Below are 57,300 nucleotides of genomic sequence, written 5' to 3' on the forward strand. Positions count from 1 at the left end.
CGAAGCACCCTCCAGCGTCGTCTCTCGGGCGTTGATCGCCGAGTCGGCGGAGGGGCTTGCCGGGTCGACCCGCAGGGCGATCGCCCCGAGAAGTTCCGTGGGCACACGGTAGGTCTCTCGGGCGGTCGCGGCCGCAATGGCCGACAGCACGAGGCACGCGGTGGTGAACACGGCCACCGGGACCCAGCCGTTGATGCCCTCACCGAGCAGCGCGAAGCCGATGCTCGGGGCGAATCCGGCGAGCAGGAATCCGAGCTGGGTGCCGATCGCGAAACCCGAGTAGCGCACCGGAGCCGCGAACATCTCCGAGAAGAACGCCGGCCACAGGCCGTTGAGCATGGAATAGAAGCAGGTCATGTTCAGGAAGGCGCCAAGGAAGATGAGCGGGACCGAACCGGTCGAGATCGCCCAGAAGTAGAGGAAGATCGTGGCGGCCGAGCCGAGGGTGCCGGTGATCCAGACCGGCTTGCGCCCGATGCGGTCTGACAGCGTCGACAGCAGCGGGATCGTGACCATCGAGCCGGCGATGGAGACCGTGGCCACCCACAGCATGGTGGTGCGGTCGATACCGACGGCTTCACTGGTGGCGTAGGCCAGGCCGAAGACGGTGAAAACGGTCTGGGTCACGGCGAAGAGGGCCATGAACACCACCCGAATCACGTCGCGCCACTGGTGACGAAAAACCTGGGCGGCCGGGAACTTTTCCACCGCGTCCGCGGACTTGGCATCCTCGAAGACGGGAGTCTCGTCGAGCCGGGAGCGCACAATGTAGGCGGCAACCAGTACGACGGCGCTGAACCAGAACGGTACCCGCCAGCCCCACGAGAGCAGGTCGGCTTCAGGCAGCGCCGCGATCGGAATGAAGACGATGGTTGCGAGCACCATGCCGGCGGCGTACCCGGTCATGGTGAAGCCGGAGAAGAATGCGCGCCGGTGGGCCGGTGCGTGTTCGATGGCCAGGGTACTGGCGCCGGCGGCCTCGCCGCCGGCCGAGAAACCCTGCGCGAGGCGGCACAGCACGAGGAGTGCGGGCGCCCAGAGACCGATCTGGTCGTAGGTCGGCAGAAAGCCGATCGCCAGGCTCGCCACCCCCATGATCACGAGGGTCAAAATCAGCACGCGTTTACGGCCGATGCGGTCGCCGAAATGGCCGAGGATCAGACCGCCGAACGGTCGTGCCACGTAGCCAACACCGAAGGTGGCGAGGGAGGCGATCGTCGCCACGGCTGGGTCGTCGGCCGAGAAGAACACGTGGCTGAACACGAGTGCTGCCGCCGCGCCGTAGATGAAGAAGTCGTAGTATTCGAGGGCGCTGCCGACGAACGCCGCGGCGGCCGCCTTGCGCGGCATCCGTTCCGACGTCGGGGTGTCCGACAGGTGCGTTTCGATGGTTCTGGACATGATGTCTCCTTTGACATGGTGCCTGAGGTGAAGAGTACTCAACGACGAGCGAGTGTCGCTCAGGTGGCGGTGTAGCCGCCGTCGATCACGAGTTCGGATCCGGTGCTGAAGCGGGACTCGTCGGAGGCGAGGTAGAGCACGCCGTAGGCGATTTCGTCGGGTTCGCCCTGACGACTGAGCGGGGAGCCGGCCACGAGCTGGCGGTAGTAGGCCTCGGGGCCGACCGCGCTCATCTCGGCGGCCGTGCGGCTCATGCGGGTGTTCATCGAGCCAGGGTGCACCGAGTTCACGCGGATTCCGTACTCGCCGTAGGTGGCGGCATCCGCTTTGGTCAGCAGCCGCACAGCGCCCTTGGTGGCGTGGTAGAGCGGCACGCTCTTGCCGCCGGTGATGCCGTGAATCGACGAGAAGTTGACCATGCTGCCGCGGCGAGCCGCGATCATGTGCGGCACAACGTACTTGGTCATGAGCCAGGTGCCCTTGACGTTCACGTTGAAGATGCGATCGAACTCCTCCATCGTCGACTCGTGTGACGGTGCGGCACGACCGATGATGCCGGCCGCGTTGATGAGGATGTCGGGAGCACCGATCTCGTCGACGACCCGGGCGACGGCACGTTCCACCTGCTCGGGGTCGGTGATATCGAGGTCGATAGAGGTGATGGCGGGATCGTTCCACGGTTCGGCGGGGCCGCCGAGGTCGAAGCTCGCGACCCGGGCGCCGTGCCGGGCGAGCAGGCGAACGCAGGCGCTGCCGAGGTCGCCGCTGCCGCCGGTCACGATGGCGATCTTGCCGGCTACGCGCTGGTTGTCGCGGTCTAATACGGGAGTGCTCATCGTTTCGTCTCCATTTCAGTGTGGTCGGGCCATTCGTAGTCGACCGACACGATGTCGTCGCAGTTAGGCCCCGAGAGGGCGATCAACGGAAGGTGCAGCGGATGCGTCGCGTAGCCGGCCACCTGGGCGAGCGTGTCGAATTCCGCCACCAGAGCCACGTTCCAGGACCTCTCGGAGCCGAGAACGTCACGCCCGACGCTGAGGGAGCGCAGGCCGGGAACCTGCCCCACGAGCGTGTCCAGTCCGGCCAGCCACTGCTGCTGCAGCGGGGCGGTGAAGGTGTCGGCGAATTTGAACATCACCACGTGGCGGATCATGAAGCGGCCGTGGTGGTCAGTTGTGGCGCATACCCGGCCTCGGCCCCGGCGAGGGTGCGGCCGGTCAGGTAGCCCATCGTCATGAGCGGGCCGAGGGTTGCGCCGGCACCGGGGTAGCCGGCTCCGTAGGCGCTTTCGGTGGTGTTGCCGGCCGCGAAGAGGCCGGGGATCGGCTCGTTGTCGAGGTCGAGAACCCGGCCCAGGCCATCCGTTGAGACCCCGCCGCTCGTGCCGAACGCCCCGTTCACGACGGCGAGCGCGTAGTACGGCCCGGTCGTGAGCGGGCCGAGGCTCGGATTGGGGTAGCTGTTCTTCGCGTCTCCCCAGTAGGTGTCGTACCGGCTTTCGCCGCGGCCGAAATCGGGGTCCTGGCCGAGCACGGCGAAGTGGTTGAAACGGTCGATGGTGGCCTGCAGCGCATCGGCGGGCACGCTGAGCTTGGCAGCGAGGTCGGCGAGCGTCGCGCCCTCGACGAGCCAGTCCGGGGTGCCCTGGCCGGACCGGTGACTGAGCACGCCGTAGCGCTCGAGAAAGGACTGGTCGAAGACCACGTGCACGGGGGTGTTCAGCGGGGTGCCGGCAGCCGAATCCCAGGAGTGCAGGGAACGCGCCAGGTCGTTGTAGTTCTGCGATTCGTTGGCGAAGCGCTGGCCGTGCTGATTGACCATGATCGAGCCGGGCCCCTGGCGCTCGAAGCGCAGCAGCGTGCCGACCTGCTCGCCGTCGCGCAGGTCGCCGGGAATGACCGACATCGGGGCCCACCAGGCCTCGCGGGTGCCGCCGACCTGGGCACCGATGCGCTGGGCCATCGTGAGGCCGTCGCCGGTGTTGGAGGGGGGAGAACACACCACGTGCAGGCGGCTCTGCAGCAGCCCGTCGGCGAGTGGGCGGTTCCATTCGAAGCCGCCGCAGGCAAGCACGACACCGGTCGTGGCGGTGAACGTGCGCCCGTCGATGACGACACCGCACACGGCGCCGGAGGTCTGCACGAGGCGTTCCGCGCGGGCGTCGACCGCGAGGGTCACGCCGTCGCGCAGGCAGCTGGCCAGCAGCATGCCCACGAGGGCCTGGCCCTTGGCGACCTCGCCCGCGGCGTCGCGGGCCGCGAGATCGTCCCAGGGAAAGTTCGTGAACGCGCCCCAGCCCTCGTACTCCTGCATCGTGAACGGCAGACGGCCGTCGGTGCGCACGTGCTGCCGCAGCGTGCCGAGGCCCGTTGCGGCATCGTAGAGGGCCGGTTCGACCGTTCGGCCGCCATCCTGGGCGCCCGGCAGGTCCATGCGGTAATCGGGAAAATTGTCGAGCAGCAGGTAGACGAGGCCGAGCTGTTCGCTCGTGTAGCGCAGCATGTCATCGCCGTGGGTGATGGCGGCATCGAAGAGTTCGTCTCGGCCGCGGCCCCGGGAGACGGCCCGCACGTAGCGAGCGGCGTCGGCCGGGGAGTCGTCGATTCCGGCCTCACGGGCCAGGTGGTTGGCGGCGATCCAGAGCATGCCGCCGGATACGGCCGAGGTACCGCCGAGCAGGGCGGATTTTTCGACCACGAGCACGCTCTTGCCCTCGTGCGCTGCGGTGGCGGCGGCGGTGAGCGCCCCGGCCCCGGAGCCGACCACGATGACCTCAAACTCGTCGTGCAGTTTGCCGTTGAGAACTCGCATAAACACTCACACTTTCGTCTTCATTGACGCCTGATTGCGTAGTTGAAGAGTGCCGAGTCTGCGGATCAAACGGGGGCGGCATTCCGTTGAACGGAAGGGATCGTTGTCGCGGGGCTCGCGCGAGGTGCTCACGCGAGAGGTCCTAACGCGAGAGCGGCAGACGCCTGACCGCTGCTCGTGGCCGGTCGGCGCCGAGGGCTCGGGAAATGCCGCGGGCGGCGGTCTTGAGGGCCGGTACGGTTGCGCGCAGATCCTCCTCGCCGCGAGGCACGATCACGTTGAGCGCCGCGATCACCCTGTTGCCGCTCTCGAAGACGGGAACGGCGATTCCGGTCGCTTCCGCCACGATGATGCCGGGGACCGAGGCGTAGCCGAGCTGACGGATCTCGGCGAGGAGTCGGCGCAGTTCGGTGGTCTCGGTGACCGTCTGTTCGGTAAAGCGCACGTGGGTGCGGGCCAGCATCTCCTCCTGCAGCTCGGCGGGGGAGTGGGCCAGCATCACCAGACCCGATGAGCACGCGTAGATCGGCAGGCGGCCTGCAATCCGGGTGATGTTTACCGCCGATCCGCGCGCGGTGAGTCGTTCGATGTACAGCACGTCTCCGCCGTCGAGCACGCCGAGCGTGGTGTGCTGCTGCACGACGGCCTGCAGGTCCTCCAGAAACGGCAGCGCGACCTCGCGCAGATCGGCGGTGTGGGAGCCGCGCGAGGCCAGCTCCCACAGCCGGCGTCCCAGCCGCACATCGCCGTTGTCCGCGCGCTCCAGCAGCCGTTCGGCCACCAGCTGACCCACCAGGCGGTGCGTGGTGGCGAGGGGAATTCCCACCCGCCGCGACAGGGCCGAGAGGGTCATGGCTGACCGATGGGTGTCGAACGCTCCGAGAATGCTCACCACCCGGGTCACGAGCGACTCACCGGACGACGAATTGGCCATGCGCCATGGTAGCGCCACGTCATGGCCTTCCACTGGTTGGAAGTTACCGCCCGGCCGGGGATGGAGAACCGCACACTGGCGATACAACCTGTCATCGTCGCTAGGAGAATCCTGTGTCCCCAGAAACCACACCCGTCGCCATCATCGGCGCCGGCCCAGCCGGCCTGCTCCTCAGCTGGGCACTGCGCGAGGCGGGGATCGACTCGATCGTCGTCGAGAATCGCTCGCAGGACTACGTTCTTGCTCGCATCCGGGCCGGCGTGCTCGAGCAGGGCTCGGTGGAATACCTGACCAGGCTTGGTCTCGGCGATCGCCTCAAGGCCGAGGGAATGGAGCACGACGGCATCTACCTGCAGTACGGCGGGCAGCGACACCGCATCAATTTCAACGAGCTCATCGGGCGTACGGTCACGGTCTACGGCCAGCAGCAGGTCGTGAAAGACCTGGTCGCCGCGCACGAGAACGCCGGTTCCACCATCTACTATGAGGCGGCGGATGTGGCGGTGCACGATCTCGAGTCGCCCACCCCGAGCGTGACCTTCGTGCATGCCGGTGAAAAGCACATGGTAGCGGCCGATTTCGTGGTTGGCGCCGACGGATTTCACGGCATCTGTCGTGCCTCCATCCCGGCCGACGAGATCACCCTGTTCGATCGCAGTTATCCCTATGCCTGGCTCGGCATTCTCGCCGACGTCGCCCCCTCGACGGACGAGCTCATCTATGCCCTGCACGACGATGGCTTCGCGATGCATTCGATGCGCTCACCCGAGGTGTCTCGTCTGTACCTGCAGGTCGACCCGAGCGACGATATCGCACGCTGGTCGGATGAGCGCATCTGGGAGGCCTTGCAGACCCGGCTCGGAGTGCCTGGGTGGACCCTGACCGAGGGAAAGATCACAGACAAGTCGATCACGCCCATGCGCAGCTTCGTCGCGTCCACGCTCGCTCACGGCAACCTGTTTCTGGTGGGCGATGCCGGCCACATCGTGCCGCCGACCGGTGCGAAAGGCCTCAATTCGGCCATCTCCGATGTGACCCAGCTCGCCGAGGCGCTCACCGCTCACTACCGACAGGACGACTCGCTGCTCGGCCGCTACAGCGAGACCGCGCTCGCCCGGCAGTGGCGCGTACAGCAGTTCTCCCGCTGGATGACCGACATGCTCCACCGCAGCCCCGGTGACCGGCAAGCGGACCTGTTCGACTACCGCAGCCAGGTGGGCCAGCTCGATTACGTCACGCACTCGCCCCTCGCGCAGCGGATGCTCGCGGAGCAGTACACGGGGTTGCAGCTCTGACACCGCGCCCGGGTCGGATACCATAGGCCCCAACGGAGAGTGGTGGTATGGCAGGGAGGCCCGCGCGACGATCGCAGGGTGCTGCCGCCGGGCCGCCCGCGGACACCCGCACGCTGCCGGCCCGGCTGTTCGCCATTCTCGATGCGTTCACCCGGCCGGCACCGGCGGTCTCCCTCACCCTGACCGCGATTTCGGAGCGCTCCGGTATTCCGCTGTCCACGACGCATCGCCTCGTCGCGGAATGGGTGATCTGGGGCGGCCTCACCCGCCAGCCCGACGGCCGCTACACCCTCGGGCTGCACCTCTGGGAACTGGGAATGCAGACCCCGACGGCCCGCACGCTGCGCACGATCGCGTTGCCCTACCTCGAAGACCTGTATGAGGCGACTCGGGAGCACGTGCACCTCGCGATCCTCGACGGCCACGACGCGCTCTACCTCGAGAAGCTCTCCGGACACCGTCCCGTGCACGTCATCTCCCGGGTCGGCGGGCGCCTGCCCCTGCACTCGACCGGGGTTGGTCTGGTTCTGCTCGCCTACGCTTCCCACGACGTCATCGATGAATACCTGTCCCAGGCACTGCAGCGCTTTCTGCCGGGCACGATTACCGCCCCCGAGGAACTTCGCCGGAGGCTCGCCACGATTCGAATGCTTGGCCTGGCCGTCATGACGGAGGAGATGACCGCCGGGTCGAGTTCGCTTGCCGCCCCCATTCGTGATCGCACCGGCCAGGTCGTGGCGGCCGTCTCGGTCGTGACGCGCACGACCGTTGGCACCGAACACGAGCAGCAGCACGCGGTGCAGGCCGCCGCTCAGGGCATCAGTCGTGCCCTCGGATACCGTCGCGCCGCCCCCCTGTCGGGCTCAGCGGTGGCTCTGTCCTAAGTCATCTGGCCGGGACGGCACGGAGGATGCTCTTGACAGGAACGATCTGAGGTTTCACAATGTACTAACTAGTACGTACTGAATCGCGCGAGCGACCAGGACCGAGACCAAGGACAAGAATCAATGATGATTTCGGATCGATCAGACCTGCCGCACTCCGCCGGCCTTCCCCTCGTTCTCGTCGTGAACGGGCCCAATCTCAACCTGCTCGGTACCCGCGAACCGGGCACCTACGGCACCGAGACGCTCGCCGATGTCGAACAGCGAATCACGGTCGCAGCCACCCGGCTCGCCGTGCGCACGGAGTTCGTGCAGAGTAACCACGAGGGCGTACTGATCGACGCGATCCACGCGGCCCGCGGACGGGCCTCCGGCATCATCATCAACGCGGGCGCATTCACCCACACCTCGGTCGCCCTGCGCGATGCGATTGCGGCCGTGGCCCTGCCGATGGTCGAGGTGCACCTCACCAATGTGCACGCCCGCGAAGCGTTCCGCCACCACTCCTACCTCTCCGACCTCGCCGAGGCCGTGATCGTCGGCGCCGGGCCGCTCGGCTATGTCTTCGCCCTCGAGTTGCTCGCGGGCCGCACCGCCGCGCACGAAGCGACCTCAGCATGACCGCGACCGGCTTTCTTGTCGGCCTCATCGGCGAGGGCATCACGGCCTCGCTGACCCCGCCGATGCACGAGCGTGAGGGGCGCCACCTGGGCTTCGACTACGACTACCGCACCCTCGACCTGCTTGAGCTCGACCGGTCGCCGCGCGACGTCGGTGCCCTGCTCGCCGAGTCCCGAGATGCAGGGTTCGCCGCACTCAACGTGACCCACCCCTGCAAGCAGCTCGTGATCCCGTTTCTCGATGAACTCGATCCCGCGGCCGAGCACATGGGTGCCGTCAATCTCGTGCTCATTCGGAACGGCCGCTTCATCGGGCACAACACCGACTGGACGGGATTCCGCTCCGCCCTGCTGGCCGGCCTTCCGGAGGCCGGCCGTGACCGCATCGTGCAGTTCGGGTCCGGCGGTGCCGGCTCCGCGACCGCCTACGCACTGCTCACCCTGGGCGTGCGTCGTCTCGCCATTGTCGACGTGCTCCCCGAGCGTGCCCAGGCCCTCGTCGACCGCTACGCGCCCCTTTTCCCAGGCCAGGACGTGCTCGCGAGCACCCCGCAGATGCTCAGCGATGACCTCGCCACCGCCGATGGTGTTGTGCACGCCACCCCGACCGGCATGAAGGAACACCCCGGCCTGCCCTTCGACGTGACAGCACTCGCCACAGCCGCCTGGGTCGCCGACATCGTGTACCGCCCGATCGACACCGAACTGCTCGCCACCGCTCGGAGGCTCGGCCATGAGGTGCTCGACGGAGGACGGATGGCGGTGGGCCAGGCCGCCGACAGCATCCGTTTGATCACGGGCACCGAACCCGATGCCGACCGCATGCGTGCCCACTTTCTGCAGCTGCTGGGTGACGATGCGGCTCTCGCAGCCGCCGCAGCGGGCGGGCGGGCCTGATGCGCTCCTCCATCGCAACCGTGTGCATCAGCGGGTCGCTCGGCGACAAGCTCACCGCGATCGCCGACGCCGGATTCGACGGCTACGAACTCTTCGAGCTTGACCTCGTGACGAGCCGGCTGTCGCCGGAAGATGTCGTCTCGCGCTCCACCGATCTCGGACTCTCGATCGACCTGTACCAGCCCTTTCGGGACTTCGAAGGCGTCACGCCCGACCAATTCGCGCGCAACCTGCGCCGAGCCGAACACAAGTTCAGGCTGATGAACCGGCTCGGCATCGACACCATGCTGCTCTGCTCGAACGTGGGCACGGCCAGCCTGCCGGGCGATGCCCTCGCCATCGACCAGCTCGGCGCCCTCGCCGCGCTGGCGGACGCGAACGGCGTGCGCGTCGCCTACGAGGCCCTGGCCTGGGGAAAATTCGTCTCCACCTATGACCACGCCTGGAACCTCGTGAAGCAGATCGACCACCCGGCCCTCGGGGTCTGCCTCGACAGCTTTCACATTCTGTCCCGCGGCAGCGACCTCGACGCCATCGCGACCATCCCCGGGGAGAAGATCTTCTTCTGCCAGCTCGCGGATGCTCCGCTCATGAACCTCGATGTACTCAGTTGGAGCCGGCACTACCGGCTGTTTCCGGGGGAGGGCAACTGGGACCTCGCCGATTTCGTGGCCCGTCTCGTGCACGCCGGCTATCAGGGACCGCTCTCGCTCGAGGTCTTCAACGACGTGTTTCGGCAGGGCGACCCCTGGGTCACCGCTCGCGACGCTCGCCGCTCGCTCGTCGTACTCGAGGATGCCGCCCGCGCGGCGCGGCTGCCAGCCCCGTCAGCGGGGAGACCCGACCTGCTGACGGGGCTGCCGACCGTCGATGCGAGCCGTGGCTTCAGCTTCATCGAGCTGCAGCCGGGCACCGGAACCGCGGTCGACGTGACCCTCAATCAGCTCGGCTTCACGCCGCGAGGCAAGCACCAGCGCAAGAACGCCGAACTCTGGTCGCAGAACGACGTGCACGTGGTCGTCAACCATGACCTCACGGGCCCGCAACCGCAGGTCGCGGCGCTCGGCTTCGAGGTCACCAACGTGCAGCGGGCATCCGCCCGCGCCGTGGCACTGCGCTCGCATCTGCTGCCCCGCGACCGCGCCTGCGACGAAGACGTGCTCGACGGAATCCTGACCCCCGACGGCACCGAGGTGTATTTCAGCGAACGCGACGGCGACACCCCGAGCTGGCTCAGCGAATTCGGCCCGGCCGACCCCGATCCAGCTTCGGGACCGTCGACCGGCATCACCCACGTCGACCACGTCGCCCTCGTGCAGCCCTGGCAACGTGCCGATGAGGCCGTCTTGTTCTACCAGAGCATCCTCGGCCTCGTTGTTTCCGACGGTCTCGACCTCGCTGGCGAAGCAGGACTCGTGCGAAGCCGCAGCCTCGTCACCGCCGACCGCGGCATCCGTCTGGCGCTCAATGTGACGCCGGTGCAGCCGGGCGTGATGGATGTCTACCCCAACCATGTCGCGCTGCACACCGATGATCTGATTGCCACGGTGACCGCACTGCGAGCCCGCGGTGCTCGCCTGCTGCCGATTCCGCAGAACTACTATGACGACCTCGACGCCCGCCTCGACCTCGGCAGCGAGGTCATCGAGACCTTGCGGGCCCACGAGATTCTCTTCGACCGTGACGAGCACGGCGACTTTCTGCACGTCTACACGATGCCCGTTGGCCAGGTCTTCTTCGAAATCGTGCAGCGCACCGGCGGCTATGACGGCTACGGAGCGGCCAATGCCCCCGTGCGGCTCGCCGCTCAGCGTGCCGAGGAACGTCAGCAGCACACAGATTAATCTCCCCCAATAGAAAAGGATCAATGATGACCCCTCGTTCAACCGCGCCCACTCCGGGCAGCGCTCCCGCCGTCACCACGGCCAACCCCCGCCGAGCGGCGGCGGCCGCCTGGATCGGCAGCGCCCTCGAGTACTACGACTTCTTCATTTACGGAACCGCCGCCGCTCTCGTCTTTGGCCGGGTCTTCTTTCCCGACACCAATCCGCTCGCCGGAACCCTGCTGGCCCTGGCCACCTTTGGCGTGGGCTACCTGGCCCGGCCGATCGGCGCCCTCGTGCTCGGTCACCTCGGCGATACCGTTGGTCGCAAGAAGGTGCTCGTCTTCACCGTGCTGCTCATGGGAATCTCGACCGTGCTGGTCGGATTCCTGCCAAGCTACGAGCAGATCGGCGTTGCGGCGCCGATCCTGCTCGTGCTGCTGCGCCTCGCCCAGGGCTTCTCGGCCGGCGGCGAACAGGCCGGCGCCAACTCCATGTCGATGGAACACGCCCCCGACCACCGCCGCGCGTTCTTCACGAGCTTCACGCTCAGCGGCACCCAGGCCGGCCAGATCTTCGCCACCGCTGTCTTCATTCCGGTAGCGCTGCTGCCCGAGGCCGACCTGCTGAGCTGGGGCTGGCGCATCCCATTCTGGATCAGCGCCATCGTGATCGTGGTTGCCTTTCTCATCCGCCGCACCCTCGACGAGACCCCGGTCTTTACCGCGGAGGTCGCCGGCGGCGACGTCGCCGAGGTGCCCGTTCGCGTGCTGTTCCGCGATCACTGGCGAGGAGTGCTGCGGGTCATCGCCGCGGCCCTGATCGCGTCGGTCAGCACCATCTTCACGGTCTACGCACTGAGCTTCGCCGTGAATACCGTGGGGCTCGACCGCACCACCATGCTGTGGGTGGGGGTGCTCGCCAACGTGGCCGCGCTCGGAACCATCCCGCTCTGGGCCATGCTCTCCGACCGGGTCGGCCGCAAACCCGTCTTCATCGCCGGGTCCCTGGGCTCGGCCGCGCTCATGTTTGTTTACCTGTATGCCATCTCGATCGCGAACTACCCACTGATCTTCATCGTGGGCATCGGAATGTTCGGCTTTATCTACACGGCCACCTCGGCCGTCTGGCCCGCCTTCTACGCCGAAATGTTCCCCGCCGCCGTGCGACTCTCCGGAATGGCCATCGGCACCCAGATCGGTTTCGCGGTGGCCGGTTTTGCACCGACGATCGCGATCGCCGCGGCTGGAGACGGCCCCAACGCCTGGCTGATCGTCGCCGTGATCACCGCGGTGATCTGCCTCATCAACGTGATTGCCGTAGCAACGGCCAAGGAAACATTTCGGGTGCCGATGAACGAGCTCGGGCAGAGAAGCGCGGCTCCGGCCCCGCAGCGCTCCCGGGTGACACACTAGGGGAATGATGTCCGCGATCGTCACGGCCGAGGGCGCACAGCGACGCGATCCCGAGCGCACCAAGCGTGAAATTCTCGAGGTCGCCACCGCGGAGTTCGCCGCGAGCGGCTTCGCGGGGGCCCGCGTCGATCGCATAGCGGAGCTGACCCGAACGACCAAGCGCATGATCTACTACTATTTCGAGTCGAAAGAGGGCCTGTACCTGCAGGTCCTCGAGAAGGCCTACGCGCTCATTCGCACGGTTGAGCGTGAGCTCGATGTTGCCGGCCTGTCTCCGGTCGACGGGTTACGGGCGCTCGCCGAGTTCACCTATGACCACCACACGAGCCATCCGGATTTCATTCGCCTCGTGAACATCGAAAACATTCACCGAGCGCAACACATTAGCCAGTCGACGATCATCCACGATCTCAACTCCACCGCGATCGACACCCTCGACGGTCTGCTGCGTCGTGGCATCGCCGCGGGTGAGTTTCGCACCGACATCGATGCCCTCGACCTGCACGCCATGATCAGCGCCTACTGCGTGTTCCACGTCGCCAACCGCTACACGTTTCGCACCCTCTTCGGCCGTGACCTGCTCGAACCCGAGCGGCACTCGTACTATCGGCGGCTCGTCGGAGACATGATCGTCGCGACCATGACCGACCTTCACCGCCCCGATCTGGTGCCGCCGCAATCGACCAGGGAACAACAAACTTCCACTGAGTAGAAGTTTCGGTCCGGCCCTGCGGATCGTCCGCCACACTCGAAACATCCACCTGTCACCGTTGCTAGGAGAATCCGTGCCCCACGACATCCGTTCGGCCCCCGCCAGGGGTTCGGGCCGCGAATCCCAGGATTCCATCACCGCCGAGATGATCGCGATCGAAACGGATGCCGCAGCCCGCGTCGCCCGGGGCGGCTCGCCCGAGCTGCACCCCCGCCGGGACTACGCGCCGTACCGCAGCTCGCTGCTGCGTCACCCCACCCACGAGCTCGTGCGCGTCGACCCGGAAGAGGTCGAACGCGTCTCGCCGGCTTTCGGTCACACCGACGTCAACTCCCTCGAGAGCGACCTCACCATTCAGCACTCCGGCGAACCGATCGGTGAACGGATGACCGTCGGAGGCCGGGTGCTCGACGGCGAGGGTCGCCCGGTGCGGCACCAACTCGTGGAGCTCTGGCAGGCCAACGCCGGCGGTCGCTACGTGCACAAACGCGACCAGCACCCGGCTCCGCTCGATCCGAACTTCACCGGCGTCGGCCGCGTCATCACGGGCGACAACGGCGAGTACTCCTTCACCACGATCAAGCCGGGCCCCTACCCGTGGAAGAACCATGTGAACGCCTGGCGGCCGGCGCACATCCACTTCTCACTGTTCGGAACCGCGTTCACGCAGCGACTGATCACTCAGATGTATTTTCCCGGCGACCCGCTCTTCGCCCTCGACCCGATCTATCAGTCGATTGCCGACCCGGCTGCCCGCGCACGGCTCGTCGGAGCGTATGACCACAGCCTGAGCGTGCCCGAATTCTCGCTCGGCTACCGCTGGGACATCGTGCTCACCGGCCCGAAATCGACCTGGATGGAAAGCGAAGAAGCCCATGACTGATTTAGGCACCGTGCAGGACACCGTTCGCAACAACGTGCAGGCACCGGCCCTGCAGACGCCCTCACAGACGGTCGGCCCCTTCTACGGGTATGCCCTGCCCTACGAGCGCGGTCCTCAGCTCGTTCCCGGCCACCACCCGCACGCCATCCGCTTTCACGGCACGGTGACGGATGGCGCCGGGCAACCCATTCTTGATGCCCTGCTCGAAGTCTGGCAGGCAGACGAGACCGGAACCCTCGTGCAGAAGCTCGGCAGCTGTGACCGCGATGGCTTTACCTTCACCGGCTTCGGCCGCGCCCCGACCAGCATCGCCGGCGAATACACGTTTACGACCGTCAAGCCGGGTTCGGTTGCCGGTCGCGCGCCGTACGTCCTGGTGACCGTTTTCGCCCGCGGCGTCACCCACCACCTCTTCACCCGGGCGTATTTTCCCGAGGATTCCGCGCTGCACGCGAGCGACCCCGTTCTCACCACGGTGCCGGCCGATCGCCGCGGCACCCTGATTAGCATCGCCGAACCCGCCATCGCCGGAACGCCGTCGTACCGTTTCGACATCCGTCTGCAGGGCGAAAACGAGACCGTCTTCCTGGACTTCGATGCCTGAGGCCCTGGGCACGGACTTCGGTCTGCTGAGTCCGCTCGACGCGGGCACCCGGGCCGCCGCGCTGACCGGGGATCGGGCCTGGCTGCAGGCCCTCGTCGACACCGAGCTCGCTCTGACCCGCTCGCTCGTGGCGGCTGGTCTCGCCCCCGACTGGATGTTCCCGGTCTGTGACGCGCTGACGGATGCAGCCACTCTCGATCTGGCGGCCATCGCCGCGGCCGGACGTGGCGGCGGCAACCCCGTCATTCCGCTCGTGAAGCACCTGGCGGCGGCCGCCGAACGGCAGTACCCGGGCGCATCCGACCACATTCACGTGGGCGCAACGAGCCAGGACATACTCGACACGGCGGCCATGCTCGTCGGCAGCCGGGTCGCCGCGGAGGTTCACGCCCAACTCGCCGGGTTCGCCGGCGCCCTCGCCGGGCTCGCCAGAGACCACCGCGACACGGTCATGGCCGGCCGTACACTTGGGCAGCAGGCGTCGCCGACAAGCTTTGGTTTCGTCGCGGCCGGCTGGCTTGACGCCGTACTGGCGGCCAGCGCGCGCCTTGAATCGGTCACCGTAGGCCTGCCCGTGCAGTTCGGCGGTGCGGTCGGCAACCTGTCGGTGCTCACCGAAATTGCCCGCACCCGCCGCGCATCCGATCGCGCCCACGCCGACCGCGCCCACACCGACAACATCGTGCACGACGTGCTGCGCGATTTCGCCGGTCGACTCGGCTTGGCCGTTCCAAGCCTGGCCTGGCACACCAACCGGCTGCCGGTCACCGACCTCGGCTCCGCGCTGGCCGCCGCGATCGGCGTTGTGGGCTCTTTCGCCCTCGACGTCTCGGTACTCTCCCGTACCGAGATCGCCGAACTTTCCGAACGGCTCGGGGCGGGCGAGGGGGGTTCCTCCGCCATGCCGCACAAGCGCAACCCGGTCACGGCGGTTCTTGTCGTCGCGGCCGCCCGACAGGCGCCGGGCCTGCTGGCGACGCTGTATGGCTCCCTGCTGACAGAGGACCAGCGCCCGAGCGGGGCCTGGCACGCCGAGTGGCCGCCCCTGCGCGAGTTGGAACGCCTCGCCGTGGCCGCGGCGACCGGCGCCGCCTCGTTGGCCGACCGCCTCGATGTCGATGCCGAGCGGATGCGTGGCAACCTCGACCTGACTGACGGCCTCATCTTCAGCGAACGGGTCACAACGGTGCTCGCCGAGGCGCTCGGCAAGACCACCGCCTTCGGGCTGGTTCAGCGGGCCTCCGAGGAAGCCTTTCTTACCCACCGGCCCCTGCAGATCGTGCTCTCGGGCATGCTCTCCGCCGAGGGTGCCGATGAGTCCCTGCGGGCCCGCGCCTGGGCGGCCTTCGACTACGCCGGTGATCTCGGTCAGTCCGGCGCGGGCATCGACCGCGTGCTGGCCCGGCACGGCGCCGGCACACTACTCACCACCGTCGATACAGCAAGGATATCCAGACCATGAGCCATCCCACCCTGCTTTGCACGCTCGACCCGGCACTCAGCGGCGCGGGCGACGCACCCCTGCTCGTGCTGGGCCCCTCGCTGGGCACCACGACGGCCCTGTGGGCCGGCCTCGTTGCCACGCTCAGCCAGACCCACCGGGTGCTGCGCTTCGACCTGCCCGGCCACGGCATGAGCCCCGCCGCGACAGACGCCTTCACCGTGGCCGACCTCGCGGCCGCGGTGATCGACCTCGTCGACGCGGTCGGCGGCGGCGATTTTCACTACGCGGGCATCTCGCTCGGTGGTGCCGTCGGGCTGCAGCTCGCCCTCGACTACCCGCAGCGCCTGACGAGTCTCGCCGTGATCTGCTCCGGATCCGTCGTCGGCACGCCGGAGGGCTGGCTCACCCGCGCCGCCCAGGTGCGCGCGAGCGGCACCCCGGCCCTCATCGTCGGCAGCGCCGAACGCTGGTTCGCTCCGGGCTTTCTCGAGCGCGACCCGGGAAGCGGATCGGCCGCCCTGCACACGCTCATGGACATCGACGACGAGTCCTATGCACGCTGCTGCGAAGCGCTCGCCGGTTTCGATGTGACGGATGCCGTGGGCGGCATCCGCACACCGACCCTGCTGGTCGCCGGCGCGCTTGACCAGGTCATCTCGACCGCATCGATGCGGCAGCTCGGCGAGCGGATGCCCACCGCGCAGGTCGCCGAAGTGGCCGAGGCCGCGCACCTTCCCTCCCTCGAGCGCCCCGAAGCCCTCGCCGCGCTGCTGCTGCCGCTCATCGCGCCGACGCCGCTCGCCGCAGTGCTGAATACACCAGTGCTGAATACACCAGCGCCGAATACTCCCGTGCAGCGTGACAGCGTTTATGACGCCGGCATGGTCGTGCGGCGCGAGGTGCTCGGCGATGCGCACGTGGACCGGGCGACCGCGGCGATCACCCCGGAAACCGCCGATTTTCAGGATTTCATCACCCGCTACGCCTGGGGCGAGATCTGGACCCGTCCGGGACTTGATCGCCGCACCCGCAGTTTTCTCACGATCGCGGCCCTCGTCACCGGCGGCCATGAGGGCGAACTGGCGATGCACGTGCGCGCCGCCCTGACCAACGGGCTCAGCCGCGCCGAGATCAGCGAAGCGATACTGCACACCGCAATCTACGCCGGAGTGCCGGCCGCGAACGCGGCCTTCGCGATCGCCCGCGAGACCTTCGCCGATCTCGACGCCGCTGGTGCCGCTCTTCCGGCCGACCTGCCCGCCACGAACTAAGGACATCGTTCCATGGATAAGACTTTTTCTTCTGCGGCCGCCGCGGTTGCCGATATTCCCGATGGGGCGTCCATTGCCGTCGGCGGGTTCGGGCTGGTGGGGGTGCCGATCGTGTTGATTCGGGCGTTGCTCGCGCAGGGCACCACGGGCCTGCATGTGGTGAGCAACAACTGTGGTGTTGATGGTTGGGGCCTCGGTGAGTTGCTGCGTGAGGGCCGTATCAGCCGGGTCATTGCGTCGTATATCGGTGAGAACAAGGACTTCGCCCGCCGCTACCTCGGCGGTGAGCTCGAGGTAGAGCTGACCCCGCAGGGCACCCTGGCCGAGCGTCTGCGTGCCGGTGGTACCGGAATTCCGGCGTTCTTCACCGCGAGTGGGGTGGGCACCATGGTCGCCGAGGGCGGACTGCCGTGGCGCTACGGCCCGGATGGTGAGGTGGTGGTGTCGTCGCCGCCGAAAGAGACCCGGCTGATCTCGTCGCTGGGCAGTGAGAAGGAGTACGTGCTCGAAGAGGCGATCGTCACCGACTATGCCTTCGTGCGTGCCGCGAAGGGTGACCGGCACGGCAATCTGGTGTTCGAGAAGTCGGCTCGCAACTTCAACCCGGTGGCCGGTATGGCCGGCCGCATCACGATCGCCGAGGTCGACGAACTCGTCGAACCCGGCGAGATCGACCCTGACCAGGTGCATCTGCCCGGCATCTATGTGAACCGCATCGTGCAGCTCGGCGCAGCGGATGCCGCCGACCTGCCGATCGAGAAGACCACGACCCGGCCGCGCCCGGCATCCGCTGCCGCGACCGTGAATGGAGCGAACTGATGGCCCTCACCCGTAACCAGATGGCCGCGCGCGCCGCCCAGGAGCTCGCCGCGGATTCGTATGTCAATTTGGGCATTGGATTGCCGACGCTCATCCCGAACTTTCTGCCGGATGGTGTGCACGTCGTGCTGCACTCCGAGAACGGGGTGCTGGGGGTGGGCCCGTATCCGTGGGAGGGCGAGGCCGATCCGAAACTGATCAATGCCGGCAAGGAGACCGTGACCGTGAATGCGGGGGCGGCGTACTTTGACTCGGCGCAGAGCTTCGGCATGATTCGCGGCGGCATGATCGACGTTGCCGTGCTCGGCGCGATGCAGGTGAGCGTGGCCGGGGACATCGCGAACTGGGCGGTGCCGGGCAAGATGATCAAGGGCATGGGCGGTGCGATGGATCTCGTGCACGGCGCCGACACCGTGATCGTGGTCATGGAACATGTCACCAAGACCGGCGAACACAAGATCAAGACCGTCTGCGACCTGCCCCTGACCGGGAAGGCCGTGGTGACGCGCATCATCACCGACCTCGCCGTGATCGACATCACCCCCGAGGGTCTCGTGCTGAGTGAACTCGCGCCCGGCGTCAGCGTTGATGAGGTGCAGGCCGCGACCGAGGCGCCCCTGTTGGTGCCGGCCACGCCGCTGACCATTCGCACCATGATCGATCCCACCAGCACCGATGACGGAGTTGCCGCATGACGAGTACCAGAACCCCCACAGCCCTGCGCGAGGTCGTCATCTGTGAGCCGGTGCGCACCCCGATCGGCCGGTTCGGCGGCGCGTTCAAGACCGTCGCGCCGGCCGATCTCGCCGCGGCGGTCATCGCCGCGCTCATCGAACGCACCGGACTCGACGGCGCCTTCGTCGATGACGTGATCTTCGGCCAGGCCTACCCCACGGCCGAAGCCGCCCCGGTCGCCCGCGTCGCCGCCCTCAACGCGGGGCTCCCGGTCACCGTCGGGGGCGTGCAGGTCGACCGCCGCTGCGGCAGCGGATTGCAGGCCGTGCTCGACGCCGCGATGCAGGTGCAGACCGGGGTCAGCGACCTAGCGATCGCCGGCGGCGTCGACGTGATGAGTCAGGCTCCCTTCTATACCGTGGATTCCCGCTGGGGTGTCGGCGGAACGGCCGGAATGCTGCTGCGTGATGCGCTCGGCCGTGGCCGCGAAACCGCCGGCGGTCGCCGTTTTCCGGTGCCGGGCGGCATGCTCGAGACTGCCGAGAACCTGCGCCGCGACTACGGGCTCGGCCGTGAGGAGCAGGACCGCCTGGCGGTCGAATCGCAGCGCCGGGCGTTGGCATCCGTCGCCGCTGGCCTCTTCACCGACGAGATCGTGCCCGTCACCGTGCCCGGCCGCAAGGGCCCCACGATCGTCTCGGTCGACGAGACTCCGCGCGCGACGACGCTCGAGGCCCTCGCCGGCCTGAAGCCCATCCTCGGCAAAGCGGATGCCGCCGCGACCGTCACCGCCGGCAACGCGAGCGGGCAGAACGATGCGGCCGCGGCGTGCATCGTGACGACCCCGGAACGCGCCGCCGAACTCGGCCTCACCCCGCTCGTGCGCCTCGCGTCCTGGGCGCGCGCCGGCGTCGAGCCCAGCCGGATGGGCCTCGGGCCGGTGCCGGCGACGAAGCTCGCGCTCGAACGCGCTGGCCTGAGCCTGGCGGACATCGACCTGATCGAGCTCAACGAGGCCTTCGCCGCGCAGGTGCTCGCCGTCAGCCGGGAATGGAACTTCACCGACGCGGATTGGGAACGCACCAACGTGAACGGTTCGGGCATCTCGCTCGGGCACCCGGTCGGAGCGACCGGCGCCCGTATTCTCGCGACCGCCGCGCGGCACCTGCAGCGCACAGACGGTCAGTTTTTGCTCGAGACCATGTGCATCGGCGGCGGCCAGGGCCTCGCCGCCATCTGGGAACGCGTCTAACCCGACCCCTGCGCGCCCGCCGACCCCGGCTGCCGCGCCGCGTGGGCCTCCGGGCGCACCGTCGTTACGCGGGCGCAGGGTAGAACCTGCGCCCGCGTCGTGAACCGGTAGTTGTCAACCTGACTGAGACACGAGGTGGGTGTTGATGTCGGCGGGTGGGGGCAGTGGCGGGGCTCTTCGCTGCGCGGGTGTCTCGACCGGCTCGACAACCGGCGCCGCTGCGCCGCTGCGCGGGTGCTACGCCACCCTGCCGGGAAGTCGGGGTGGAGCTGCGCGGGTGCTGCGCCGCTGCGCGGGAGTTGCGCCACCCTGCCGGGAGGCCGGGGTGGAGCTGCGCGGGTGCTGCGCCGCTGCGCGGGTGGCACGCCTCCCGCGCAGCGGCGCACTACCCGCGCAGCTCCCGGCAGGGGGTGTGGGGGCGTTCGCTGCGCGGGGGTTGCGCCGGCGCCACGATGTGTCTCACGACCCTCATGGCAACTAGCGAACCTGCGCCCGACGCCACCCCACCGACACGGCCACCTTCACCCGTCCCGCGCCACTGGCCGCCCGTGCCCGTACCATTCGACGGTGTCTGACGCTCCGGCAGCCGATTCCGGTCCGGACATGGGGGTGTCAGCGCTGATCTTCCGTCGAATGGTACACACACACGGGCAGAGTTGAGGGCGGGACGGCCTGGGGCCGTCCCGCCCACGCGCGGTGTGTTGTGTGCGGCAGCTGGCGCGGGTTAGGGCACCATGGACGGCAGGTCCGAACCCTTGCTGGCGTTCTTGCGTCGCTGCACGAGACCGCGAAGCGGCGGCAGAATCAGTGCGCTGAGGGCGATCAGCAGCAGGATCACCGCGATCGGGCTCGTGAAGATGGATGCCCAGCCGTCGATGATCAGGGCGCGGCGCAGGTTCGATTCGGCCAGGGGGCCGAGGATAAGCCCGAGTACCGCCGGGCCGGCCGGAAACCCAAAGCGCAGCATGAACAGCCCGACCAGGCTCGCGATCATCATGGTGAACACGTCGAAGACGCTGTTGCTGACCGAGTACGTCCCCACCATGCAGAAGATCAGAATGATGACCCACAAGTACCGGCTGGGCAGTTCAAGCAGCTTCACCATGCCGCGCATGCGCAGCAGGCTGAGCACCAGGGTGAGCACGGTAGCGATCAGCATGATGGTCACGAGTGATGAGATCAGGTCGGGGTTCGTGCTGAACAGGGCCGGTCCGGGTTGAATTCCCCAGATCATCATGGAGCCGATCATGACCGCCATGACGGAGTCCCCAGGCACGCCGAGGGCCATCGTGGTGGCCACGCTGCCGCCGAGTGTGGCGGTGCTGGAGGTGTCCCCGGCGGTGAGTCCCTCGAATGATCCCTTTCCGAACTCTTCCTTGTGCTTCGAGGTCTTCTTGGCGTTGTCCCACGCGATGATGCCGGCAATGTCGCCGCCGACGGCGGGTACGAGGCCAACGACTGAACCGGTCACGGCGCCGATACCCATCGGCTTGGCGAGGCGGCGCATGAGCTGGGCGTCGGGCATCCACTGGCCCATCTGGGTGACGGGCTTGGCGTGATGCTGTTTGTGCCGGGTGATGATCTGGTTGAGTACCTCGGCGACGCCGAAGAAGCCAATGATCACGGCGATGAAGGGGATGCCGCCGTTGAGCTCGAGGATACCGAAGGTGAACCGCGGGTCGCCCGTGATCGGATCGCGGCCCACGGTCGAGAGTACGAGACCGAAGGCTCCCGCAGCGAGACCCTTGATGATGCGGCCCGAGGAGACTCCGACCATCATGGTGAGTCCGAAGACGACCAGGGCGAACATTTCCGGCGGACCGAACTGCATGGCGAAAGCCGACAGCGGAACCGCGGCGATCGCGAGGATCGCGATGCCGAAGATCATGCCGACGGCCGAGCCGAAGGCCGAGGTCGTCAGCGCGAGCCCCGCCTTGCCCTGCAGGGCGAGCGGATATCCGTCAAAGGTCGTCGAGATCGAGGACGGCGTTCCCGGCGTGTTCAGCAGGATCGCCGGCACCCGGTCGCCGAACTGTGCGGCCACATAGATGGTCAGCAGCACGGCAAGGCCCTGTGTGGGCTCCAGCGTCAGCGTGAATCCGCTGGCCAGGGCGATGGCCATGGTGGCCGTGACGCCGGGGAAGGCGCCGACCAGCATGCCGATGCAGATACCGAGAACGATATAGATCAGGGTGTCGGGCTGCAGAACGGCCAAAATGCCGTCGGTGACCGGGGACGCAAGAATGTTGATCATAGGGGAACCCGCAATACCAGAACGAAGAGGATGTGGAGGATGACGGACACGAGGGCGGGGAAAGCGAGCACCGCTTTCCAGCCCCGGGCCCCGTAGAGCGCGGTCAGCGCCAGGGAGACGACGAAGGTGATCAGCCAGAACTGCAGAACGTTCCAGAGCAACACGTAGCCGACCAGCAGCATGGCCGTGGCGCAGAATCTGCTGACGCCCCAGCCGTTGAGCGGATCAGGGATGTCGGCGGGGCGTACGCCCCGCAGCACGTTGACGAAGACGAGCAACGCCCCGAATACGATCAGGCTGTAGCCGAGCATGGACGGCCAGAACGCCGGCCCCAGCTCGACTCCGACCTGGGAATTGATGTCCTGGGCAAAGACCAGAACACCGATTCCGAAACCGATGCAGGTCGCCACGGGAACGAGTTCCCGCAGGCGATACGACCGGCCCGTCACGAGAGCGTCCGACACGGTCGGCAGAGCTGTCGGCTGGCCGACTGACGACTGACTTTCGACTGACGACTGAGCCGTCACGATGATCTCTTTCACGAGTGGATGGCCCTAGTCGCCCTGCGCGAGTTCAATCCACGGGCCGTAGCGTACGGCTTCCTGCTCGATGAAGGTGGACATCTCGGCCGAGTCACGCTGGAACGGCAACTGGTTGGCCGCTTCCATGATCTTGATGTAGGCCGGGTCGTTCACGGCCGTGGCGAGTGCGCTCGAGAGAGCCTGCACGATGTCGTCGGGGGTTCCGGCGGGCGCCATGACGCCGATCCAGGACGCATTCTGCAGGTCGATGCCCTGCTCCTTTGCCGTCGGCACATCGGGGTTGTTCGGGTCGCGCTCGTCCGTCAGCATGGCCAGGTAGCGCAGCTTGCCGGCATCCACCTGAATCTTCTGGTTGCCGATTCCGTCCGTTGAGAAGTCCACGTCACCGGCGGCTGCTCCCGCAACCGCGGGGGCCGAGCCGTCGTAGGGAACGTTCTTCAGTTCGATCCCGGCCAGCTCCTGAAAGCCCTGAACGGTCGAGTCCCAGACGGACCCGACTCCCGGGCTCGAGAAGGTGACGTCGCCCGGGTTGGCTTTCGCGTCGGCGATCAGGTCCTGCAGGCTCTCGTAGGGGCTGTCGACGGGAACCGCGATGGCGCCGGGGCCCGATGACGCCTGGCCGATCGGAATGAAGTCACCCGGATCGACGTCATAGTTCTGGAACTGCAGGATGGCGACCTCGACGCCCATCACGGCCAGGCTGTAGCCGTCGGGATCCTGGTCCTTGAGCCAGTTGTACCCTACGGAGCCGTTGGCGCCGGGCCGGTTCTCGACGATGATGCTCGCGCCCAGGTCGGCCTCGAGCAGCGGAGCCAGGCTGCGTGCGGTCAGATCGCCCGAGCCGCCTGCTGACCAGGGCACGACGAGGCGGATGTCCTGGGATGGATATTCGCCGTCGGCGGCCTGTTGGCCCGAGGCACATCCGGTCAACGCCAATACGGTAACGGCCCCGAGGGCCAGTGAACGAAGCTTGTTTTTCACGCGCTATTCTCCTTCGAATATTGCAGTCATCGACCCTCGAGGGTCGGAAAGTGCGGTGTGTTCTGCTGTGAACCGTCAGCCCGGTGAGGCATTTTGTGCGCTAGACGCACATTTGTGCGTTACCGGGCTGATCACGTAATCTAGCCCACTACGCGGCCCCATCGCAAACGTCACAGGCCGCCAGTCGTGAGCAGTGACGCTCGCGCAGCGGTTCACGATCCGAGAGGCAGAACCATGAGCGCCATCCGAAAATCCTTTTTAGTGGGCCTGATCGGCGAGGGAATTACCCACTCGCTGTCGTCACCGCTGCATGAACGTGAAGCCGAGCACCACGGGTTGAGCTACGTGTATCGACCCGTCGATCTGACGGCCATCCGGCGACCCGCCGAGGATGTCGGCGACATTCTTCACGAAGGCCGTGACCTGGGATTCGATGCCTTCAACATCACCCACCCGTGCAAGCAGCTCGCCCTGCCCTACCTCGATGAGGTGTCAGCGGATGCCCGCCGCCTTGGTGCTGTGAATACAGTTTTGATCAGGGAAAACAAGTTCGTTGGACATAACACCGACCACTCCGGTTTCGGCTCAGCACTCGCCGCCGGTCTGCCCGGTGCCGACCTCGCATCCGTCGTGCAGATCGGGGCAGGGGGAGCAGGGGCGGCCGTCGCTTACGCCCTGCTGAAGGCTGGCGCGATGACACTCACGCTTGTTGACGTGGATGCCTCCCGCGCCGCCGATCTGGCCACCCGGCTGGGGCAACTCTTTGCCGATCGAACGGTTCTCGCCGTGCCTCCGACTGCGCTCGCGACGGTTGTGGCGGCGGCCGATGGTCTCGTCAACGCAACCCCGATCGGCATGCACTCTCACCCGGGATGTCCGATCGACGTGAATCTGCTGCGCGCCGATCTGTGGGTGGCGGACGTCATTTACCGACCGGTGCGCACCGAGCTGGTCGTGGCGGCCGAGGCCGCGGGCTGCCGGGTGCTCGACGGTGGCCACATGGCCGTCGGCCAGGCGGTCGATGCCTTCGAACTCATCACGGGCATCGTGCCGGATGCCGCACGCATGCGGCGCCACTTTCTGGAGCTCATCGCACGCGGGGAGTGACAAGCGTCTAACGTCAAGACGAGCACGTTTCCGGCACGACCTTCCAGCGCACGACTACCCGAGCAGAGGCCCACTATGGCGATGGTTACCACCGATGACCAGTCCGGCCCGGAACGGCCGGACTACTTCGTGCGATCGGCCGAAATGACGCTGGCCGTTTTGCTCGCGTTCACGGCGAACGAGCCACGCCAGACGGTCACGCAAATCGCGGATAAGACCGGCGTCAGCCGGGCGAGGGCGCGGCGCTTTCTGCTGACCCTCACCGATCTCGGGTATCTGCGCAGCGACGGCAAGAGCTTCGAGCTGACTCCGCGAACCATGGACATCGGGGCTTCGTATCTGGCCAACCTCAGCCTGCCGCAGGTTGCCGACGAGCACCTCAAGCGGCTGGCCGTCGAGCTGAACGAGACGACATCGCTGTGCATCCTCGACGGGCCCGACGTGGTGTACGTGGCCAGAATCGCGGCACCGCGGCTGCTCGGGGTCTCCGTGAACGTCGGCACCCGGTTTCCGGCGTGGGCGACGTCCATGGGTCGGGTGCTGCTCGCGAGCCTTCCGGAGGCCGTTCGGGAGAGCTACTTCGCGTCGCTGACGCTGCAGGCCTTCACCGAACACTCCGTGACGAGCATTGACCAGCTGCGAGTCGAGGTTGAGCACGCTGCGGTGCATGGCTGGTCGCTTGTCTCGCAGGAGCTGGACGACGGGTTGCGAGGAGTCGCCGTGCCGGTTCGGCGCGGAACCCAGGTCATCGCCGCCGTCAACGTCTCGCTGCAATCCCACCGGGTGTCGGCGGGCAGCATCGAGGCATCCGTCGTGCCCCTGCTGCAGAAGGCCGCTCTCGCGATCGGTGACGACTTCGGTGGCCGACGAGGTGGCGTGCGTTCATAGCGGGATGCGCTGAGCGACCCCGGTCACAGCCGCGGTCTGGGCCGCCTCGATGAGCGCGAGGGTGGCTGCGGCATCGGACACGGACACGAGTGGCACGGCCTCTCCGCGAACGACCGCGACGAAGTGCCGCAGCTGATTCGTGTAGGAATCACCCGTGCCTGTCGCGTCGAAGCTCAGGCTGAGCGGATGCGTCCAGTCCGCGGCGATGCCGTCTGCTCGTCCTGGGTGGGAAAAGTGAGCCATCTGCGGAAAGGCCAGGGAACCGCGGGTACCGGCGATTGAATAGCAGGACACCGACGGGTTGAAGGGGTAGGTCGGATCGTCCTCGGTGTTCTGGTCCCAGCCCCATGGGGACACGGCGGCGTCGGAGATGAGAAAAGACCCGAGGGCGCCGTTCTCGAACTCAAAGATGACGCTCGCGGTTTCCTCGACCTCGTGGCCGCGCAGGGCGTTGCTCGTCGAGGCCTGAATTGACACGATCTCGCCGCACAGGTGTCGCAGCAGATCGAGGTCGTGCACGAGATTGATCAGCATCACCCCGGCCCCCGCTGACCGGTGCCACCGCTGCTCGAAGTAGGAATCAGGCTTGCGCGTGAGCCAGAGGCCGTTCACGGCCACGATGCGGCCGAGCCCGCCCGAGGCGATCAAACTCCGTGCGGCACTGACCGCCGGGTGGTGACGGCGGTGGTGACCCACCAAAATCGGTGTCGCGCTCGCGGCGGCGGCCGCCGCGAGCAGCCGGGCCTCGGCAAAGTTGATCGCCACCGGCTTCTCGAGCAGCGCGGGGACCCCCGCCGCCAGGCAATCGAGTGCCGTTTCGACGTGGAAGGAGTTCGGGTTGGAGATGATGACCGCGTCGAGTCCGGTCATCGCCAGCAGGGCGTGGTGGTCACTGAAGTGGGGCACGCCGAATTCGTGGGCGGCCGCATCGCTCACCGGGTCCGCACACCCGACGAGCTCGGCCTGTTCCTCCCGCGCGATGATGCGGGCGTGGGTGCGGCCCATCGCCCCGCCGCCGATGATGCCCACCCGCACCGGTGCACGAGCGGATGCTGCGGGTGCCACTATCGGTTCGCTCTCGGTTCGAGCGTGGCTGCGGGGGCCAGCGAGCCGTCGTCCTCGTACCGGGTGACGCCCGCGAGATCACGGCCGGCGATGTAGCCGAAGGTCATCGCCGGGCCCAGGTTGATGCCTCCGGCAGGGTAGTGGCCGCCCATGACATTGGCCTGGTCGTTGCCGGCCACATAGAGCCCCGCGAGCGGAGCGCCGGCGGCATCGAGAACCCGGGAGCGGGCATCCGCTTCGAGGCCGGCAAAGGTGCCGAAGCTGCCGGGGAGAATTTTCACGGCGTAGAACGGACCCTTCGCGAGTGGGGCCAGGGAGGCGTTCGGACCCACGGTGGGGTCGCCGCCGTAGCGGTTGAAGCCGGTTTCGCCGCGTTCGAAGTCGGGATCGACCCCGCGACGAGCGTTGTCGTTGAACCGGGCCACGGTGCCGACCAATGTCGGGGCGTCGATGCCGCATTTTCTCGCGAGTTCCTCGATCGTGCGGCCGCGGATCAGGTATCCGCTGCGCAGATACGGGAACAGCGGCACGGGCAGCGGCTTGGCCATGCCGAGCGGGTAGCGGCGCACGAACGTCGCGTCGGCGATCAGCCAGGACTCGAGAGGCTTGTCGGCCGGCACCGTCTCGACCATCGCCTGCACGTAGTCGTAGTAGCCGTTCGCCTCGTTCACGAAGCGCTTGCCGCTCTGCAGAACGCCGATGCTGCCGGGCTTGGCGCGGTCGGCGATGTGCGGGAAGACGCCGACCCGGCCGCTGCGGTACGGCACGAGGGAGACCGGGCACCAGGCGGCGGGGGAGGCCAGATCGGTTTTGAGGTGCCCGCCGACCGACTCTCCGAGGCTGATGCCGGCACCGTCGGCGGTGGCCGGGGCGAGCGTCCAGTGCTCCCGGCCGGTGGGCGTGTGCGGAAAGTGCTCGGCGCGTCTGGCCACGTCGTTCGGAAATCCGCCGGTCGCGAGCACGACCCCACGGGCGGCCAGAATAGTGCGCTGGCCCGTCGGGGAGTCGACGACGGCCCCGGTGACGCGGCCGGTGTCATCCGTCAGCAGACGCACGGCCGGGGTCGACACGCGAATGTCGACGCCCAGATCATCGGCGGACTTCATGAGCCGCCCGGTGAGCGCGGTGCCGTTGACGAGCTGCATGCCGGTGCGGTGCAGCAGCAGGTCGATCAGGTGAAAGCCGACGCGCCAGCCGGAGTGCACGAGGGATTTCAGGTCGCCGCGAAAGGCGGTGAGGAAGGCGCGCAGGTCGGGACCGGCCATGATGCCCATGCCGAGAAACGAGGTCTCGTAGAGCTGGGGCCGCAGCTTGGCGCGCAGCTGCGGCGAGAAACGGCGGGCGTTGATGGGTTTGGGGGCGACCGAACGGTGGCCGGTGCCGGCGCCCGGGGTCTTGCCGTAGACGTCGTGCACGCTGCTGCCGGGTACGAATTGCAGGGAGGTCTGCGTGTGGAAGAAGCCGACCATGTGCGGGGCGGCCTCGAGGAAGGCGTCGACCTTGTGCTCCTGGTAGGTCGCCCCGAGGCGGTGCCGCAGGTAGGTGCGAAATTCATCCACGCTCTCGTTCACCCCGGCGGCCCGCGCGAGGGGGTTGCCCGGCGTCCACATCCAGCCGCCCGACCACGATGTCGCTCCGCCGCAGACCGCGGCGCGTTCGACGACGATCACGTTGAGGCCGTGGTGGGCACTCGTGACCGCCGCCGACAGCCCGCCGGCCCCTGAACCGATGACGAGCACATCGCACGTGTCGACCGGATGCTCGATGGTGGTCGGATGCTCGGTGCTGGTCGGCGGGGGAGTTCTGTTCTTGTCAGCGTTCGTCACGATGTCTGCCTTCACGTCATTGTTGAGGGGCGTCCCAGAGTATGTAATATCAGCACATAATCATTGATTTGCAAGTATGATTTCGACTATATGGCCCCGTCGGCCCGCGAGGGAAGCGCGCGGCGCAAAATCATCGACGGGAGACTCATGGAACTCAGATGGATCGAAGCCTTTATCGCCGTGGCGGAAGAGCTGCATTTCGGTAGGGCGGCAGAGCGGATGCGCATGGCCCAATCGCCCCTGAGCCAGACGATTCTCAAACTCGAGAAAGACCTCGGCACCTCGCTGTTTGACCGCAATACCCGGACCGTGGCCCTGACCGCTGCCGGCCACGCCTTTCTGCCGCACGCCCGCCGCGTGATCGATGATCTCGATCTCGCCCGCCGCGCCTCCCGTACCGCGACCGCCGGGGTCTACGGCCACGTCAACCTCGGCTTTTCCGGGGCGCTCAATCACCTCACCCTGCCGCCACTGACGCGGGCCGTGCGCGAGCGCTACCCCGATATCTCCCTGACCCTGGTCGATCGGATCGTGACGAGCGATGCCGTGCAACACCTCGGACACGGCACCCTCGACCTGTCGTTCGTCGGCCTGCCCATGAACGCCCCCGGAATCGCAAGTCGGGTCATCTCGAGAGAAGCCCTGGGCGTGACCCTCTACGCCGACCACCGGCTCGCCGGGGAGCGCGACATTCTGCTGTCCGACCTCGCCAACGACGACTTCGTGGCGATGCCGCTGAACCGGGGCTCGGCGAATCGGGAGTCGATGATTCACGCCTGCCTCGACGCCGGATTTCGCCCGAACATCGTGCAGGAGGTCATCGACCCCTTCATGGTGCTCTCCCTGGTCGCCGCCGGTGTCGGGGTGAGCCTGATGCCCGTCGGGGTCTCGTCGATCATTCCCTCGGGAGCGCTCTTCGTGCCGCTGCGAGGAACTCCGCCCATCTTCGAGGCCGGCCTGGCCTGGGCGCCGAGCAACGTGTCGGCCGCCCTGAACATCGTTCTCGCCGTTGCCGAGGAGGTGCTGCCGACCCCCGCGTGAGCTGATCCACGCCGTTTATGCTGCTTTCCGTCTTGGTCATGGTGCCATTTAGTGTTGGACGCCACTCAATCGAACTGGCAGTGTCAGGACCAACACACCAGCAGCGTGGCCGGTTGTCATCGGTCGACCTGTTCATTGACGCCACTTCATTGACGCCACTTCATTGACGCCACGCGGCACCAGGAAACGGACCCCTCACATGGCAACCTTCGCAGTCACCTATCGCTACGGCTCAGACACGGCCCCGGCCCGAGATCAGCACCGTCCCCGACACGTCGATTTTCTCCAGCGACACTTCGACGACAAGCGCCTGCTGCTGAGCGGTCCCTTCGGCGCCGACGAGCAGCCGGGTGCCGAACTGATCTGGACCGCCGCGACCAAGGCCGAACTTGAATCCCTCCTCGACCAGGATCCGTTCAGCGTGAACGGGCTGATCGCCGCACGTGAAATACGCCAGTGGAACATCTTCTTCGGCGCCGCGATGGTGGGCGCCTGATGCTCGCAGCGTGCACCGTCTCCCGCGAGACCATCGAGTACCAGCAGCTGGCCGAACCCGCAATCGCCGCCGCGCATGCCCTCGTTCGGGTGCATCACGTCACCCTGTGCGGCACCGACCTGCACATCTGGGAGGACGACTACGCGACGGAGCTGCCCATCGTGCAGGGGCACGAATTCGTCGGCATCATCGAGGGCCTTCCGGTCGGGGCGCCGGAAGGGTGGGCGATCGGTGATCGGGTAGCGGTATCGCCGGTGTTCTCCTGCGGCACCTGCTACGCCTGCAGCATCGGTCGCACCAACGCCTGTGCGGACATTTCCGTGTACGGCTGTTACGAAGACGGCGCCCTCGTCGAGCTGATCAACGTGCCCTTTGACAAGCTGCACCTGGTTCCTGCCGATCTGCCGCTGCATATCGCCTCACTGTGGGAACCGATGAGTATCGCGATGCAGGCCGTCAACCGGTCGCATCCGGTGCGGGGCGAAAAGGCCGTCGTGCTGGGCTGCGGCCCGATCGGACTGTTGGTCACGCTGTACCTGACCGATCTCGGCGTCGACGTGCTCGCCGCCGACACCCTGACGGGCCGCACCGACTTCGCCCGCCAGTTCGGCGCGCAACAGACGATGCTCGTCGACCCGGCCCGGGACTTTCCCACCGCAGAGCAGACCCCGACCCTTGACACCTTTACTCGCGGGCAGGGCCCGTCGCTTGTGTTTGAGGCCACCGGCATGCCCTCCTCACTCGGCAACGCCCTGCGCATGGTCGCGACGGCGGGCCGGGTCGTTGCCGTCGGCATCTCCGACCGGGAGGTCGCGCTGTCGATGCGCACCGTGCCGGTCAAGGAAATCGACCTGATCGGCAGCCGCAACAGCCTCAACCTCGTCGATGCGAGCCTCGAAATCCTCAGCCGCCACCCCGAGCAGGCCGCTGCCCTGGTGACGCACCGGTTTCCGTTCGAAGACCTCGGCACCGCCTTCGAAACCATGAGGTCCCGCACCGAGCTCGTGGGCAAGGTCGCCATCGACATGCCCGGAGCGCGAGCGTGATCACGACACCGCTGCCCCGGGTGCAGGCCAGCTACGACGTCGTTGTGATCGGCAGCGGGGCGGCCGGGCTGGTCGCCGCCCTGCGCACAGCGGATGCCGGACTGAGCGTGCTCGTGCTCGAGAAGGCCGAGCGTCTGGGCGGCACGAGCGCGATCTCGGGCGGCGTGATGTGGGCACCGGACAGCCACCTGATGCACGACGCCGGGTTCGCGGACTCGGCCGCCGCCGCAGCGGACTATCTGCGGGCGGCGACGAACGGCTCCATGCCGGAGTCGGAGATCGACTGGTACGTCACGCAGGCGCCGCGGGCCGTGCGCTATCTCGCCGACAACACCCGGGTTCGGCAGTTGCCGCTGGCCCGGCCCGATTACCACCTGGAGTGGCCGGGAGCCGCCGCAGCCGGGCGCGGCCTCGACAACGCCGTCTTCGACCCGGCCGAATTTTCCGGCCTCGCCGAGACGATTCGCGAGGCGTCGTACTTTCCCCCCATCAGCATGGGGGAGCGCGACGACCTGCGCGGCGCCCCCATCGATGCCGAGCTGCTGCACGAACGCACCCAGGCCGGAATCCGCACCATGGGCGGCGCGCTCGTCGGATCACTCGTCGCGTCGGCCCTCGACCGCGACATCGATCTCGTGCTGCAGGCTCGCGTGACGGGCCTGCAGCCTGAGGGGGACCGCTGGCGGCTGGTCATCGACGGTGGCGCGCACTCCGTGCACTCGGTGAGCGCCGACCAGTCTGTCAGCGCCGGGCAGGTCGTGATCGCCTCCGGTGGCTTTGAGTGGAACAGGCAGTTGCGTGAGGCGCTGCTGAGCGCGCAGATCACCCCGATCAGCGCCCCGAGCAATGAGGGTGACGGCCTCGTGCTCGGGCTGTCGGTCGGCGCCGGCCTGAGCGACGCCACCTCGATTTGGGGCGTTCCGGTCATCGCTGCCCCCACCCAGAACTACGACGGCCACCCCTCGGGGCGCATGGCGAACGTCGAGATGACGCTTCCGGGGTCGATCACCGTCAACGCACGCGGCCGGCGATTCGTCAACGAGGCCCTGAACTATCACGACCTCACGCGGGTGTTCTCGAACACGAACCCGGCGACCGGCCGCCCCGCGAATTCTCCGGCCTGGCTGATCTTCGACAGCGGGTATCTTGATCGCTACCCCGTCGCGGGGTCGACGCCGGGCCAACCCGAGCCGTGGATGCTCACGGCCGACACTCTCGCCGGGCTCGCCGAACTCTGCTCGATCTCCCCGGAGGGGCTCGTGCAGACCGTCGTTCGCTTCAACGCCGGCGCCGACCTCGGCCGGGACGACGACTTCGGCCGCGGTGCCACCGCGCAGGACCGCTATCTGGGCGACCCGAACAACCTGCCCAATCCCTGCCTCGCACCGCTCGTCTCGGCGCCCTATTATGCCGTTCCGATCCGGGCCGGAGTGCTCGGAACCGCGGGCGGGCTGCGCGCCAACGAGCACGGCCAGGTGCTGACCCACGCCGGAGACCCCATCAGCGGACTCTTTGCCGCGGGCAACTGCTCCGCAACGGTGTTCCACGACGCCTATCCCGGGGGTGGCGCCACCCTCGGGTCCGCCATCACGCGCGCCTTCGCCGTGGGCGAATTTCTCGCCGCTCACTCCACGCACTAATCCACCCTGCGCCATTTCATCCTGCGCCATCCACACCTGAAGGACTGCCATGTCAACGCCGACACAAGCACCACCCGTCACACCAACCTCACCCGTCCCGGCCAACACCAAGGCCCGGCGGGCGGCACTCGCCGCCTTTCTCGGGGGGACGCTCGAGTACTACGACTATTTCATCTACGCCGCCGCATCCGCTCTCATTTTCGGTGAGATCTTCTTCGCCGATTCCGGCACCACCGGCACGATGCTCTCCCTCGCCACCTTCGGTGTGGCCTACGTCGCACGGCCGTTCGGCGCCGTGATCCTCGGCCACTTCGGAGACAAGTACGGGCGCAAGAAGATCCTGATCGTCACGCTCTCGATGATGGGATTCTCGACCTTTCTCATCGGCTGTCTGCCCGACTACGACTCGATCGGGTATTTCGCGCCGATGCTGCTCGTGGTGCTGCGGCTCGCGCAGGGCATCTCCGCCGGCGGTGAAACGGCCGGCGCGAGCTCACTCACCGTGGAACACGCTCCCGCCAACAAGCGCGGCCTGTTTGCGAGCTGGATCATGAACGGCATCTCGGCCGGTCTGATTCTCGCGAGCCTCGTCTTCATTCCGATTGCCGCGATGCCCGACGACGTGCTCTACAGCTGGGGCTGGCGCATCCCGTTCTGGTCGAGCGCCATCGTGCTGCTCGTCGCCTACTTCGTGCGCCGCGCCGTGGAAGAACCGGAAATCTTCGCCGACGTGCAGGTGAACAACGACACCGCCAAGATCCCGATCGTGGCCCTGTTCCGCGATGACTGGCGTGGCGTGCTGCGCCTCGCGGCCTGCTCGCTGTTCACCATGGTCAACGCCATGGTCACCGTCTTCGCCCTCGCCTACGCCACCGGCACCGTCGGACTCGACCGCTCGATGATGCTCGGTGTGGCGGTGGCCTGCAACGTACTCGCCCTCTTCACGCAGCCGTTCTCCGGCTGGCTCTCCGACCGATTCGGGCGCCGCCCGGTGTTCATCGTTGGCTGCCTCGGCTGTGCGGTGTTCATCTTCGCCTACTTCTCGGCCATCGCCACCGGTAACTGGGTACTCATCTTCGGTGCCGGGCTCGTTCTGACCGGCATCTTCTACAGCATGCCCAACGGCATCTACCCGGCCTTCTTCACCGAGATGTTCCACGTGAAGGTGCGCTATACCGGCATGGCCGTCGGCCTGCAGATCGGCCTGGTCTGCGCCGGCTTCACCCCGCTGCTGGCCACGGCCATGGTCGGTGGCGTCGCCGAGAACTGGGCACCGGTCGCCTGGCTCACCGCCATCATCTGCGTGGTCTCGGCGATCGCCGCGTTCACGGCGCGGGAAACCTACCGCACCCCCCTCGCGGAGCTCGGGGTGCGCAAGTCGCACGCCCCGAGCACCGTCCGGGTGCGCTAGGCCACGACCCGTCTCACCCCTGCTTGTCAGCCCCGCCCGTTTCAGCCTGTAAGGAGTCTCACATGACCGCACGACCGATCGGAATTGCCCACCTGACCCTGCTCGACCTCACCCCGCCCGAGATGGTGACGACAGCTGCAGCCGCCGGTTACGATTTCGTGGGCATCCGGGTGAAGGCCGCGACCGCGGGTGAGACCCCGTTCCCGATGGAGCCAGGTTCGGTCATGTCGAAGGAGACCCAGCTGCGACTGGCCGACACGGGCCTCACCGTGCGGGACATCGAGTTTCTGACCCTGGACGCACACGTCACCGCCGACGATTGGCTGCCGGCGCTCGCCGCGGGAGCCGCCCTCGGAGCCAGCACGATCAGCGTCGTTGGCGCGGATCCCGACCGGGGCCGGCTGCTCGCGACGCTCGCGCTGCTCGTCGAGCACGGCAGGGAATTCGGTATTCGGCCCACGCTCGAGCCGATCAGTTACCAGCCGGTTTCGACGGTCGAGGAGGCAGCCGAGCTGGCCAGGGCGACCGGCGCTGCCGTGCTGCTCGACCCGCTGCACATTCAGCGCGGCGGCAACACGGTCGACCAGGTTCGTGCTCTCGAGGCGTCGCTCGTGCCGATCCTGCAGCTCTGCGATGCACCGTTCGACACCCCGGCGCACCTCGACGTGCCGACCTTTCTGCCCCGCGGCATGACGACCAACGGGTCTGTGCTGCAGCTCGAGGCGCGGGCGGTGCGGTTGCCGGCGGGCACCGGCGGCCTGCCGCTGGCCGAGCTGCTCGGCGCGGTCGCGCCAGAGACACCGCTCAGCGTCGAGGTGCCCAACGGTCACCTGCGAGCGACACTGGATGCCCTCAGTTTCGCCCGGCTGAACCGGGAGGCCGTTGACCGGCTTCTCGAATCCCTGACCGTGCCCGCGGTCTAGGGCGATCATGTCGATCACGACGGATGCCGCACCCACCACCACGCTCGTCACGATGCCGCTGCAGCTCGGCCAGGTGCGGCTGAAAAACCGGCTGGTCTCGGCCCCGATGGAACGCAACTACTGCGACACCGAGGGGCACCTCTCCCGGCAATATAAGGAGTACCTGCTGGAGCGCGCGCGGGCCGGTGTCGGGCTGGTTTTCACCGAGGCGACCTATGTGCGCGCCGACGGCAAGGGCCGCACCCATCAGCTCGGCGCCCATGATGACTCCTGCATCGCGCCACTCGCCGACCTGACCGCGGCGATGCACGCCGAGGGTGCCCTCGTGGGCTGTGAACTCAATCACGGCGGGCGCACCGCCCAGAGTCGCATCTCGGGCTCTCCCAATCTGGCTCCGTCGGCAATTCCGTGCGCGATCGCGGGCGGTGAGGTGCCCAAGGAAATGACCGAGGCCGAGGCGCTCGAACTGGTCGAGGCCTACGCCGCGGCGGCCCGGCGCTGTGTGCGCGCCGGAATCGACGTGCTCAGCATTCACGGCGGGCACGGCTACCTCGTTCACCAGTTCATGTCGCCGCTCTACAACCACCGCACGGATGCCTTCGCCGATCCGGTGCACTTTCTCAACCTGGTCATCGAGGCCGTGCGGGCGGCGGCGCCCGGGCTGGCCGTGGGCCTGCGATTCTCGGCGGTGGAAGGCACTCCCGGAGGTCTCGACGCCGACGCGACCTTCGCGATCATCTCTCGTGCCCGGCTGTCTCAGCTCGACTTTCTCGACGTCTCCGCCGGCAGCTATGAGGCCGGGGAGTGGATCGTGCAGTCGGGGGAGTGGCAGCCCGGGTTTCTGCGCGAAGCGGCCGAACGGTATCGCGTATTCGGACTGCCGATCGGCATGGCCGGGCGCATCAACTCACCCGAGGTCGTCGAAGACCTGCTGCAGGCCGGGGCCGTCGACTTCGTGAGTCTCGGGCGCGCCCTGCACGCCGACCCGGACTTTGCCCGCGCCGCCCTGGAGGGTGGCAGCTACCGCCCGTGCATCGCCTGCAACGTCTGCATCGACAATCTGGGCGACGGCCAGGTCGGCTGCACCGTCAACCCGGGCGTCGGCCGCGGCACGGTTCCCGTTCCCCTGCCGCGGGTGCGGCCTGGCGTGTCGGTGCTCGTAGCCGGTGCCGGGCCGGCCGGTCTCACCGCGGCACGCGATCTCGCGATCGCGGGCGCCGCCGTGACGCTCGTCGACCCGGCGAACGACATCGGTGGCCAGATGGCTCTCGCGGCGACGATGCAGTCCACCCCCGACTTTCATCGTTTTCTCGACTGGTCTCGCGCCGAGCTTCAGCGGCTTGGAGTGCGCGTGCAGCTCGGCAGCTCGGTCGACGAGGTGCTGGCCGCGCAGCGGGCGGGCGGGCACGAGCCACAGGGCATTATTCGGGCGACCGGCGGCGAACGACCGGCCGTGCCGCACTCGGGGGGCTCGGCTGCCGGTGCGCCGATGGTGGTCGAGGTTCGAGACTGGCTCCGACGCGGTGAACCCACGCCGCAGGCCTGCACGGTCTGGGGCGCAGACGCGGTGGGAATGTCGGTGGCCGACACGCTCGCGTCGCGTGGGGCATCCGTTTTGCTCGTGGGAAGTGAGACCGAGATCGCGCTCGAATCTGGGCGACGGGCCAAGATTCTCGCCGTTCCCCGGTTGCGTGCCAACCCGCAGGTGCGCATTGTGCTGGGGGCAACCGTCACCGCGATCGAAGCAGACCGGCTGCAGGTCTCGGTCGATGGTGGCGCCCCGCAGTGGCTCGACGCGCCAGGGCCGGTGCTGGTGTCGCACGGGGTGCTGCAGAACGGGGATCTGCACACCGAGGACGGGGTGACGCCCGTGGCCACCGAGGCGTTCGCCGCGAGCAAGCCCGCCGGGTCGCCGTCGACCATTCGCTTCGCCATTCAATCCGGAACGGATGCGGCCCGGCGCCTCGGAGCGCTGCTCGGCTAGCGCTGCTCGGCTCGGGGCAGTGGTTTCCTCCAAAGCCAGTGGTGACAATCCCTAAATGAGGGTAGACCTTTCGTTTCGGGGCCACTATCGGGGCATACCGTCGGCATCTGTGGGTCCGGCGGATGTTATCGATACTGGAGTAGAGCCAATGAAATCGAACAGTCTGAGGTGCGGCACTCTCGCGGCACTGATGTTGAGGGCCGTGTTGCTGGGGGCCCTGTTCACGGCGGGTGGGCTGCTGACCGCGGGCGGGGCATCCGCGGCGCAGCCAGCAGACGTCGACCGCTGGGTCGTGCCGCAGTCGGCCCAGGTCGGCGAATACTGGACGCCCGAGCGCATGCGGGCCGCGCTGCCGGGTGAGGTGCTGGCCGAAGACAGCGTCGCCGCCGAATCGCCGGCGCCGACCGCGCCGCACGCCGGGAAGGCCTCGGCGGTTGCCGCCCAGCCCGCCAGATCCGCATCATCCCGATCGGCATCATCCCGGTCGCACTCCAACCACGGACGCCGGTCCCACGGCGTGCACGCCGCCCGGCCGCCGGCCTCGCTCGATCACATCGGCAAGGTCTTCTTCACCCTGCAGGGCGCCGACTATGTCTGCTCCGGAAACGCCGTCGCCGCGGCCAACGAGAACACCATCGCCACCGCCGGCCACTGCATCAGCGCCGGACCGGGCGAGTACTCCACTCGCCTCATCTTCGTTCCGGCCTACAAGAACGGCGCGGCACCATTTGGCCAGTGGCTCGCGACCGAACTCTACGCGCCGACTCAGTGGACCTCGGGCGGCGACATCAGCTACGACACCGGCTTCGCGGTCGTCGCCCCGCCGGCCGGCTCGACCCTGAGCGACACCGTCGGCGCCTCCGGCGTGGCCTTCAACGACAGCCGCGGCTTGAGCTACACGGCCTACGGCTACCCCGCGATGTCGCCGTTCGACGGCGAAACGCTGCAGACCTGCGGTGGCGGCGCGGCGGCTGACCCTTACGGTCAGACGCAATCGCAGGGTATCCCGTGCAACCTGACCGGCGGCTCGTCTGGCGGCCCGTGGTTCGTGGGTGGCGCCGCGGGCGGGGTGCAGAACTCGGTCAGCAGCTTCGGCTACAGCACCATGACGGGCACCATGTTCGGCCCGTATTGGGGTTCCGTGATCGAGAGTGTGTATGCCGTCGCATCGGAGTGAACCTGACGCGGGCGCCGAGGGGCTTCCTCCAATATTGTTGGTGACTATCCCCAAATAAGGGTAGACAGCTTCATTTCACGTCATGATCAGGCATATACCACCGGCGTTTTTGGGCCCGATGGATGCTGTCGACACTGGAGTGAAACTAATGACAACGAAGCTCAGAACAACGAAGTTCAGGACATCGAATTTCGTTGCACGCAACAAATTGAGGTCCGGCGCCTGCGCTGCCGTGCTGGTGGGAGCCCTGTTCGCGACCGGCGGTCTGCTGGCGGCGGGCGGGGCATCCGCTGCCGATGGCGCGACCGGCTCGCCCGAGACGAGCGACGTTGAACGCTGGGTCGTTCCGCAGACCCTGCAGGGCGGCGAGTACTGGACGCCGGAGCGGATGCGGGCGGCGACGCCGGGCGATGTTCTCGTGCGCGACAACGTCGCTGCCGAATCCGGGGCCGCCGCTTCGAAGTCGCCGGCCGGCGGATCGCCGTCTGAGGTGCCGGCCCAGTCCGCCGACCGCCAGGTCGCGCCCGCTGCGGCGCAGGAGGCCCCGATCGACCACATCGGTAAGGTCTTCTTCACCCTGCAGGGCACCGACTACGTGTGCTCGGGCAACGCGATTGCCGCCGCGAACGAGAACACGATCGCGACCGCCGGTCACTGCCTCAATGCCGGACCAGGCGCCTTCGCCTCGCGCCTGACCTTTGTGCCCGCGTATGAGAACGGCGCCGCACCCTTCGGCCAGTGGGACGCGACCGAACTCTACGCCCCGACGCAGTGGAGCTCGGGCGGCGACATTACCTATGACACCGGCTTCGCCATTGTTGCTTCCCCAACCGGCTCGACGCTGAGCGACACGGTTGGCGCATCGGGGGCGTCGTTCAACAGCGGTCGAGGCCTGAACTACACCGCCTACGGCTACCCGGCCGGGGCGCCGTTCAACGGTGAAACCCTGCAGTCCTGCACGGGCAGCGCGACCGCCGATCCGTATGGCCAAAGCGAGTCGCAGGGCATTCCCTGCGACATGACCGGGGGATCCTCCGGCGGCCCGTGGTTTGTCGGCGGCGGTGCCGGCGGTCTGCAGAATTCCGTGAACAGCTTCGGCTACAACAACGTGCCCGACACCATGTTCGGCCCGTACTGGGGCTCCGTGATCGAGAACGTGTATGACGCCGCGTCCGCCTGAGAACGACCCTGAGTGTGGCCGCCGGGTCGAACCTGACCCGGCGGTTGCGCGGCATCGCATCGAAGCGGATGCCGACGACGCAGCCCCCTGGGACGTGTCGCGGATGCGCGCGGCCGTTCCCCGCGAGCTGCGCCGCGATCCACCCGTGGAATCTGGCTAGTTCGTGCGGCCGAGTTGCTCGACGATGGCGCCCCAGCAGCCCGCATCCTGCCAGCGGTAGTCGGCGCCGCCACCGGTCTCGCCATCCAGAGCGAAGGTCCAGGCAGCGGCATCAGTCGCCGAGAGGTTCAGCGGCATCGCGGCAGGCGAGTGGTCTTCGCGGTCATAGGCCGGGTTCCACCACTCGAAGTAGAGGTAATCGTGCCCCTCGGCGGCCATGCACTCGCGCACGAGCTGCTGTTGCATCAGCCAGCTTTGGCGCGGTGTGAGGGCGGCGCCGGACTCCGCTGCGTCGGCCTCGGTTTCGGTGGCCGGGGTTTCGGCCGGGGCCTGGTCGGTAGGCGCGGTCGTGGTCGGCGCGGTCTCGGTCGGCTCGGCGGCGGATGCCGCGGTGTTGGTGGGAGTGTCGACGCTCGGCGCGGTGGACTCCGGGGCCGGCGTCGTCGATGGGCCGGCCGAGCCCGCCTCGCCGGTCGTGGAGTTTTCGCTCGTGAGGGTGGTGTCGGGCGTCGCGGACTCGTCGGCGGGTGCGCCGAGCGGCAGCAGCGCGACGGCTGCGGCCAGAAGTCCGGCGGTCGTCAGACCGGCGGTCGTCAGGGCAATCGTCTTGAGGGTGCGGTTCTTTCCGAGGTTCAGGTGCAGCATCAGTGGCTCCTTCGATCAGTGCGTGGTGTCGCCGGTGACGTGCAGCGCGTAGCCGGAGCATCCGTTTGTCTGCCAGTCCGAACCGGGATTGAGCAGGTCGTCGCCGTAGAGGGCCTGCAGCCAGGCCTGCTTCTGCGCGAAGTCCTGACGCAGCGGCTGCGGACCCTCATCGAGCCGCCAGTCCCACTCGAGGTACTCGAAGCCCTGCTCGGTCATGCACTGCCGAATCACGCCCTGCAGGGCGTACCAGGTCGTCATCTCGGCGTCGGTGACGAAGGCGGGATCGCTCGGCTCGAGGTAGGGGTTGTAGTCGGCCGACAGCGGATCGAGGGCGACCGGGGTCGGTGCGGCGACCGGAGCCGGCTCGATCGGTGCATCCGGTGCCGGGGTCGGCGTGCTGGTCGGTGTGATGCCGGACGTGACGAAGGCCTGGGACGTGCCGGCCGGTTCGATCGCGTCGATCGTCTCCGACATGGACGCGCCCAGGTACAGGGTGAGCCCGCCAATCAGTAGTGATCCCGCGGTGATTCCGGCCATGAAGGCCGCTGTGCTCCTGCGCATTGTTCCTCCGAAGATGTTTTGTGTCGCTGTGCAAAATCTATAGGAAGATAGGTGCTTTTAGCAAGCGGATGGGCGAGCGTAAGATAGCGGGAGTGAATGAGACCCTGCCCCCGTGCCCGAAATGCTCCAGCGACCTGACCTACGAAATGGGCGCCCTGCTCGTGTGCCCCCTGTGCGCACACGAATGGAATGACGAGCCCGCCGAAGAGGTTCAGGAATCCGTCATCAAAGATGCTTTCGGCACCGTGCTGACCGACGGCGACACCGTCAGCGTGATCAAGGACCTGAAGTTCAAGGGCAGTTCGACCGCGATCAAGGTCGGCACCAAGGTGCGCAACATTCGCCTCGTCGAGGATGCCGTCGACGGCCACGACATCGACTGCAAGGTCGACGGATTCGGTGCGATGCAGCTCAAGTCCAGCGTCGTCAAAAAGGTCTAAGTACGAGTTCGATGGCTGACCCGACTGCATCGACCCCGATCGACCTGACGGTCTCGGGTTCCGTGCGGCGCCGCCCACGCCGTGAAAACGTGCGGGCGGCGCTGCTCGTCGCGGCCGTCGAGGTCTTTACCCAGACCGGTTACCTGGCGGCGCGGCTCGACGTGATCGCCGAGCGCGCCGGCTACACCAAGGGCGCCATCTACTCCAACTTCGGCTCCAAGCAGGAACTCTTCGCGAGCCTGCTCGCCGAACGGCTGGCCGGAATCACCGCCGATTTTCTCGCCGGCTCCGGCGATTTCTCCACCTTTCGCGAACTCGTGGACTATTCGGCCGCGCGGCTGACCGACGAGGTTATTCGCGAACAGGCCTGGCACGCGCTCGTCGTCGAGTTCACGATTCAGGCCGGCCGTGACCCCGAGGTGGGTTCGGCCTTTCGGGCGCAGCGTCGCAATCGCCGCGATGTTCTCGCCGCCGCGATCGCCGACCGGGCGGCGCCCTTCGGCGGCCCGGCGAACCCGGCCGACTACAGCGTCTTCGCGATGATGCTGCTCGCGACCGTGAACGGCCTCGCGATCGAGGTCGCGGCCGATCCGGAGGGCGTCACGCGGGAGCAGATCCAGGGCAGCCTCGCCGCCGTGCTGATGGCCGCGCTCGCCCTCAACTCGCGCGGGCCTGCTGCGCCCTAGTCGGCTGCGCCTCGACCGGCTGCGCGTCAACCCGCTGCGCCGTGCGGGGCCGCGAGGCGCGAGGCCGCGCCCACCCGAAGCCGGCGAGCGAGACCGCGAGCACCGCGGCCAGCACGAGCGCCCCGGCCGGAGCGAGCACGACCCACGGCGCCCGCTCGGCGTAGCCGATGCCCTCCGCAAGAACCAAACCCCACTCCGGTGTGGGCTGGTCGGTGCCGAGGCCGAGAAAACCGAGCGCCGCGAGCGTCAGCGCGACACCGGGCAACCGCAGCATCGCGTGTCGAAACACCGGCCCGATCACGGTCGGAACGATGTAGCGCAGCAGGATTCGGGCCCGCCCCACGCCCAGAACCGGCAGGATTCCGATGTGCGGCTGTGCGCGCGCCTCCAGCACGAGCGCCCCCGTGTGTGCGGCGAGCGGCGCCCAGCTGACCAGGGCCACCGCGATCGCCGCTCCGACGATGGAGGGTCCCCATAGCGCCGTGACCACGATCCCCGCGAGGATCGGCGGCGCCGCATTCGTGACCTCGAGCGGTCCGATCGACGCGTGCGGAAACAGCCCGACCACGACCCCCACGACCACGCAGACGAGCACCACCACGAGCGCGGTGCCGAGGGTGATGACCGCCCCATGGCCCAGGCGCCCGAGCAGGTCGCGACCGCTCGCATCCGCCCCGAAGGGCAGCAGCCACGACGGCGGCGCCAGGCGGGCATGCTCGCTCGTAAACGGATCGCGCAGCAGCCCGGTGCCGATGATGAGCAGCAGAAGCAGCGCCGACCCGGCCGGCACGATGGCATCGCGACGGCGCGACGGCACCCGGGTCTCGGGCACGGGCAGTGAACCGAGCCGCAGCGCCGGGCCGAGCAGCACGCGGCGCAGCAGTCCGACGGCCCCGCCCACGACGACGGCGACCCCGAGCAGGGCCAGGATTCCGGCCTGCAGGGCGGGAATGTCCTGCGAGCTGGCCGCCCCGAGGGTGGCCCGGCCGAGTCCGGGAATCGCGAAGATCTGCTCGACCGCGACGGCGCCGCCGGTGAGCCCGATGAGCACGAGCCCGATCTGACCGAGCACCGACGGCAGCGCCCGCCGCAGCACCGCCGCCACGGTACGCCAGGTCGGAAACCCCGCCATCGCCCAGGTCAGCACCCACCGCTCGGCGAAGGCCCCGGCGATCGCGTCCGACAGCAGTCGGCCGATCAGGCCGCCCGCGGGAACGCCGAGCGCGAGGGCGGGCAGCACAGCGTACTGGATGCCCGTCCACCCGTAGGGCGGAAACCAGCGCAGCCAGACGGCACAGATGATGAGCAGCGCCGCAGCGAGCAGAAACTCGGGCAGCGCCGTGAGCGTCGCTGCGATCGCCCCGGCACCGCGGGCGCGCCGGCCCCGCAGGCCGGCGCGCACGGTCGGCAGGCACAGCAGGGTCGCAACGACCGTGGCGACGAGAATCGCGAACCCCATCAGGGTCAACGAGACGCCGAGCGCGTCGAGTGTGCCCGGCAGCACCGGGCGGTTGCTGATCCAGGACGTTCCGAAATCGCCGCGCAGCACGCCACCGACCCAGTCCGCGAAGACCATGAACGGCCCGCGATTCAGGCCGAGTTCGGCGCGCACGGCCTCGAGGTTCGCCGGCGTGACCTCGAGATCGGCGTAGCGTGCCCGCAGAATCGTGTACTCGGGGCTGCGGCCGGAGAGCCACGGCAGCATGCCGACGAGCAGCACGACCGCCGAGATCGCGGTGACCCGCGACCCGGCGACGAGTGCGCCGGCGCGCAGCACCCCGGCCCGGCCTCGGGCCATTAGCGTGTCACGCGCGTCTCATTCGTGATCAGGGCACGCTCGCGCGGGTCACGCACGGCCCCGGTCACGCCGACACCCTCGCCCTGGATGACTCGTTCGTGCAGCAGGGGGATGGCCGCGTCCCGGGCGAGAATCATGGCCTCGGCCTGCATGATGGCGGCTCGGCGCTCGGCACCCGCCGGGATGGCCGCGGCCGCGTCGAGCGCGGCGTCGACCTCGGCAGCGCAGAGCTGCGAGATGGCGAACGAGCCCGCGCAGGCGAAGTCGCTGTACAGGTAGGCCACCGGATCGCCCGAATCGAGCACGGTGGCGCGGGACAGGATGAACGCGTCGAAGGCGCCGTCGAGGGCATCCGCTTCGATGTACTGGTACTCGCGCACGTCCTGTTCCACAATGAAGCCCACGGCCTCGAGCTGCTGTTCGAGCTGCACGGCGACTTCGGGCAGTTCGGCCCGGTCGGTAAAGGTGCCGAGCGAGATGCGCACGCCGTCGACGGCCGCGGCATCCGCTCGCCCGGCCAGGATGCGCGAATATGCGGCCGCGTCTCGTTCGGCGGCGGCCCAGTCGAGCGCCGGGCCGAGCAGGCCGTCGGCCTCGTCGGCCCGATTCTCGTAGACGAGCCGGGCGATCGCCGCGTTGTCGAGCGCGACCCGGGCCGCGGCGCGCACGGCGGGGTCGGCGAACGGGCCGGACTCGGTATTCAGGTAGAGCGTGTTGGTGCGCGGCATCGGCACCTCGTAAATAAGGTCGTTGTCGATCTGGGCGACCTGCCCGACCGGGATGGCCTCCACGATGTCGGCGGTTCGGGTGCGCAGCGCCGCGGCGCGCGCGGTACCGTCGGGCACGAACTGCACGTCGATGCCGCTCGAGACGGCGGGCGTGCCCCAATAATCGTCATAGCGGTTGAGGGTGGCGCCGCTCGTGCCGTCGACGGCGGCGAGCACAAACGGGCCGGTGCCCGCGTTGACCGGGTCGACCACTCCATCGTCGCCGTAGGCGGCGGCGGCAAGAATCGTCAGCTGCGGGCTCGACAGCCGCTGCGGAATCAGCGGGTCCTCCGTCACGGTCGTCACGGTGACGACGTCGCCGTCGGCCGTGACCGTCAGGTCGACGCCGTCGAGAATGCGCGGCTTCGGGCTCGCGGTCGCAGCGTAGGTCAAAGACGCGGCGACCTGCTCGCCGGTCAGCGCGGTGCCATCGTGAAAGGTCACATCCGAGCGGATGTCGAAGCGCCAGTTCTGCGCATCGACCCGCTGCCAGTCGGTGGCCAGCGCGGGCTGCGCGTCGCCGAGGTCGTCGAGCGTGACGAGGGTCTCGCCGGTGCTCCAGCGGGAGAGTTTGAAGGCGTCGTCGCTGAGCGGTGACAGCCCGCTGCGCGGCGGCTGCAGCATGGCGAGCCGGATGCGGTCGCCCGAGTCGCCGGCGCCGCCCGTCACTGAGGCGGCGCTGTCTGAAAAACAGCCCGAGAACAGGAGGGTGGTCGCGGTGGCCAGGCCGAGGCCAATGAGTATGCGCTGAAGTGTGCTGACAATTCTGCGGTGCATGAGGTCCTTAAGAGCGGGGCGATTTGAGCCGGGGGATGGCGTCAACGAGGGCGCGGGTGGCTTCGTGTTCGGGGGCGGCGAGCAGTCGGTCGGTCGGCCCCTGTTCCACGATGCGACCCTCACTCAGCACGAGACTGCGGGCGCAGAGCCGGCCGACGGCATCCAGGTCGTGGGAGACGAAGACCAGTCCGAGCGAGCGGTCTCGGGCCAGCGCCTCGAGCAGGGCGAGAATCTGGTTGCGCATCGGCAGGTCGAGACCGCTCACCGGCTCGTCGGCGAGCAGAAAATCGGGGCCGGCCACGATGCCGCGGGCGAGGGCCACGCGCTGGGCCTGGCCGCCACTGAGCTCACGCGGGCGTTTGGTGGCGAGCGACCCGCACAGGCCGACGCTGTCGAGAGCCTCCCGCACGAGCGCGCGGTGGTCGCCGGGGACGCCGAGGCGCGCGAGGGGTTCCCGCACGAGCTGCTCGACGGTCATGCGTGGTTCGAGGCTCGCGGCCGGGTCCTGCGGGATGTACTGAACGCGGCGCCGAAACCAGCGCAGCGACCGCGTGTTGCCTGCCTGCACCGGAGTGTCTCCGAGGTGCAGGCCGCCGCGAGTGGGGGTTTCCAAGGCCAGCAGCACGCGCAGCAGCGTGGACTTGCCCGATCCGGACTGGCCCACGAGACCCACGGTGTCTCCGCGCGCGAGCGTGCAGGAGACATCCGTCAGTGCCGCGACCCTGCCGCGACGGCCGAACGGCCCCGGTGCCGGGGTGGAATAGGCGTGGCTCAGGCCCGTCGCCCGCAGCTCATTGATCACGCGCAGGCCAGCGATCGGGGAGCGGCCGATGCCACGAGCGCCCGAGCATACTCGTGGCCGGGTCGTTCGATCAGATCGTGCATGGCGGCCTGTTCCACAACGCGCCCGTGCTGCAGCACGACGGCGCGGTCGCAGAGTGAGGCGGCCACGGCCAGATCATGCGTGATGAACAGGATGGCGGCCCGCTCGGCGTCGCCGTAGTCGCGCAGCACGTCGAGCACCCTGGCCTGGTTGACCACGTCGAGGGCCGTCGTGGGTTCGTCGGCGATGAGCAGTCGGGCGCGGCAGGCGAGCGCGAGCGCGATGCACACCCGCTGGAGTTGTCCGCCCGAGAGCTGGGCTGCATACCCCGCCATCGTGCGCGGTGGGTCGTCAATGCCGACGGATGCCAGCAGCTCGGCCACGCAGGCGCGGGCCGCTCTGGCGCCGAGTTCGTGGTGGCGCCGCACCGCAAGCGTGAGCTGTGCCGCGATTGTCACGAGCGGGTTCAGGGCGCTGCGTGAGTCCTGATACACCGCGGCAATGCCCATCGCGGTGCGACGTGCTGCCGTCGAACCCACGTCGACGGGCACTCCGAACAGCGTGAGGCTGCCGCTTGCCCGAAACTCCGGCCCGAGCGAACCGAGCACGGCCGCCGCGGTGAGCGATTTGCCGGAGCCGGAGGCGCCGAGCAGGGCGACCCGCTCGCCCGGGTCGACGGTGAGGTCGATGCCGTGCACGAGGAACTTGCCACGCACCGAGACGGTCAGGTTGCGCAGGGCCAGGGCGGGTGGCATCGAGTTCTCTCACACTGTTGGGAACGAGCAGGTCAGGGACGGGGCAGGTCCCTAACTGTATTGATTCTTATTATCAATAACAAGCTCACCCTGGAACTCAGGCGATCAGGGAGACGATCCACAGGGCCGGCCACGCCGCCGCGAGCACGATTGCGAGGTAGACGAGGTTGCGCCGAGACAGCACCAGACTGTCGATGCCGTATCGGGAGCTGAGAAACATGGTCGTGCCGGTCAGCGGCCCGACCGCGATCGATACTCCCCAGCCGACGGACGCCGCCAGCACGAACAGGGTCGGGTCGGGGCCGAGCGGATGCACGAGCGCGCCCACCACGGCGAGCGACACGACCGGGTGCATGCCCACGAGCGCAGCGAGCACCATGGCGAGCAGCATCAGCCACGCCACCCAGACGGTGAAACCGGGCACCGGCAGCACCACGTGCACGAGCGGAAAGAGCACGTGCAGGCCGACCGCGAGAACTCCGGCCGAGGCGAACAGGGTGACCTCGCCACGCAACCCTGGCAGGTCGCGACGGGCGTGCCGGGCGAGGGTACGGGGCATCCGTCGCCAGTCCCGCAGCAGCAGGCCGAGGGCGGTGACACCGATGCCGCCGAGCAGCACGAGGCGCGGAACCGCGAGCTCCGGGAACAGCTGATGGGCCAGCATCACCACCGCAACGAGGGCCAGCGGCACGCGAATCAGCGCCCAGCTGAGCGAATAGCCGGTGTACGTGCGCAGTTCACCGCCCCACAGGCGGCACAGGTCCCCGGTGCTGAGCACGATGCTGACGAGAGCGAGGGGTAGGCCGACCGCGAGCAGCACGAGCGTATTGGCACCCGGAACGAGGGTGGTGGCGGCCGCCGCGGCCGCCCAGAACGGTGACCAGAACGCCGCCGACGCGTACGCCCGTGACAGCAGGGCGGCATCGGGCAGGCGCAGCACGCCGCGCCCGCGCAGCTGGTCGCCAACGATGCCGACCGCGCCCATATTGATGACCGCGCCCAGCAGATGCGTAGCCAGCGCCGTGCGGATGACGGCCGGCGCGCCGTGCAGCCGCGGCCGGGTCGCCTGCGACAACGGAGTGATCAGGCGCAGAAACGACACCGCCGTGACCATGCCGATGAGGTCCTGGTTGACCGACAGCAGGTCTCGGGCGTCGACCGTGCCCCCGAGGGCGCCGCCGAGAATGAGCGACAGGCCGCCGATCGTCATGAGCACGATCGCGATCAGGCGCTGCGTGCGCCCGACCAGGGCGAGGCCGAGCACCGCGCAGGCGAGGGTCAGAGCGCCGGCGACGAGCGTCGCGCCCGGCACGACCGTTGACAGTCCGACCATGACGATGATGCCGCTGAGCAGCAGCGCGTAGAGCAGCAGTGCCGTGGGTCCCCGCAGAGCGTCCGATCGGGCGCCCGGCACGGTCACCGGCTACCCGAAGGCTTCGACGACGGGGCGAAACTTCATCTTGGTTTCGGCGAGTTCGTGCTCGGGGGTCGAGTCGAGCACGATGCCGCAGCCCGCGTACGCGGTGACGTCGCCGGTCGGGGTGACCTGCGCGCAACGCAGCGCGATCGCCCACTCGCCGTCACCGTCGGCGCCGACCCAGCCGACCGGTCCGGCGTAGCGGCCGCGGTCGAAGGGTTCGAGTTCGCGAATCAGGGCCAGCGCGGCCGGCGTCGGCGTGCCGGCGACGGCCGCCGTGGGGTGCATCGCCGAGATCAGGTCGAGCGAGGTCGACCCGTCGCTCAGGGTGCCCTCGAGGTCGGTCGCGAGGTGCCAGAGGTTGGGCAGCTTCACGGTGAAGGGAATCTCGCTCGTGGCGAGCACCGAGGTGTGCGGGCGCAGCGACTGCAGCACGCTCTGCACGGCGAACTCGTGTTCGTCGCCGTCTTTCGTGCTCGTGGCCAGGGCGAGGGCCGCTTCGAGGTCGGCGGCGGCATCCGTTCCCCGGCTGATCGTGCCGGCGAGCACGCGGGCGTTGACGTCGCCGTGGTCGACCCTAATCAGGGTCTCCGGGCTCGAGCCGACGAGGCCGTCGACCGCATAGGTCCAACAGTCCGGATAGCCCAGCGCGAGTTTGGTGATCGCTCGCCGCAGGTCACTCTCGGCGGGCAGGTGCCCGGTCAGGTCACGGGCCAGCACGACCTTGTTGAGATCCTGCTTGCCAATGCGACGGACGCCTTCGGCCACCGCATCGGTGAACCCGGCGGCCCCGAGGTTGCCCGGTCGCAGCGAGATGCGATACTCGTCGCCCGGTGCGCGCGCGGTGAGCGGGGTCGTGGGCGCCGTGGAGCCGGTCGCCCAGATACGGGTGACCCAGCACTGGCCGTCTTCACGGCCGACGATGACCTCCGGCACGATCAAGACGCTGGTCTGGGCCGAAAAATCGTCGAAGGCGAAGGTGCCGAAGGCCAGCAGTCCGGTGCCCGTGCGGGTCAGCGGGTCGGTGATCGTCGCGTTCGCGACGACCTCGCGCCAGGCGGCCGCGGCATCCCTCATGCGGGTGGGGCCGGAAAATTCGAGGCGCAGGGCCGTGCCGATGCCGGCGAGGCCCTGATTACGGCGCATCCAGAGCAGCGGCTGCCGCTGATCGAGAAGCGGAATGAGTTGTTGAATGTCGGCAATGGGGGAGGTTTCGACCGTTAGAGCCTGCGCATTCACGTGAGTAGCCTACGCCCGTGCGGGGCTCCCGCCTGTGGGAGTGCCGGGCGTGCCCCTCCGGGCGGGCCGCGCGGCCGCGGATCATCCTAGACTGGGCAGGTGAATAGAGCAGACCTCAATAAACGGCCCGCCCAGGTGGCGGCGATGTTCGACGAGGTCGCCGCGCACTACGACCTCACCAACGCCCTGTTGTCGGCCGGTAATGCCTCGCTGTGGCGCATCGCCACGACGCGTGCCGTGGCCCCGCAGGCCGGCGAACGCATCCTCGACATCGCCGCCGGCACCGGAACCTCGAGCGCCGCGATCGCCAAGAGCGGCGCCCATGTCGTGGCCGCCGATTTCAGCGAGGGCATGATCCAGGTGGGCCGCACCCGGCACGCCGGCAATGCCAACATCGAATTCGTGCAGGCGGATGCGACGAAGCTGCCGTTCGCCGACGGGGAATTCGACGCCGTGACCATCTCGTTCGGACTGCGCAACGTCGTCGAGCCCAAAAAGGCGCTCGCCGAGTTCTACCGGGTGACCAAGCCCGGCGGCCGCGTCGTGATCTGCGAATTCTCGACCCCGCCCCTGACACCGGTGCGGGTGGGCTACTTTGCCTACCTCAACCGGGTGATGCCCGCCGTGGTGCGCCTCGTGTCGTCAAACGCCGAGGCCTACGACTACCTGGGCGAGTCGATTGCCGCCTGGCCGGCGCAGACCGTGCTGAGCGGCTGGATGCGCGACGCCGGCTACGACGCCGTCGCCTACCGCAATCTGACGCTCGGCATCGTGGCCCTGCATCGCGGCATCAAGTCGGCTGGTTAAGCCATCCGCGTTGTTTCCGTGGCGCATATTCATGCCACGTTTATTCAGGTGCGACTCATCGGTAGGCTGACAGAGTGAAATCGAGACCACCCGTCGTGCGCCGCAGCCCGTCGATCACGTCGCAGGCCGGCCTGGGCGACCGCATTTTTTCCACGAAAGACGATCGAGGCCTCGCCGCGAACATCGATGCCGGCATCGTGGAGGTCGAAACCGCCCTCGTCGCCGAGCTGGTCTTCGCGAACGAAATCGCCAACGTCACGAGTCGCTACCTGCTGAACGCCGGCGGCAAGCGGGTGCGCCCGATGCTCGCCCTGCTCACCGCGCACCTCGGCCGTGGCGTTGTGCCGGAGGTCGTGACGGCCGCGACGGCGATCGAGCTCACCCACCTCGCTTCCCTCTACCACGACGACGTGATGGACGATGCCGACAAGCGCCGCGGCGTGCCGAGCGCCCAGATGGTGTGGGGCAACTCCGTCGCCATTCTCACCGGTGACCTGCTCTTCGCCCGGGCGAGCCAGCTGATGGCACGGCTCGGCGAACGGGCGATTCGCCTGCAGGCCGTCACCTTCGAACGCCTCGTGCTCGGCCAGTTTCGCGAGACCGTCGGCCCCGCCGCCGGTGAGGACCCGGTCGAGCATTACATCCAGGTGCTCGCCGGCAAGACCGGTTCGCTCATCGCCGCCGCCGCCCAGGCCGGCGTCGTGTTCGGCGAGGCCCCGCCGCAGTACGAACAGCCCGTCGTCGACTTCGGAGAGAAGATCGGCGTGGCGTTCCAGCTCATCGACGACGTGCTCGACCTGTCGCCGCAGCCGCAGCAGACCGGCAAGGTGCCTGGCACCGACCTGCGCGCCGGAGTCGTGACCCTGCCGCTGCTGCGCCTGCGCGAACGCGCAGAGACGGATGCCGCCGCCCGCGACCTGCTCGCCCGTCTCGACCGCGACGTGATGAACACCGCAGGCACCGAGCTGACCGGTGAGGCGTCGCAGGCCGCGGACTCCGCGATCACGGCGCTGCGCGAGCACGCCGTCACGGCGGAGACCCTCGCCGAAGCGCACACCTGGGCCAGGGATGCCGTGGCCGCCCTCGATCCGCTGCCGCAGGCATCCGTCAAAAAGGCACTGACCCGCTTCGCCGAGACCATCGTCGAACGCTCCAGCTAGACCCACGCTCCGGGTAGAACAGAGGCTTCCTTGACTAAGTTGCGATTGGCCATTGTCGGCGCCGGGCCGGCCGGCATCTACGCCGCCGACATTCTGCTCAAGGCGGAGCGCAAATTCGAGGTCTCGATCGACCTCTTCGACCACCTGCCGGCGCCCTACGGGCTCGTGCGCTATGGCGTCGCCCCCGACCACCCCCGCATTAAGGGCATCATCACCGCGCTGCGCGACGTGCTCGACCGAGGCGATATTCGGGTCTTCGGAAACGTCCGGTTCGGCATCGACCTCACCATCGACGACCTCAAGAAGCACTACAACGCGGTCATCTTCGCGACCGGCGCCGTGCGCGACGCCGACCTGCTCATTCCCGGCGCCGACCTCGACGGCTCCTACGGCGCCGCCGAGTTCGTCAGCTGGTTCGACGGCCACCCCGACTTTGCGCGTACCTGGCCGCTCGAAGCCCGGCAGATCGCCGTCATCGGCAACGGCAACGTGGCCCTCGACGTGTCGCGCATGCTCATCAAACACGCAGCCGACCTGCTGCCGACCGAGATTCCCGGCAACGTCTACGACGGACTCGCCGCGTCACCGGTGACCGACGTGCACGTCTTCGGGCGGCGCGGACCGACATCCGTCAAATTCACGCCGCTCGAACTGCGTGAGATCGGCGAATTGAACGACGTCGATATCGTCGTGCACGAGGAGGACTTCGACTACGACGAGGCCGCGCAGGCCGCCGTCGCGGGCAACAAGCAGGTCTTCGTGATCGACAAGATCATGACCAAGTGGCGTCAGCGCGAGGCTGGCACCGCGTCACGTCGCCTGCACCTGCACTTCTTCGCCAAGCCACTCGAGATTCTCGACGACGGAACCGGCCGGGTCGGCGGCATCCGCTGGGAACGCACCGCACCCGACGGCGAGGGCGGCGTCGTGGGCACCGGCGAGATTCGCGAACTCCCGATCCAGGCGCTGTACCGCGCGGTCGGCTACTTCGGCTCGCCGTTGCCCGGCGTGCCCTTTGACAAGAAGCGCGGCATCATTCCCAACCGCGAGGGCCAGGTCTTGCGGCGCGACCCGTCGGCCGGCAGCGGCGGCCTCTTCAACCAGCAGATGTACGGCGTCTACGCGACCGGCTGGATCAAGCGCGGCCCGGTCGGCCTGATCGGCCACACCAAGAGCGACGCGATGGAAACGATCAAGCACCTGATCAACGACGCCGGCAACTGGTGGCGCCCCGAATCGCCCGCCGAAGACAGCATCGTGGCGCTGCTCGACGAGCGCGGCATCCGCTACACCGGCCTCGACGGCTGGCACAACCTCGACCAGCACGAACTCGCCCTCGGCGAAGCGGCCGGTCGGGTGCGCATCAAGGTCGTGCCCCGCGACGAGATGGTCGACATCTCACTCGGGCAGTAGCGCCAACGCGGCGGATGCGGCCCTGCGCGCCATCCGCCCTGCGCGCCATCCGCTCTGTGCGACATCTGTTCTGTGCGACATCTGTTCTGGGCGACATCGGTTCGGGGCGCCCCGCGTGGCGAATTCAGGAGATCTGCGGCCACCATAGCCCCGCGCCCACGGAACGGTGCGGGCGGGGCGAGGGCTGCGGGCGGATTTCCTGAATTCGCCACCGTCGCGGCATCCGTGGCACGCGGCCACCGGATGCCGGACGCGGCCCCCGCGGGCTGACTAGCGGAAGTTGACGAACTGCAGGGCGACGTCGAGGTCCTTGCCCTTGAGCAGCGCCATGACGGCCTGCAGGTCGTCGCGGCTTTTGGAGCTCACGCGCAGCTCGTCGCCCTGAATCTGGCTCTTGACGCCCTTGGGGCCCTCGTCGCGAATGATCTTGCCGATCTTCTTCGCGTTCTCCTGGTCGATCCCGGCCTTCATCGTGGTTTCGATGCGGTATTCCTTGCCGGAGGCGAACGGGTCGCCGACCTCGAGGCTGCGCAGTGAGATGCCACGCTTGATGAGCTTCGCCTCGAAGACCTCGAGAATCGCCTTGACGCGCTCCTCGGTGTTGGCCTTCATGAGTACCTTCTCGCCGCTCATCGCGATCGATGCACCCACGTTCTTGAAGTCGTAGCGCTGCGCGACCTCCTTGTGCGCCTGGTTGAGGGCGTTGTCGACCTCCATCGGGTCGACCTTGCTAACGATGTCGAATGTTGAATCTGCCATAGGAGTCATGGTACCGGGGCGGGCTGGGGAGACATTTCTCCGGCCGCAGTTCGCTGCGCTGATTTCTCTTCGCTGCGCTGATTTCTCACTGAGGGCTTTGCCGGGTAATGTTAACCCGCGTCTCCGGTTAGGTGAATACACTTGGACGGGAACGCCTGGCGAGTTACCCAAGCGGCCAAAGGGATCTGACTGTAAATCAGACGGCGTAGCCTTCGTGAGTTCGAACCTCGCACTCGCCACCAGCACAACACGTACGGCAGGCGGACCTCATCGGGTTCGCCTGCTGTCGTTAAGCCGCATCCCGTACGCTTCGAGCATGACCGATGTGGCACGCACCGACCGAGAACTCACCGACCTGCTCAGCCTCGCCCGTGAAACGGCGCTCACTGCCGGAGCACTCGCGAAACGACGCCGGGCCGAGGGGGTCGAGATAGCCGCCAGCAAGTCCTCGCCGGAGGACGTCGTGACGCAGGCCGACCGCGAAACCGAGCGGCTCATCCGTCGCCTGCTCGCCGAAGCCAGGCCCGACGACGGATTCTACGGCGAGGAGTCGGAGGGCAGCACTGGTACGAGCGGGCTGACCTGGGTCGTCGACCCGATCGACGGCACCGTCAATTACCTCTACGGCATTCCCCTCTATGCGGTGAGCATCGCCGTCGTCGAGGGTGACGCCGATCCGGCCAGCTGGCGCGCCCTCGCCGGCGCCGTCTACAACCCTGCCCTCGATGAGCTCTACACGGCCGCAGCAGGGCGGGGCGCGTTTCTCGGCTCCCGGCGTCTGCGAGCCAATACGGATGTCCCGCTCGGCCTGGCACTGGCCGGCACCGGATTCGGGTACTTGGCCGACCGGCGCCAGTGGCAGGCCGACGTCGTGCGCGGCCTCATCGGCGAGGTGCGGGACATCCGCCGCCTCGGGTCGGCCGCCCTCGATCTGTGCGGCGTCGCGGCCGGTCGACTCGACGTCTACTACGAGCGCGGGCTGCACCCCTGGGACCACGCCGCCGGCGCGCTGATCGCCCGTGAGGCCGGCGCGCGCGTCGGAGGTTTCGGCGGCGACCGCGAGGGCGAAGAACTGCTGATCGCGGCCGATCCCGGACTGTATTCCCGGTTCGAGCCGGTGCTGGCGAAAATCTTTGACCGTTATGCCTCGTCCGCCGCCTGAGCGCTCAGGTGCTGGTCGGCTCGGGTTTCCTGGGTCTCGACGGATACCCCTTTTCGGGGGTCATTCGGTGCACACGTCTGGCCTTTTCGGCCTCGCGCGTTAGTGTTGAGTGAATCGTTCTTCTGGCATCGCCCACGAGGAGCTCCATTCTCCTTGTCCGCCGCGCCGAAAGATTCCCTTTGACACATCACGCCCCAGCACTGGATACCTGTGTGTCCGCTGAGCGTGACGCAACCCCCACGGCCCCACTCGTACCGCTGACGCGTCGTGAATTGCGTGAACAGGAACGCCTTGCGACCGTGGCTCAGGCCGAGAAATCGTCGTCGACGGATGCCGCCACTGACTGCTCCGCAACTCTGACCGCGGATGCCGCGCGCGTCGTGGCCGCCGAGCTGAACGTTCCTGACCTCGAGACGCCGGTGCTCGACGAGAACGACCGCGTCATCGCCGCGCAGGGCTCCGCTGGAGTCAACGCCGTGCGCGACGACATCCTGCTGGACCCGGAGTCGACCGCAACGAGCTCCACCGAGATTCCCCTGACGAGCCGCGCTGATCTGCGCGCCGATCGAGCCGACGCCCGCGCCGGCCGCCCGCGTCGCCAGCCCGTCGCGACCGCCCGCCTCGCCGAAGCGGAAGCGCCGTTCGCGCCCACCCGCCGGTTCGTGCCGAACGCAACGCCGCCCGCGGCATCCGCTCGCCCGGTGCGAGCGCCCGTTGCCCGCGTGCGTCGCCTCGCGACGAAGGCCGTCACCGTTGCCGCCATGTCGTTCGTGGCTCTCATGGCCGTGGCGACCTCACTGCCGGCCGAGGCGCTGCTGAGTTCCTCCGACGTGCAGACCGCGGTGCTGGCCTCGCAGCAGAAGGCAGAGACCGAACCGCTGCAGACCCTCGATCTCGCCGGCGGCGACACCATCATGGTCGAGCGCGACGGCTACGAATCCAGCACGATCGCCGACTCGGCCGCGGCCAGCGGAATTCGTATGGAAGACACCTTCACCAACAACCCCAACGGCGCCATTCAGTGGCCCTTCGCCGTGGGAGTGCACATCGGTGACCAGTTCGGCTACCGTAACTGCGCCGGCTGCTCGGTCAACCACGGCGGCCAGGACTTCAACCCCGGCCTCGGCGCCCCGATTCAGGCGATCAGCGACGGTGTCGTGAGCTTCGCCGAAGACGGCGAAGGCAGCCTTGGCGTGCACATGATCATCGACCACATGATCGACGGCGAACTGGTCTCGAGCGTCTACGCGCACATGATCCACGGATCGATGCTCTTCAAGGCCGGCGACGTGATCAAGGTCGGCCAGGTCATCGGCAAGACCGGCAGCACCGGAATGTCGACTGGCCCACACCTGCACTTCGAGATCCGCCTCGGCGGCATCAGCGGCGTCAAGGTCGACTCGCTGCAGTGGCTCTACACCCACACCGACTAGCCAGCGCTCATTCTTGGGCCGCGCTGCGGCATCCGCTGCCCGAACGGCCGTCTGACAGGCGGCGTGGGCAACAGGCAGCGAGGGCGGGCGGCTAGTCGGCAGCGGATGCCGGGCCGCGGCCGCGCACGAAGGCCTCGAGCAGGTTGCGCGGCAGCGGGAACGGCGGCAGACCGGCGAAGTTCAGCATGTCGGCGTCGGCCGTGTCACGGGATCCGGTGTCGAGGGCCACTACCTGGTCGTGCAGAAATTCCATTTTCTCGTCGAGGCGATTGGCGACATCCGCTGCCTGTTTCAGATCGTCGACAAGCGCGTCGGGCACCGCGCCGTCGTACTTGTAGAAGATCTTGTGCTCGAGGCTCGCCCAGAAATCCATCGCGACCGTGCGAATTTGCACCTCCACGGTGACCGGCTGCACCCGGTCGCTCATGAACACCGGAATCGCGACGATCAGGTGCAGGCTCTTGTACCCGTTCGCCTTCGGCGTCGCAATGTAGTCCTTCTCGAGCAGCACCGTGACGTCACGCTGGTTGATCAGCATGTCGCGCACCCGGTAGGTGTCCGAGATGAAGCTGCAGGTGATGCGGATGCCCGCAATGTCCTGGATGTTGTCCCGAATGCTTTCCAGGGCAAGCGGGTACCCCTTGCGCAGTGCCTTCTTCAGAATGCCCTCCGGCGACTTCAGCCGTGAGCTTACGTGCTCGATGGGGCTGTAGTCGTGGATCGACCCGAACTCTTCCTTGAGAATGTTGATCTTCGTCATCATCTCGTCGGTCGCGAACTTGTACGACATCATGAACCGCGTCAGCTCATTCTTCAGCGCTCGCAGCTCGGCGATATCGACCGTCGACGTCGCCTCCGCGGCCTCGGAGATCGCTGCGACCGCATCGGTCGCGGCGGTCACCGACATCGGCCCCGCGGGCGCCTCCACCCCGGTACCCGCTTCCCCGATCGTCCCCCCGGTCTCGGTCACTCGGTGCGCAACCAGACGGTCGTATCGCTCGGCAGGCTGCGCACGCCGGTTGCGCCCGTGAGGATCGGTCCGCTGGCCAGCAGCAGTTCCCCGGCGGGCAGCTCGACGGATGCCGCCCCCGCGTTTCCGATCACGGTCACGTCGCCGTTCACGAGCGCCACGATCTCGGGGCCGAAGCCGGCCAGCCAGGCGACGGTGCCGGCGCCCAGCCCGTGCTCGCGGCGCAGG

At 67.9% G+C, this 57,300-nt stretch carries 54 protein-coding genes and 1 tRNA gene (2 of these 55 running past the window's edge); 34 read left to right on the forward strand and 21 right to left on the reverse strand.

The features are described from left to right. From E3T55_RS03155 to E3T55_RS03175, 5 genes are all read right to left on the reverse strand, one after another. Positions 1-1,401 carry the 5' portion of an MFS transporter gene (locus tag E3T55_RS03155; RefSeq protein ID WP_134518124.1) on the reverse strand. It extends 9 nt beyond the left edge of the window, so the window shows 1,401 of its 1,410 coding nt (coding positions 1-1,401); the start codon lies at positions 1,399-1,401; its stop codon lies off the left edge, out of view. A 59-nt stretch (positions 1,402-1,460) separates the two neighbouring features. Continuing rightward, entirely contained in the window at positions 1,461-2,237 is a 777-nt protein-coding gene (locus E3T55_RS03160) for an SDR family NAD(P)-dependent oxidoreductase (RefSeq protein WP_134518125.1), read from the reverse strand. Further along, a complete protein-coding gene (locus tag E3T55_RS03165; RefSeq protein ID WP_134518126.1) occupies positions 2,234-2,554 on the reverse strand; it encodes a Dabb family protein in 321 nt (106 codons plus the stop codon). Before E3T55_RS03165 ends, E3T55_RS03160 begins: the two co-directional genes overlap by 4 nt. Then, entirely contained in the window at positions 2,551-4,212 is a 1,662-nt protein-coding gene (locus E3T55_RS03170; protein ID WP_134518127.1) for an FAD-dependent oxidoreductase, read from the reverse strand. The genes E3T55_RS03165 and E3T55_RS03170 overlap by 4 nt, the downstream gene beginning before the upstream one ends. A 142-nt stretch (positions 4,213-4,354) precedes the next feature. Next, positions 4,355-5,146 carry an IclR family transcriptional regulator gene (locus tag E3T55_RS03175; protein ID WP_134518128.1) on the reverse strand — a complete coding sequence of 264 codons (792 nt, stop codon included), beginning with the start codon at positions 5,144-5,146 and terminating at the stop codon, positions 4,355-4,357. Between the two features lie 113 nt (positions 5,147-5,259). Between E3T55_RS03175 and E3T55_RS03180 the strand changes: the two genes are divergently transcribed. From E3T55_RS03180 to E3T55_RS03245, 14 genes are all read left to right on the forward strand, one after another. After that, positions 5,260-6,441 carry a 4-hydroxybenzoate 3-monooxygenase gene (locus E3T55_RS03180; RefSeq protein WP_134518129.1) on the forward strand — a complete coding sequence of 394 codons (1,182 nt, stop codon included), beginning with the start codon at positions 5,260-5,262 and terminating at the stop codon, positions 6,439-6,441. Between the two features lie 47 nt (positions 6,442-6,488). Beyond that, positions 6,489-7,325: an IclR family transcriptional regulator gene (locus tag E3T55_RS03185; RefSeq protein ID WP_134518130.1), complete on the forward strand. Its 837-nt coding sequence runs from the start codon at positions 6,489-6,491 to the stop codon at positions 7,323-7,325. A gap of 123 nt (positions 7,326-7,448) precedes the next feature. Beyond that, positions 7,449-7,946: a type II 3-dehydroquinate dehydratase gene (aroQ, locus tag E3T55_RS03190; protein ID WP_241992824.1), complete on the forward strand. Its 498-nt coding sequence runs from the start codon at positions 7,449-7,451 to the stop codon at positions 7,944-7,946. Beyond that, positions 7,943-8,842 (forward strand): shikimate dehydrogenase, encoded by a 900-nt coding sequence (locus E3T55_RS03195; protein ID WP_134518131.1) that lies wholly within the window; start codon positions 7,943-7,945, stop codon positions 8,840-8,842. The genes aroQ and E3T55_RS03195 overlap by 4 nt, the downstream gene beginning before the upstream one ends. Then, entirely contained in the window at positions 8,842-10,686 is a 1,845-nt protein-coding gene (locus E3T55_RS03200) for a bifunctional sugar phosphate isomerase/epimerase/4-hydroxyphenylpyruvate dioxygenase family protein (protein ID WP_134518132.1), read from the forward strand. The genes E3T55_RS03195 and E3T55_RS03200 overlap by 1 nt, the downstream gene beginning before the upstream one ends. A 26-nt stretch (positions 10,687-10,712) precedes the next feature. Then, complete coding sequence (locus E3T55_RS03205; protein WP_134518133.1) at positions 10,713-12,080, forward strand: MFS transporter; 1,368 nt, start codon at positions 10,713-10,715, stop codon at positions 12,078-12,080. Positions 12,081-12,084: 4 nt separating this feature from the next. Then, positions 12,085-12,792, forward strand: a complete 708-nt coding sequence (locus E3T55_RS03210) for a TetR/AcrR family transcriptional regulator (protein ID WP_241992825.1) — start codon at positions 12,085-12,087, stop codon at positions 12,790-12,792. Positions 12,793-12,865: 73 nt separating this feature from the next. Then, complete coding sequence (gene pcaH / locus E3T55_RS03215) at positions 12,866-13,675, forward strand: protocatechuate 3,4-dioxygenase subunit beta (protein ID WP_241992826.1); 810 nt, start codon at positions 12,866-12,868, stop codon at positions 13,673-13,675. Beyond that, entirely contained in the window at positions 13,668-14,279 is a 612-nt protein-coding gene (gene pcaG, locus E3T55_RS03220) for a protocatechuate 3,4-dioxygenase subunit alpha (protein WP_134518134.1), read from the forward strand. Before pcaH ends, pcaG begins: the two co-directional genes overlap by 8 nt. Next, positions 14,272-15,741 (forward strand): lyase family protein, encoded by a 1,470-nt coding sequence (locus E3T55_RS03225; protein ID WP_134518135.1) that lies wholly within the window; start codon positions 14,272-14,274, stop codon positions 15,739-15,741. Before pcaG ends, E3T55_RS03225 begins: the two co-directional genes overlap by 8 nt. Continuing rightward, positions 15,738-16,994, forward strand: coding sequence for a bifunctional 3-oxoadipate enol-lactonase/4-carboxymuconolactone decarboxylase PcaDC (gene pcaDC, locus E3T55_RS21065; protein ID WP_134518136.1), 1,257 nt, complete (start codon positions 15,738-15,740; stop codon positions 16,992-16,994). Before E3T55_RS03225 ends, pcaDC begins: the two co-directional genes overlap by 4 nt. 12 nt (positions 16,995-17,006) lie before the next feature. Next, positions 17,007-17,813, forward strand: coding sequence for a CoA transferase subunit A (locus tag E3T55_RS03235; RefSeq protein ID WP_134518137.1), 807 nt, complete (start codon positions 17,007-17,009; stop codon positions 17,811-17,813). Then, entirely contained in the window at positions 17,813-18,508 is a 696-nt protein-coding gene (locus E3T55_RS03240; RefSeq protein WP_134518138.1) for a 3-oxoacid CoA-transferase subunit B, read from the forward strand. Before E3T55_RS03235 ends, E3T55_RS03240 begins: the two co-directional genes overlap by 1 nt. After that, complete coding sequence (locus E3T55_RS03245) at positions 18,505-19,740, forward strand: acetyl-CoA C-acetyltransferase (protein WP_166791658.1); 1,236 nt, start codon at positions 18,505-18,507, stop codon at positions 19,738-19,740. The genes E3T55_RS03240 and E3T55_RS03245 overlap by 4 nt, the downstream gene beginning before the upstream one ends. Before the next feature lie 724 nt (positions 19,741-20,464). Here E3T55_RS03245 and E3T55_RS03250 read toward each other — a convergent pair. From E3T55_RS03250 to E3T55_RS03260, 3 genes are all read right to left on the reverse strand, one after another. After that, the gene (locus E3T55_RS03250; RefSeq protein ID WP_134518139.1) at positions 20,465-21,994 is read right to left on the reverse strand and encodes a tripartite tricarboxylate transporter permease; all 1,530 of its coding nucleotides are present in this window, start codon (positions 21,992-21,994) and stop codon (positions 20,465-20,467) included. Beyond that, positions 21,991-22,458 (reverse strand): tripartite tricarboxylate transporter TctB family protein, encoded by a 468-nt coding sequence (locus E3T55_RS03255; protein WP_166791659.1) that lies wholly within the window; start codon positions 22,456-22,458, stop codon positions 21,991-21,993. The genes E3T55_RS03250 and E3T55_RS03255 overlap by 4 nt, the downstream gene beginning before the upstream one ends. A gap of 90 nt (positions 22,459-22,548) precedes the next feature. Then, a complete protein-coding gene (locus E3T55_RS03260) occupies positions 22,549-23,517 on the reverse strand; it encodes a Bug family tripartite tricarboxylate transporter substrate binding protein (protein WP_134518141.1) in 969 nt (322 codons plus the stop codon). A 234-nt stretch (positions 23,518-23,751) separates the two neighbouring features. Here E3T55_RS03260 and E3T55_RS03265 point away from each other — a divergent pair, with 234 nt between their 5' ends. Continuing rightward, positions 23,752-24,624 carry a shikimate dehydrogenase gene (locus E3T55_RS03265; RefSeq protein ID WP_134518142.1) on the forward strand — a complete coding sequence of 291 codons (873 nt, stop codon included), beginning with the start codon at positions 23,752-23,754 and terminating at the stop codon, positions 24,622-24,624. Between the two features lie 81 nt (positions 24,625-24,705). Next, positions 24,706-25,512: an IclR family transcriptional regulator domain-containing protein gene (locus E3T55_RS03270; protein WP_134518143.1), complete on the forward strand. Its 807-nt coding sequence runs from the start codon at positions 24,706-24,708 to the stop codon at positions 25,510-25,512. Here E3T55_RS03270 and E3T55_RS03275 read toward each other — a convergent pair. Continuing rightward, positions 25,507-26,577, reverse strand: a complete 1,071-nt coding sequence (locus E3T55_RS03275; RefSeq protein ID WP_198418504.1) for a Gfo/Idh/MocA family protein — start codon at positions 26,575-26,577, stop codon at positions 25,507-25,509. The genes E3T55_RS03270 and E3T55_RS03275 overlap by 6 nt on opposite strands. Then, complete coding sequence (locus E3T55_RS03280; protein ID WP_241992827.1) at positions 26,577-28,403, reverse strand: FAD-dependent oxidoreductase; 1,827 nt, start codon at positions 28,401-28,403, stop codon at positions 26,577-26,579. The genes E3T55_RS03275 and E3T55_RS03280 overlap by 1 nt, the downstream gene beginning before the upstream one ends. Before the next feature lie 147 nt (positions 28,404-28,550). On the opposite strand from E3T55_RS03280, the gene E3T55_RS03285 reads away from it, so the two are divergent. The 10 genes from E3T55_RS03285 to E3T55_RS03330 all read left to right on the forward strand — a co-directional run bounded on the left by E3T55_RS03285 (position 28,551) and on the right by E3T55_RS03330 (position 39,461). Beyond that, on the forward strand, positions 28,551-29,444 hold the full coding sequence (locus E3T55_RS03285; protein WP_134518144.1) for a LysR substrate-binding domain-containing protein: 894 nt from the start codon (positions 28,551-28,553) through the stop codon (positions 29,442-29,444). A 199-nt stretch (positions 29,445-29,643) separates the two neighbouring features. Continuing rightward, the gene (locus E3T55_RS03290) at positions 29,644-29,940 is read left to right on the forward strand and encodes a YciI family protein (RefSeq protein ID WP_134518145.1); all 297 of its coding nucleotides are present in this window, start codon (positions 29,644-29,646) and stop codon (positions 29,938-29,940) included. Next, positions 29,901-30,986: an alcohol dehydrogenase catalytic domain-containing protein gene (locus E3T55_RS03295; protein WP_198418505.1), complete on the forward strand. Its 1,086-nt coding sequence runs from the start codon at positions 29,901-29,903 to the stop codon at positions 30,984-30,986. Before E3T55_RS03290 ends, E3T55_RS03295 begins: the two co-directional genes overlap by 40 nt. Further along, positions 30,983-32,626, forward strand: coding sequence for an FAD-dependent oxidoreductase (locus tag E3T55_RS03300; protein WP_134518146.1), 1,644 nt, complete (start codon positions 30,983-30,985; stop codon positions 32,624-32,626). The genes E3T55_RS03295 and E3T55_RS03300 overlap by 4 nt, the downstream gene beginning before the upstream one ends. 49 nt (positions 32,627-32,675) lie before the next feature. Further along, the gene (locus tag E3T55_RS03305; protein ID WP_134518147.1) at positions 32,676-34,037 is read left to right on the forward strand and encodes an MFS transporter; all 1,362 of its coding nucleotides are present in this window, start codon (positions 32,676-32,678) and stop codon (positions 34,035-34,037) included. Positions 34,038-34,099: 62 nt separating this feature from the next. Continuing rightward, entirely contained in the window at positions 34,100-34,960 is an 861-nt protein-coding gene (locus E3T55_RS03310; protein WP_134518148.1) for a sugar phosphate isomerase/epimerase family protein, read from the forward strand. A 7-nt stretch (positions 34,961-34,967) separates the two neighbouring features. Then, on the forward strand, positions 34,968-36,944 hold the full coding sequence (locus tag E3T55_RS03315; protein ID WP_134518149.1) for an oxidoreductase: 1,977 nt from the start codon (positions 34,968-34,970) through the stop codon (positions 36,942-36,944). 148 nt (positions 36,945-37,092) lie between these two features. Next, positions 37,093-38,121, forward strand: a complete 1,029-nt coding sequence (locus E3T55_RS03320) for a trypsin-like serine peptidase (RefSeq protein WP_241992828.1) — start codon at positions 37,093-37,095, stop codon at positions 38,119-38,121. A gap of 148 nt (positions 38,122-38,269) precedes the next feature. Beyond that, a complete protein-coding gene (locus E3T55_RS03325; protein WP_241992829.1) occupies positions 38,270-39,301 on the forward strand; it encodes a trypsin-like serine peptidase in 1,032 nt (343 codons plus the stop codon). After that, positions 39,282-39,461 carry a hypothetical protein gene (locus E3T55_RS03330; RefSeq protein ID WP_134518150.1) on the forward strand — a complete coding sequence of 60 codons (180 nt, stop codon included), beginning with the start codon at positions 39,282-39,284 and terminating at the stop codon, positions 39,459-39,461. The genes E3T55_RS03325 and E3T55_RS03330 overlap by 20 nt, the downstream gene beginning before the upstream one ends. Here E3T55_RS03330 and E3T55_RS03335 read toward each other — a convergent pair. Further along, positions 39,458-40,105 (reverse strand): hypothetical protein, encoded by a 648-nt coding sequence (locus E3T55_RS03335; protein WP_134518151.1) that lies wholly within the window; start codon positions 40,103-40,105, stop codon positions 39,458-39,460. The genes E3T55_RS03330 and E3T55_RS03335 overlap by 4 nt on opposite strands. Before the next feature lie 15 nt (positions 40,106-40,120). Beyond that, positions 40,121-40,666 (reverse strand): hypothetical protein, encoded by a 546-nt coding sequence (locus tag E3T55_RS03340; protein WP_134518152.1) that lies wholly within the window; start codon positions 40,664-40,666, stop codon positions 40,121-40,123. A 92-nt stretch (positions 40,667-40,758) separates the two neighbouring features. Here E3T55_RS03340 and E3T55_RS03345 point away from each other — a divergent pair, with 92 nt between their 5' ends. After that, complete coding sequence (locus tag E3T55_RS03345; protein ID WP_277613482.1) at positions 40,759-41,106, forward strand: zinc ribbon domain-containing protein YjdM; 348 nt, start codon at positions 40,759-40,761, stop codon at positions 41,104-41,106. Between the two features lie 11 nt (positions 41,107-41,117). After that, positions 41,118-41,792, forward strand: a complete 675-nt coding sequence (locus tag E3T55_RS03350; RefSeq protein WP_134518154.1) for a TetR/AcrR family transcriptional regulator — start codon at positions 41,118-41,120, stop codon at positions 41,790-41,792. On the opposite strand, the gene E3T55_RS03355 is transcribed toward E3T55_RS03350, so the two are convergent. The 6 genes from E3T55_RS03355 to E3T55_RS03380 form a co-directional block, all read right to left on the reverse strand. Continuing rightward, entirely contained in the window at positions 41,764-43,590 is a 1,827-nt protein-coding gene (locus E3T55_RS03355) for an ABC transporter permease subunit (RefSeq protein ID WP_134518155.1), read from the reverse strand. The two genes, E3T55_RS03350 and E3T55_RS03355, sit on opposite strands and share 29 nt — an antisense overlap. Then, positions 43,590-45,134, reverse strand: a complete 1,545-nt coding sequence (locus E3T55_RS03360; RefSeq protein ID WP_134518156.1) for an ABC transporter substrate-binding protein — start codon at positions 45,132-45,134, stop codon at positions 43,590-43,592. Before E3T55_RS03360 ends, E3T55_RS03355 begins: the two co-directional genes overlap by 1 nt. A gap of 7 nt (positions 45,135-45,141) precedes the next feature. Next, positions 45,142-45,936 carry an ABC transporter ATP-binding protein gene (locus E3T55_RS03365; protein WP_134518157.1) on the reverse strand — a complete coding sequence of 265 codons (795 nt, stop codon included), beginning with the start codon at positions 45,934-45,936 and terminating at the stop codon, positions 45,142-45,144. After that, positions 45,933-46,712: an ATP-binding cassette domain-containing protein gene (locus tag E3T55_RS03370; RefSeq protein ID WP_134518158.1), complete on the reverse strand. Its 780-nt coding sequence runs from the start codon at positions 46,710-46,712 to the stop codon at positions 45,933-45,935. The genes E3T55_RS03365 and E3T55_RS03370 overlap by 4 nt, the downstream gene beginning before the upstream one ends. 97 nt (positions 46,713-46,809) lie before the next feature. Beyond that, a complete protein-coding gene (locus tag E3T55_RS03375) occupies positions 46,810-48,132 on the reverse strand; it encodes a hypothetical protein (RefSeq protein ID WP_134518159.1) in 1,323 nt (440 codons plus the stop codon). A 3-nt stretch (positions 48,133-48,135) separates the two neighbouring features. After that, positions 48,136-49,368 (reverse strand): isochorismate synthase, encoded by a 1,233-nt coding sequence (locus tag E3T55_RS03380; protein ID WP_241992830.1) that lies wholly within the window; start codon positions 49,366-49,368, stop codon positions 48,136-48,138. Between the two features lie 99 nt (positions 49,369-49,467). Here E3T55_RS03380 and E3T55_RS03385 point away from each other — a divergent pair, with 99 nt between their 5' ends. The 3 genes from E3T55_RS03385 (at position 49,468) to E3T55_RS03395 (ending at position 52,748) form a co-directional block, all read left to right on the forward strand. Continuing rightward, the gene (locus E3T55_RS03385; protein ID WP_241992831.1) at positions 49,468-50,175 is read left to right on the forward strand and encodes a class I SAM-dependent methyltransferase; all 708 of its coding nucleotides are present in this window, start codon (positions 49,468-49,470) and stop codon (positions 50,173-50,175) included. 74 nt (positions 50,176-50,249) lie between these two features. After that, entirely contained in the window at positions 50,250-51,335 is a 1,086-nt protein-coding gene (locus E3T55_RS03390; protein ID WP_241992832.1) for a polyprenyl synthetase family protein, read from the forward strand. A gap of 30 nt (positions 51,336-51,365) precedes the next feature. Further along, positions 51,366-52,748, forward strand: a complete 1,383-nt coding sequence (locus tag E3T55_RS03395; protein ID WP_134518160.1) for an FAD-dependent oxidoreductase — start codon at positions 51,366-51,368, stop codon at positions 52,746-52,748. Between the two features lie 270 nt (positions 52,749-53,018). Here the strand turns inward: E3T55_RS03395 and E3T55_RS03400 are convergent, their stop codons facing one another. Beyond that, positions 53,019-53,507, reverse strand: a complete 489-nt coding sequence (locus E3T55_RS03400) for a YajQ family cyclic di-GMP-binding protein (RefSeq protein ID WP_134518161.1) — start codon at positions 53,505-53,507, stop codon at positions 53,019-53,021. Positions 53,508-53,664: 157 nt separating this feature from the next. Between E3T55_RS03400 and E3T55_RS03405 the strand changes: the two genes are divergently transcribed. From E3T55_RS03405 to E3T55_RS03415, 3 genes are all read left to right on the forward strand, one after another. Next, positions 53,665-53,749, forward strand: a tRNA-Tyr gene (locus E3T55_RS03405). A 74-nt stretch (positions 53,750-53,823) separates the two neighbouring features. Next, a complete protein-coding gene (locus E3T55_RS03410; RefSeq protein ID WP_134518162.1) occupies positions 53,824-54,669 on the forward strand; it encodes an inositol monophosphatase family protein in 846 nt (281 codons plus the stop codon). 212 nt (positions 54,670-54,881) lie between these two features. Beyond that, positions 54,882-56,102, forward strand: coding sequence for a M23 family metallopeptidase (locus tag E3T55_RS03415; protein ID WP_134518163.1), 1,221 nt, complete (start codon positions 54,882-54,884; stop codon positions 56,100-56,102). Positions 56,103-56,193: 91 nt separating this feature from the next. On the opposite strand, the gene E3T55_RS03420 is transcribed toward E3T55_RS03415, so the two are convergent. Further along, a complete protein-coding gene (locus E3T55_RS03420) occupies positions 56,194-57,072 on the reverse strand; it encodes a GTP pyrophosphokinase (protein WP_420897962.1) in 879 nt (292 codons plus the stop codon). Then, positions 57,069-57,300, reverse strand: partial view of a glycoside hydrolase family 13 protein gene (locus E3T55_RS03425; protein ID WP_241992833.1) — the end only. It continues 1,520 nt past the right edge of the window; only the last 232 of its 1,752 coding nucleotides appear in the window; its start codon lies off the right edge, out of view — the gene reads right to left on this strand; its stop codon occupies positions 57,069-57,071. Before E3T55_RS03425 ends, E3T55_RS03420 begins: the two co-directional genes overlap by 4 nt.

It is taken from the genome of Cryobacterium frigoriphilum, from assembly GCF_004403305.1.
Lineage (GTDB): Bacteria > Actinomycetota > Actinomycetes > Actinomycetales > Microbacteriaceae > Cryobacterium > Cryobacterium frigoriphilum.

Coding starts and splice junctions, on each gene's coding strand:
- E3T55_RS03160 (WP_134518125.1), bottom strand. CDS start 2,237: ATGAGCACTCCCGTATTAGACCGCGACAACCAGCGCGTAGCCGGCAAG.
- E3T55_RS03165 (WP_134518126.1), bottom strand. CDS start 2,554: ATGATCCGCCACGTGGTGATGTTCAAATTCGCCGACACCTTCACCGCC.
- E3T55_RS03170 (WP_134518127.1), bottom strand. CDS start 4,212: ATGCGAGTTCTCAACGGCAAACTGCACGACGAGTTTGAGGTCATCGTG.
- E3T55_RS03175 (WP_134518128.1), bottom strand. CDS start 5,146: ATGGCCAATTCGTCGTCCGGTGAGTCGCTCGTGACCCGGGTGGTGAGC.
- E3T55_RS03185 (WP_134518130.1), top strand. CDS start 6,489: ATGGCAGGGAGGCCCGCGCGACGATCGCAGGGTGCTGCCGCCGGGCCG.
- aroQ (WP_241992824.1), top strand. CDS start 7,449: ATGATGATTTCGGATCGATCAGACCTGCCGCACTCCGCCGGCCTTCCC.
- E3T55_RS03195 (WP_134518131.1), top strand. CDS start 7,943: ATGACCGCGACCGGCTTTCTTGTCGGCCTCATCGGCGAGGGCATCACG.
- E3T55_RS03200 (WP_134518132.1), top strand. CDS start 8,842: ATGCGCTCCTCCATCGCAACCGTGTGCATCAGCGGGTCGCTCGGCGAC.
- E3T55_RS03205 (WP_134518133.1), top strand. CDS start 10,713: ATGACCCCTCGTTCAACCGCGCCCACTCCGGGCAGCGCTCCCGCCGTC.
- E3T55_RS03210 (WP_241992825.1), top strand. CDS start 12,085: ATGATGTCCGCGATCGTCACGGCCGAGGGCGCACAGCGACGCGATCCC.
- pcaG (WP_134518134.1), top strand. CDS start 13,668: ATGACTGATTTAGGCACCGTGCAGGACACCGTTCGCAACAACGTGCAG.
- E3T55_RS03225 (WP_134518135.1), top strand. CDS start 14,272: ATGCCTGAGGCCCTGGGCACGGACTTCGGTCTGCTGAGTCCGCTCGAC.
- pcaDC (WP_134518136.1), top strand. CDS start 15,738: ATGAGCCATCCCACCCTGCTTTGCACGCTCGACCCGGCACTCAGCGGC.
- E3T55_RS03235 (WP_134518137.1), top strand. CDS start 17,007: ATGGATAAGACTTTTTCTTCTGCGGCCGCCGCGGTTGCCGATATTCCC.
- E3T55_RS03240 (WP_134518138.1), top strand. CDS start 17,813: ATGGCCCTCACCCGTAACCAGATGGCCGCGCGCGCCGCCCAGGAGCTC.
- E3T55_RS03245 (WP_166791658.1), top strand. CDS start 18,505: ATGACGAGTACCAGAACCCCCACAGCCCTGCGCGAGGTCGTCATCTGT.
- E3T55_RS03250 (WP_134518139.1), bottom strand. CDS start 21,994: ATGATCAACATTCTTGCGTCCCCGGTCACCGACGGCATTTTGGCCGTT.
- E3T55_RS03265 (WP_134518142.1), top strand. CDS start 23,752: ATGAGCGCCATCCGAAAATCCTTTTTAGTGGGCCTGATCGGCGAGGGA.
- E3T55_RS03270 (WP_134518143.1), top strand. CDS start 24,706: ATGGTTACCACCGATGACCAGTCCGGCCCGGAACGGCCGGACTACTTC.
- E3T55_RS03285 (WP_134518144.1), top strand. CDS start 28,551: ATGGAACTCAGATGGATCGAAGCCTTTATCGCCGTGGCGGAAGAGCTG.
- E3T55_RS03290 (WP_134518145.1), top strand. CDS start 29,644: ATGGCAACCTTCGCAGTCACCTATCGCTACGGCTCAGACACGGCCCCG.
- E3T55_RS03305 (WP_134518147.1), top strand. CDS start 32,676: ATGTCAACGCCGACACAAGCACCACCCGTCACACCAACCTCACCCGTC.
- E3T55_RS03310 (WP_134518148.1), top strand. CDS start 34,100: ATGACCGCACGACCGATCGGAATTGCCCACCTGACCCTGCTCGACCTC.
- E3T55_RS03315 (WP_134518149.1), top strand. CDS start 34,968: ATGTCGATCACGACGGATGCCGCACCCACCACCACGCTCGTCACGATG.
- E3T55_RS03320 (WP_241992828.1), top strand. CDS start 37,093: ATGAAATCGAACAGTCTGAGGTGCGGCACTCTCGCGGCACTGATGTTG.
- E3T55_RS03325 (WP_241992829.1), top strand. CDS start 38,270: ATGACAACGAAGCTCAGAACAACGAAGTTCAGGACATCGAATTTCGTT.
- E3T55_RS03330 (WP_134518150.1), top strand. CDS start 39,282: ATGACGCCGCGTCCGCCTGAGAACGACCCTGAGTGTGGCCGCCGGGTC.
- E3T55_RS03335 (WP_134518151.1), bottom strand. CDS start 40,105: ATGCTGCACCTGAACCTCGGAAAGAACCGCACCCTCAAGACGATTGCC.
- E3T55_RS03340 (WP_134518152.1), bottom strand. CDS start 40,666: ATGCGCAGGAGCACAGCGGCCTTCATGGCCGGAATCACCGCGGGATCA.
- E3T55_RS03350 (WP_134518154.1), top strand. CDS start 41,118: ATGGCTGACCCGACTGCATCGACCCCGATCGACCTGACGGTCTCGGGT.
- E3T55_RS03355 (WP_134518155.1), bottom strand. CDS start 43,590: ATGGCCCGAGGCCGGGCCGGGGTGCTGCGCGCCGGCGCACTCGTCGCC.
- E3T55_RS03360 (WP_134518156.1), bottom strand. CDS start 45,134: ATGCACCGCAGAATTGTCAGCACACTTCAGCGCATACTCATTGGCCTC.
- E3T55_RS03370 (WP_134518158.1), bottom strand. CDS start 46,712: ATGCCACCCGCCCTGGCCCTGCGCAACCTGACCGTCTCGGTGCGTGGC.
- E3T55_RS03400 (WP_134518161.1), bottom strand. CDS start 53,507: ATGGCAGATTCAACATTCGACATCGTTAGCAAGGTCGACCCGATGGAG.
- E3T55_RS03410 (WP_134518162.1), top strand. CDS start 53,824: ATGACCGATGTGGCACGCACCGACCGAGAACTCACCGACCTGCTCAGC.